The sequence below is a fragment of the Pseudomonas sp. B19(2017) genome (assembly GCF_002113165.1).
Taxonomy (GTDB): domain Bacteria; phylum Pseudomonadota; class Gammaproteobacteria; order Pseudomonadales; family Pseudomonadaceae; genus Aquipseudomonas.
The window spans coordinates 1-52,832 of sequence record NZ_NEJR01000026.1 but is presented as its reverse complement, the minus strand read 5'-3'; the positions used below and the strand labels follow the sequence as shown (position 1 = coordinate 52,832).

The following is a 52,832-nucleotide window of genomic DNA, read 5'->3' as shown; positions in this document are numbered from 1 at the left end:
TCCGGGCTTTGCTTCGCAAAGCCCGGAAACTGGGGTATCAACTGGTGGCTGCCTGAGTGCTTAAAAAACAGTGGGTTGCATTTTGTTTGATGAGAGCGGGCAAGCCCGCGAAGAGGCCAGCACAGGCGACGGAAATGTTCAGGGCAAATAAAAAAGGCCGCTGCAAGCCGCAGCGGCCAATCGAGACGTTAGATCAAGGAGCTTCAAAATCTACGTCGGTGAACCTCGCAGGCCTGAAAGGCGGGGGGGAGAGCCCTTCATGCCGGCCAGTGAGTTAAGAATAAGCGCCTGATCCTGTGGGAAAAATAGCCGCTTATGACATTCACCTTTACGTATCGGGCAATAGTGCCGCAGGCGTTCAGCCTGCGGGCGAATAGCCCATGCGCCAGCTGGTTTCCCGGGCTGCCGCCAGCAGCCGTTGAGCCGCCGGGCCATGCTCGTCGGCATGGAAGATCGACGTAGGCCCGACCACGGTCATCACCGCGGCGATCTGCCCCATGGCATTGAACACCGGGGCCGACAGCGCGTCCACGCCCGGCATCAATAGCCCATGTACATGGTGCAGACCACGTTGACGAATGCCCGCCAGCACCGGCTGGTAGTCGGCAGCGCTGTGCTGCAGGGCGGCCAGTTCCCGGTCACGCAACTCCACGGTCTCGCGCTCGGGCAGGTAGGCGGCAAACACCAGCCCTGTAGACGACGTGAGCAGCGGCAATACCGAGCCGATCTGCGTTACCACGGTGACCGCGCGCACTGCCGGCTCGATGCTGACCACTGTCGCGCCCTGGTTGCCCCACACGGCAACGAAGCAGCTCTCGTTCAGTTCATCGCGCAACTGCGACAACGGCAGCGCGGCAATCTTCAGCACATCGATGCTGCCCAGCGCCGCCAGCCCTACCCGAAGTGCCTCGCGCCCCAGGCCGTAATGGTTGGTGGCCGCATCCTGCTCGGCAAAGCCGCTGGCGATCAAGGCCTGCAGGTAGCGGTGCACCTTGCTCGCCGGCATTTGCACGTGTTCCGCCAGGCGCGACAGGGAGGTGGACGGGGAGAGCTCGGCAAGGGCCTTGAGGATGTCGGTGCCGACCTCCGCCGAGCGGACTTTCTGCTTGCCGTTGTCGGCGGGGGAGCTGGCTTTGACCATGGACATTTACTTCCGGATTCTTCGAGTCGCGCCTTTATAGCTTGACGCATTGTTCGTAGCAAATTACGTTATTCGTAATCTGATTACGATAAAAACAATGCAGACGCGCTGCCATCCCGCCCCGGGCCAGCAGCCAGCTGCCAGCAACGGCTCGGCCAGAGCCCGGAGGCATCGATGAATCGCGATACGTCACCCGACCTTCACTACCTCAGCGGCTTCGGCAACGAGTTTGCCAGCGAAGCGCTGCCAGGGGCCTTGCCGGTCGGGCAGAACTCGCCGCAGAAGGCGCCCTATGGGTTGTATGCCGAGTTGCTTTCGGGCACGGCGTTCACCATGACCCGCAGCGAACTGCGCCGCACCTGGCTGTACCGTATTCGTCCGTCTGCCTTGCACCCGCGTTTCGAGCGCCTGGCGCGCCAGCCGCTGGCCGGCCCGCTGGGGGCCATCACCCCCAACCGCCTGCGCTGGAACCCCCAGCCGATCCCCGCCGAGCCGACCGACTTCATCGAAGGCTGGCTGCCCATGGTGGCCAACGCCACTGCAGAAAAGCCGACCGGCGTGAGCATCTACATCTACCGCGCCAACCGTTCCATGGAACGGGTGTTCTTCAACGCCGACGGTGAACTGCTGCTGGTGCCGGAACAGGGCCGCCTGCGCATCGCCACCGAGCTTGGGGTGATGGACGTCGAGCCGCTGGAAATCGCCGTGATCCCGCGTGGCATGAAGTTCCGTGTCGAACTGCTCGACAGCCAGGCCCGCGGCTACATCGCCGAAAACCACGGCGCGCCGCTGCGCATCCCCGACCTGGGCCCGATCGGCAGCAATGGCCTGGCCAACCCGCGTGACTTCCTTACCCCGGTGGCGCGCTACGAAGAGGCCGAGGGCCCGGTGCAACTGGTGCAGAAGTTTCTTGGCGAACACTGGGCTTGCGAACTGCAGCACTCCCCACTGGACGTGGTCGCCTGGCACGGTAGCAACGTGCCGTACAAGTACGACCTGCGCCGCTTCAACACCATCGGCACGGTCAGCTTTGACCACCCGGACCCGTCGATCTTCACTGTACTGACTTCGCCGACCAGCGTGCATGGCCTGGCCAACATGGACTTCGTGATCTTCCCGCCACGCTGGATGGTGGCCGAGAACACCTTCCGTCCACCATGGTTCCACCGCAACCTGATGAACGAATTCATGGGCCTGATCAACGGTGCCTACGACGCCAAGGCCGAGGGCTTCGTGCCGGGTGGTGCCTCACTGCACGGGGTGATGAGTGCCCATGGCCCCGACGCTGAAACCTGCGAAAAGGCTATTGCTGCCGACCTGGCGCCGCACAAGATCGACAACACCATGGCCTTCATGTTCGAGACCAGCCAAGTGCTGCGCCCGAGCCTGCAAGCCCTTGAATGCCCGCAGTTGCAGGCCGACTACGATAGCTGCTGGGCCACCTTGCCGAGCACCTTCAACCCGAACCGGAGATAACCCATGAACCAGACCGCCATTGCCCGTAGCTGGGTCGAGCACGCCAACGGGCACAGCGACTTCCCGCTGCAGAACCTGCCGTTGGGCATCTTCAGCCGGCCGGGTGAAGCCAGGCGCTGTGGCGTGGCCATCGGCGACGCGATCCTTGACCTGGAGGCGGTGTTGGCCGCCGGCCTGTTCGACGGTGCCGCCAAGGCCGCCGTCGAGGCCACCCGTGGCGGGGCGCTGAACGCCTTCTTCGCCCTCGGCCGCGGTGCCCGCGTTGCCCTGCGCGAGCGCCTGCAGGTGCTGCTGGGCGAGCACAGCGAACACCAGGCTGCGCTGCAGGCCGCACTGTATCCAGCCAGCGCTTGCCAGCTGCATGTACCGGCGCAGATCGGTGACTACACCGACTTCTACGTGGGCATCGAGCACGCCAAGAACGTGGGCAAGCTGTTCCGCCCCGACAACCCGTTGCTGCCCAACTACAAGTACGTGCCAATCGGTTATCACGGCCGCGCCTCGACCATCCGCCCGTCCGGCACCGATGTGCGCCGGCCCAAGGGCCAGACCCTGCCGGCGGGGCACACCGAGCCAAGCTTCGGCCCCTGCGCGCGCCTGGACTATGAGCTGGAGCTGGGTATCTGGATCGGCCAAGGCAACGACATGGGCCAGGCAATCCCGGTAGGCGATGCCGCCGAGCACGTGGCCGGCCTGTGCCTGCTCAACGACTGGTCGGCGCGTGATATCCAGGCCTGGGAATACCAGCCGCTGGGCCCGTTCCTGTCCAAGAGTTTCATCACCACCGTCTCGCCCTGGGTGGTCACCGCCGAAGCGCTGGAGCCGTTCCGCTGTGCCCAGCCGGCGCGCCCGGAAGGCGACCCGCAGCCATTGTCGTACTTGCTGGACAAGCGTGACCAGGCCGCCGGTGCATTCGATATCGAGCTCGAGGTACTGCTGCTGACCGAGCGCATGCGCGAGCAAGGCCTTGCCCCGCAGCGCCTGACCCTGAGCAACACCCGCAGCATGTACTGGACCGTGGCGCAACTGGTCGCGCACCACAGCGTCAACGGCTGCCAGCTGCAACCGGGCGACCTGTTCGGTTCGGGCACGCTGTCGGGCGCCACGCCAGGTTCGTTCGGCAGCCTGCTGGAGATCACCGAAGGTGGCAAGCACCCGGTGGAACTGGCCAGCGGCGAGGTGCGCAAGTTCCTCGAAGACGGCGACGAGATCATCCTGCGCGCCCGTTGCGCGCGTGATGGCGTGGCCAGCATCGGCTTCGGCGAATGCCGTGGCACGGTCATTCCGGCCAACTGAGGAGGCACGGGCATGGAGCTGTACACCTATTACCGTTCCACCTCGTCCTACCGGGTGCGCATTGCCCTGGCACTGAAGGGGCTGGCCTACCAGTCCCTGCCGGTCAACCTGCTGCAGGGTGAGCAGCGCGGTGAAGGTTATGTCGCCGTCAACCCGCAGGGCCGCGTGCCTGCCTTGCGCACTGACGGCGGTGAGCTGCTGGTGCAGTCGCCGGCGATCATCGAGTACCTGGAAGAGGTTTATCCACAGCCCGCGCTGCTGCCTGCCACGGCCGAGGCGCGCGCCAAGGTGCGGGGCGTGGCGGCGATCATCGGCTGCGACATCCATCCATTGCACAACGTCAGCGTGCTCAACCGGCTGCGTCAGGCCGGCCAGGACGAGAGCCAGGTCAACCAGTGGATCGGCCACTGGATCAGCCAAGGGCTGGCGGCAGTGGAGCAGCTGATTGGTGATCACGGCTTCTGCTTCGGTGGTGAGCCGGGCCTGGCGGATGTCTACCTGATTCCGCAGTTGTACGCGGCCGAACGCTTCAACATCGACCTCGACAGTTTCCCGCGCATCCTGCGGGTTGCCGCCCTGGCGGCGGGGCACCCGGCGTTCGCCCAGGCCCACCCGGCACAGCAGCCGGACAGCCCGGCTCAGTGAATGGAACGGTTCGCCGCCGGAAGCTTGCCGATACGTTCGGACAGTTTCAGGCGCTGGACCGGGTCTTCGGTCAGCAGTAACGCATGCTCCAGGTCGAAGCGCTCGGCCTGTGGGCAATCCAGGTGCTGGTAGAGCGAGGCGCGGGTCACGTAGTCGCTGGCCTGTACCGGCCCCAGTTGCATGACCCGTTCGGCATCGATCAGCGCCGCCAGGTGGTCGTCGTTGCTGATGTGCAACTGACGCAGGTTGCGTGACAGGCGTTGCAGCATCTGCTGCGGGCTGGCGCTGCGCATGTGTTCGCCAGTCAGCGCCAGCTGCGGGCCGAACTGGCGCGCCAGCAGCTCCCGGCAATCGTTGGGGTACAGGCGCCGGCCACCGCAGGGGTCAAGCAGATGATCGGCACCCGGTACGCGTAGAAGGAAATGGCCAGGGAAGCCTACGCCCTCAAGGGGAATGGACAGGCGCCGGGCCAGCTCCAGGGCGAGGATGGCCAGCGCCAGCGGTTGGCCTCGGCGGCGTTGCAGTACCTTGTCCATCATCGCAGCATGCGGGCGCAGCGGGTGGTATTCATCCTGCTGGAAGCCCAGGGCATTGAGTTGGCGCAGCAGTGGCTGGGCCAGTTCGCACAGCGGCAGCATCGGCAGGTTTGCGCTGATCTCGCGCTGTAGTGCCTGCAGCATGGCAAGGCTGGCCGCGGGCTCGACGCTGCGGTCGTGCTCGGCGGCAATCCATAATGCGGCTTCCAGCAGGGCGACGGGCTCGCGTTCCAGGCAGGCCAGGCAGGCTTGACGTGGCTTCATGGGCTTCTCCACACACGCTTGAGTATTAGCCGTGGCGCGTGGTTTCGTCCAGTGGTCCGGCGGCGGCGCCAGCCCAGGGGCCGTGCCTATACTGGAAGGAGCACCTCTCAGGGGAGCCTGTCGATGTTCGCGCTGATGCAAAGCACCCGTACCCAGTCGCTGCACTTGTTCACCGACCCGCCCACCGGGTTGAAGGCTGTGGTGGCGATCCACAGTGAGCAGTTGGGCCCCGCGATGGGCGGTTGCCGCTATCTCCCTTATGCCGATGATGAAAGCGCCATGACCGACGCCATTCGCTTGGCCCAGGGCATGAGCTACAAGGCGGCGCTGGCCGGCCTGCCACTGGGGGGCGGCAAGGCGGTGATCATGCGCAACCCGCATGTGGAAAACCGCGCCGCGCTGTTCGAGGCCTTTGGCCGCTTCATCGACAGCATGCAAGGGCGCTTCATCATCGCCGTGGACAGCGGCACCTCGACCCTGGACATGGACTGCATTGCCCAGAGCACTCCCCATGTGACCAGCACCACGGCCTCGGGAGACCCCTCACCGCATGCGGCGATGGGGGTTTTTGCCGGCATTCGCGCGACCACTTCGTTCCGCCTTGGCAGTGATAACCTGCAAGGGCTGCGGGTGGCGGTGCAAGGGCTGGGTAATGTCGGTTATGCGCTGGCGGAGCAACTGCATGCGGCGGGGGCGGACCTGCTGGTAAGCGATCTGGACCCTGGGCGGGTGCGGCTGGCGGTGGAGCAGTTCAATGCCCATCCGGTGACCAACGATGCCTTGATCAGCACGCCTTGCGATATCTTTGCCCCTTGCGGCGTGGGGCCGGTGTTGAACGGGCAGAGCGTGATGCAGCTGCGTTGCGCGGCAGTGGCGGGTTCGGCCAACAACCAGCTGACCACCTTGCAGGTAGCTGACCAGCTGGAGTCGCGCGGGATACTGTATGCGCCCGATTACGTAATCAATGCCGGTGGGTTGATCTACGTGGCACTTACCCATCGTGGCGAAGACCTGGGAACCATCACTGCGCACCTGGCGCGGATACCTTCACGGCTGACCGAAGTGTTTGGTCATGCGCAGGCTGAGAAGCGCTCGCCGGCGCGGGTGGCGCAGATGCTGGCGGAGCGGTTGTTGTACGGCTGAAAATCAACGTTGGCCTTGCTGGCCTATTCGCGGGTAAACCCGCTCCCACAGGTATCGCACAGGTCTTGAACACTGTGGAGTACCTGTGGGAGCGGGTTTACCCGCGAAGCAGGCGCCGTCGATATCACTCGACTGCACCGCCCTCGAGCAACTCGGCCAATGCATCCGGCTGGCTCTTGAACGCACGGGCGAACACATCGCGGTTCTTGGCCATGTAGATACCGGCTTCCTCGACCTGCTGTTCGGTCAGCGAGGGCACTGCCTTGTGCAGTACTTCGGCCAGGCGCTCGGCCAGTTCGAGCATCTTGTCGTGACGGTCTGCTTCGGCCTTATCCATGAACAAGCGCTCCGGGTCGCGGCTGCTGCGGTACACCACTTCGACGGCCATTCATCACCTCTATGCCTTTTGCTGGTTGTGTCACGATTTACTGTATCTATATACAGTAATGGCATTTGCCACCACCACGCAACCTGATTCTTCTGCCAAAAGCCTAGTACACAGGTGCCTTGCGGCAATCGGTCGCCTTCCAAGCCAGGGGCCTGGCCCTTTAACTGCATGGCACAAGCGTCACAGCGGTGACGCATCATCCTTCAAGACGTATCGGGGAATGGAACATCGTGAACATCAAATGGGCAGAAAAGCTGCGCAAGGGCCTGCACGGCTCGGCCGACTCGCTGGGCAACCTGTGCGTTGAGGCATTCCACTACCTGGCACTGTTCGGCATCGGCGCGATCACCGCCTATGCGGCGGTGGTGACGTTCATGGACATGCTCGGCAAGGGCGAGGTCAGTGTCGATGACATCCTGCTGCTGTTCATCTACCTGGAGCTGGGCGCGATGGTCGGCATCTACTTCAAGACCAACCACATGCCGATCCGCTTCCTGCTGTACGTGGCCATCACCGCACTGACCCGCCTGCTGATCGGCGATGTCTCGCACCACAAGGCGCCGGACGCGGGGCTGTTGTACGTGTGCGGTGGCATCCTGTTGCTGGCGTTCGCAATCCTGGTGGTGCGCTACGCCTCGTATCGCTACCCCTCGACCAAAGTGCTGGATGCCAGCGGCAAGGAAGTGGAGGAGGGCAAATAACCCTCAGTTGGCGATGAAATGACGCGGCTCGTGGCGGGCGTCACGGGTCAGCGCGGCCAGCACCTGCAGGGGGTTCTGGCTGTGTTCGATGGCCAGGCCCAGGCGGATGCTGTCGATCACCCGCTGCAGGCGCACCGGGTCATTGCGCTGGGCCTGGGTGATGAGGCGCTTGGCGACCACGCCAGCGTCGTCGGAAAGGGTCAGCATGATGCTGCCGTCGAGGTTCGCAATGCTCAGGTTGACCCGGTATTCGGGGGCGAATGCAGCACTGATTCGTTCGAATGGGTTGTTCATGGTCATGCTTCTGCGGTGAATGATTGCAGAAGTTGACCGGGGAAGTTACCTGTTGGTTCAGCGCCACCGATCGATACAAACGAAAACGCCCGGCATCAGGCCGGGCGTTTTGCATTGCCGATCAGGCGTCCGGGTCACTCAGTTCCAGGGCGCCGCGCTTGCTGCGAAGCTTGCCGTAGAAGTGTTCCAGCGCATGGTTGAGCTTGGTGGCGGCACCATCGACCGCCTGGTCCAGCGAAGTGGCGGTGTGGGTCACGGAAATCGGTTGGTGGCCTTTGGGGCGAGCCTCCATCTGGCAGCGTTTGTCATGCGGTCCGGGCTTGGCGCCGTTCTCGTCGCGCAGGTGAACCTCGATGCGGGTGAGGTCGTCCTCGTAACGTTCCAGCGAGTTCTGCAGTGTGCTGCGGACCCACTGGTCGAGCCGGGCATTGCCTTCGAAATGGTTGCTGCTGTTGACCTGGATTTGCATGATTCAATCCTTATTCAGCTTGCTCGCATGGAGACGCGCCTAGGCCTTTGAGACCCTTGGTATTTCTGCGTCTCTTGACTCTAAGGTCAGGCAACGGCGAAACGAATTCAAGCCCTTTTTGAAAATAAATTTCTTGTTGCATTCTGGGCGACAGGCGGCACATCGCTCAGTCTTTGCTTATGAGAATTGAAATCATTATTATTGCAGGCCCGTAAACGCCCGGACCTTCGCCATGACGCGCAAAAACGCCGGCCTCTCGCCTAGCTATCGCCTGGCCGTGACCTCACGCAGCCTGGCCGCGCTGCTGGGCGGCTACGTGCTGGCGTCCGCGGCCAGCGTCTGCATTGCTCTGGTAGCGCCGCTGCCACGGGTTGATGCCACGCTCACTGGCCTGCTGCTGTCATTCGTCTTCTACCTGCTGGCGTTCATCTGGTGCTTCGCCTGCCGCAGCGCTTTGCGCGCCTGGCTGGGTGTGCTGGCGCCAAGCGTGCTGCTGGGGGTGATCAGCGGGTTGGCCTACTGGATGAAAACCCCATGAAAGAAGGCTTCCGCCAGGCAATGGCCTGGCTGCACACCTGGGCCGGCCTGATCTTCGGCTGGCTGTTGTTCGCCATCTTCCTCACCGGCACGCTGTCGTATTTCAAGGAAGAAATCACCCATTGGTCGCAGCCAGAAGTGCACCGCCATGCGCCGGACCCGGCCCATAGCCTGGAGGTGGCCCAGCGCTACCTGCAGGACAACGCCGGGCACTCGGGCACTTGGCTGATCCGCATGCCCAACGCACGCGAGGCCGCCTTGAGCGTGGGCTATCGCGACCCCAATGGCGGGCCGCGCGGCTTCGCCAGCAAAACCCTCGATACCCAGACCGGCCAGCCGGTAGAGGCTCGCGACAGTCGCGGTGGCGAGTTCTTTTACCGGTTCCACTTCCAGCTGCAGATGCCATACCCCTTCGGCCGCTGGCTGTCGACGTTCTGTGCCTTGATCATGCTGCTGGGGCTGGTCACCGGCATCATCACCCACAAGAAGTTCTTCAAGGAGTTCTTCACCTTCCGCCCCGGCAAGGGCCAGCGCTCGTGGCTGGACGGGCACAACGCCATCGGCGTGCTGGTGCTGCCGTTCCACCTGATGATCAGTTACAGCAGCCTGGTGCTGTTCATGTACATGGTGATGCCGGCGGGCATCATGGCCGGCTATGGCAATGACACCGGCAAGTACTTCAACGACTTGTTCGGCCGTAACGATGCGCCCAAGGCGGCCCATGTGGCCGCGCCGCTGGTACCGTTGCCAAGCCTGTACGCCAAGGTGCAGGGCCTGCAACCGGGCGCGCGTATCGGCCGTATCCAGGTGGAAAATGCCGGCGACAGCAATGCCCGCGTCACTTTCACCCAGTCCGCGGCCGACCATGTGGCCTATCGGCGCAGCGCCAACTGGACCTTCGATGGTGCCAGCGGTGCGCTGCTGAGCCAGGGCAAGCCGGAAAGCGGTGTAATGATGGCCGCCTTCAGCTTTGCCGGCCTGCACATGGGCAACTTCGCCGGGCCTTGGCTGCGCTGGCTGTACTTCTTCTTTGGCTTGGCCGGTACTGCGGTGATCGGCACCGGGCTGGTGATGTGGCTGGGCAAACGCCAGCTCAAGCATGCCGGGAGCGAACGCCTGCCGGGCGAGCTGCGCCTGGTCGAAGTGCTGAATATCGCCAGCATGAGCGGTCTGCTGCTGGCCGTGGCGGGCTTCTTCTGGGCCAACCGCCTGATCCCGACGGGTGTCGAAGGCCGAGCCGACTGGGAGGTCAACGCTTTCTTCACCGCCTGGGGCCTGTCGCTGGTACACGCCATGCTGCGCAGCGGGCGCCGGGCGTGGGGTGAGCAACTGGCGCTGGGCGCGCTGGCCTTTGCCTTGCTGCCGCTGCTCAATGGCCTGACCACCGGCCAGGGCCTGAACCATTCGCTGCAGACGGGTGACTGGGCCATGGCCGGCTTCGACCTGACCGCGCTGGGCACTGGCCTGTTCCTGGCCTGGCTGGCCGGCAAGATGTTGCGCAGCCCAAAGCCAATGGCCAAGCGCGCCTCTCGTGCAGCAAAGAAGCCAAGCACTCAAACGGCGGGGGCGAGCTGATGCTGGGTAATGCACTGATCGCTTACGCCGGCTTCGTTGCCCTGTGCCTGGCCATGGAAAAACACTTCGTCGACCTGCTCGGGCGCAAGCCGCGCCACGGGCAGTCGCGTCTGTTGCGCAGCGTCGGCTGGCTGCTGCTGGTGCTGTCGCTGGTGTTCAGTGTACAGCTGCGGGGCTGGGCCCATGGCCTGGTGGAGTGGACCGCCGTGCTGATGGCCGGGGTGACCCTGTGGGTGTTCGGCCTGCCCTACCAGCCCCGCCTGTTGCTGGGCCTGGCCGCCGCCAGCGTGGTGCTGGGGCCGTTGCTGACCGTGTTCGCCGAGTGAACCGGTGAGCGAGCCGGGCGACATGATCGAGGCGGATGCCGAAAGCGGCGGCGGGCGTGCGCGCTTCGTCCAGGTGTTCCAGGCCCAGCGGGCCCGCATGGAGGCACTGGTGAGCCGCCGGGTCGGCTGCCGGGCCACGGCATCGGACCTGGTGCAGGAGCTGTTCCTGCGCTTCTGGCGCCGGCCCGAGGTCAAGGTCGAGGCGCTGGACACTTACCTGCTGCGTTGTGCCGGCAACCTGGCCATCGACCACTTGCGCAGTGAAGGCAGCCGCGAACGTGCGGCCGAAGCAGTGCTGCCGCTGGATGACACGGCCATGGCCCAGGCACCGGAGCAGGCCGTGGAGGTAGACCACGACTTGCAGCGCATCGAGGCTGCATTGCGCGCCTTGCCTGAACGTACCCGGCAGATCTTCCTGCTCAACCGTATCCACGGCTGCAAGTACGGTGAGATCGCCAAGGCCATGCAACTGTCCCAGAGCGCTGTGGAAAAGCATATGATGCGCGCCCTCGAAGCGTGCAAGGCGAGTGTTGCCGAGCCCGCGTCCACCCCACGCCGGCCAGGGAGCGCCCGTCGATGAGCCGATTACCGCCGATCACCGAGGCGCAGTCCCGGGCCGCGCTGCAATGGCTCAGCCGGATCAACGAGCAGCCCGCGCAGGCTGAGGGAGCGGCGTTCAAGCGCTGGCTGCTGGCCGACCCTGGGCACCGTGTGGCCTATGACCAGGCCAAGGTGCTGTGGCAGAGCAGCGCCGCTCCGGCGGCGCTGCTGGCCGCTGAAGAAAAGGAAGCCCTGCAACGTTACCTTGATGCGATGGCCAGGCCGCCGGCCCGTGGCGCTTGGTGGCGGGGAGCAGCGCTGGCGATGGCGGCCTGCATGGTGCTGGCCGTCGGCGCTGCTGGTGGCTGGCATCCGGGTTACTGGTTGCAGGACTTGCGATCGGATTACAGCAGTGCCAGGCACGTTCGCCAGGTGACCTTGGCCGACCAGTCGCAAGTGACACTTGATGCGGCCAGTGCAATTGCGGTCGATTTCGCCCACGGCGAGCGTCGTGTGCGGCTACTACATGGCGCGGCGTTCTTTCAGGTCACCCATACCGGCGAGCCGTTCCTGGTCGAAGCGGGTGGTGGCGAGGTGCGGGTGCTCGGTACCCAGTTCGAGGTACGCGAGCAGGGCGAGGGCGCCGAGGTCACGGTGCGCAGCGGGCGTGTGGCGGTGCGCCCGTCGCAGGGCGCCTTGGCGCGTGAACTGACGGCCAATCAGCAGGTGACATACTCCGCAGGCCAGGTCGGTGATACTCAATCGGTGGACAGCGACAACCGCCTGGCCTGGCGCCAGGGCTGGCTGAATTATTACCAGGTGCCGCTGGCGCAGGTGGTCGAGGACTTGGCGCGCTATTACCCGGGGCGCATCCTGTTGCTCGATGGTGAACTGGGGCAGCGCAAGGTCAGTGGCAGTTTCCCCGTGGCCGAGCCGTTGCTGGCGCTGGATTCGCTGGGCAAGGTAATGGGCTTTTCGCGGCAGACCGTGCTGGGGCGGTTGACCCTGATCCGGTAGTCGCCTTTGCGGGCCTCTTCGCGGGCTTGCCCGCTCCCACAGGTACTGCACCGGATTCGAAACTTGTGCAGTCGCTGTGGGAGCGGGCAAGCCCGCGAAGAGGCCGGCACAGCAAAAATTTTTCAGGCAACGGGTGAGGTAACAGGACGTGGCATCCGTGTAATGAGTGGAAGTGCGATTCATTCGCAGTCATATCCCTCTCACAGGTCAGCGTCCATGAAGTTCACCCCGCGTTGTGTCCCCCTCTGGCTAGGCCTTTCCGCGCTCCCGGCACTCGCTGTCTCCCCCCTGGCCTGCGCCGCCGAGCAACAGCAGGCGTACGCCTTCGCCCAGCCGGCGCAACCCCTGGCCCAGGCACTCAACGCCTTCAGCCGCACCACCGGCCAGAGTGTCGTCTACACCCTGGAACTGCCCGGCGTGCCGGCGCCGGCGCTGAACGGCAGGTTTAGCGCCGAGCAGGCCCTGCAACAGCTGCTGGGCACGACCGGGCTGGCCTGGCGCCGCGTCGATGCACGCACTTTCACCCTCGAAGCGGTGGACACCTCCGGCGCCCTCAACCTCCAGGCCACCACCGTGAGCTCGCAACTGGACGACTACAGCTACCAGCCCCCGGCTACCGCCTCGATCATGCGCGGGCAGGGCCCGAGCCAGGACATTCCCCAGGCAATCAACGTGGTACCGGCCCAGGTCATCCGTGACCAGGCCCCGCGCAACCTCGACGACGCCCTGGCCAACGTCAGCGGCATCACTCAGGGCAACAACTTTGGCGGCACCTCCGACACGGTGATGAAGCGCGGCTTCGGCGACAACCGCGACGGCTCGATCATGCGCGATGGCATGCCTGTCGTGCAGGGCCGCAACCTCAATGCCAGCACCGAGCGCGTCGAAGTGCTCAAGGGCCCGGCCTCGCTGCTGTACGGCATCCAGGATCCGGGTGGGGTGATCAACGTGGTCAGCAAGCGCCCACAATTGGCGCAGTACAACGCCCTGACCGTGCGCGGGTCCACCTACGGCAGCGGCAAGAACGGCAGCGGTGGCGGGCTCGACAGCACCGGTGCGCTGGGCGACAGCAACTTCGCCTATCGCCTGATCGTCGATCACGAAGATGAGGACTACTGGCGCAACTTTGGCGTGCACCGCGAATCGCTGGTGGCGCCGTCGCTGGCCTGGCTGGGCGAAGACACACAGGTGGTCCTGGCCTACGAGCACCGCGAATTTCTCTATCCCTTCGACCGTGGTACGGCGTTCGGCAACAACGGCCACCCGCTGGACATCCCGGCCACGCGGCGCCTGGACGAGCCGTTCAACGACATGGAAGGGCGTTCCGACCTGTACCGCCTGGAGGTCGACCACCAGCTGGCCGATGAATGGAAGCTGCACTTCGGCTACAGCTTCAACCGCGAAACCTATGATGCCAGCCAGGTGCGGGTGACCGGCGTGAATGAAAAAAGCGGTACGCTGTCGCGCAGCATCGACGGCACCCACAACGCCATGAGCCGTGACCAGTTCGCCACGCTGAGCCTGGCCGGTAATGTGCAACTGGCGGGGATGCAGAACGACCTGCTGTTCGGTGTCGATCATGAGGACCGCAAGATCTTTCGCGGCGACCTGATCCGGCAGACGGCCCGATCCTCTTTCAGCTATGTGAGCCCGGTCTACGGCCAGGAAGTAGAGGGCACCCAAGTCGGTGCCAAAGAGAGCGACCAGACCGACAAGCTGCGCACTGATTCGCTGTTCTTCCAGGATGCCCTGCACCTGGACGAACACTGGATCCTGGTGGCTGGCGCACGCTTCCAGCAATACGACCAGTTGGCCGGGCGCGGCCGGCCGTTCCTGGTCAACACCGACACCAGCGGCCAGAGCTGGGTACCGCATGCCGGTGTGGTCTACAAGGTCGATGAGCAGCTGTCGCTCTATGCCAGCTACAGCGAATCGTTCAAGCCCAACTCGACGATTGCACCCTTGAGCATTGGCGGCGGCCTTACCCAGACCCTCGACGGCAGCTTTGCCCCGGAGGAAGGCAAGTCGTGGGAGCTGGGCGCCAAGCTCGACATGCCCGGCGCGTTGACCGGTACCCTGGCACTGTTCGACATCGACAAGCGCAACGTGCTGGTGGCCGATGGTGACAGCCAACCCGGAACAATCATCTACCGCAACGCCGGCGCGGTGCGTTCACGGGGCATAGAGCTGGACCTGACCGGCCAGCTGAGTGAGCGCTGGAGCCTGATCGGCAGCTACGCCTTCACCGATGCGCAAGTGACCAAGGACCCGGACCTCAAGGGCAACCGCCTGCAGAACGTGGCCCGGCACAGTGGTTCGCTGTCGGCGGTTTATGACTATGGCAGCCTGTTCGGGGGCGATCGCCTACGCATCGGCGCAGGGGCCCGGTATGTGGGCGAGCGGGCGGGTAACCCGACCAACACCTTCGACCTGCCGTCCTATACCGTGGCCGATGCCTTCGCCAGCTACGAGACCCGGCTCGACGAGCACAAGGTGCTGCTGCAACTGAACGTGAAGAACCTGTTCGACAAGGTTTACTACAGCTCGGCGGTGAACCAGTACTTTGTGGCTATCGGGGATGCGCGGCAGGTGAGCTTGTCCAGCACCTTTGAGTTCTAGGTAGTTGGGGCTGCAAAGCAGCCCCAACTTCACAAATTGAAGGCCAAACGGTACTCACCCGGTGTGGCACCAATGGCCTGGCGGAACCGGTTACTGAAATGGCTGGCACTGGCAAACCCGCACAACAGGGCAATCTCCCCCAACGGCATCACCCCCAGCCGCAACAGCTGGCAGGCCCGGTGCAGTCGCCGGGCCAGCACATACTGGTGCGGCGGCAGCCCGAAACTGGCGCGGAACATGCGCGCAAAGTGGTATTCGGACAGGCTGCAGCGCAAGGCCAGTTCACCCAGGGTGATGGGCTGGTCAAGGTGCGCTTCGATGTAGTCGACCATTTGCCGACGCAGGCTCGGTGCCAGCCCGCCTTTCAGGCGCAAGCCCTGGCGCAGCCCGACCTGGCTGAGCAGCGCATGGTCGACGATCTCGTGCGCAAGGCTGCTGGCCAGCAGGCGTTCGCCAGGTTCGTCCCAGTCCAGGGTTATCAGTTGGCGAAAGCGCGTGGCCTGCTGCGGGTCATCAAGAAAGGTCGCTTCCTGCAGTTGCAGCTCACGCGGTTCACGGTCGAGCAGGCGCACGCAGCCCAGGGCGAATTGCGCCTCGCTGACATACAGGTGTGCCAGGCGGATCGCGCCGTTGACCACCCAGTTGGACTCGTGCCCGGCCGGCATCACGCACAGCTTGTCGGGAGCCCCTTTGTCGCCCGGGCGCTGGCGGCGGAAGGTGCCGGTGCCGTCGGCGATGTAGCACGACAGCGTGTGATGGCTCGGTGCCTGGTAGTCGCGGGCATCGTCGCGGTTGCTCCACAACGCCGCCGCCAGCCCGTCGCCCAGGTGCGCGCTCAGCTCCAGCCGGGCGTGGGGCGAGGCGTGCATGGCGTTGAACACTTGTAGCTGGGTGAGTGGGGTCATGGGCGGTTCCTCTTGCCAGCCATCCTACTGCGCTGAGGGATGGCTTACAGCTACCTGCGGGACAAATGCGCAAGTTTGTGCAAGCCGGGGAGGAGCCCGCGGATGAAACTGGAGGCCTCGGCGAGGGCTGCGCCCTCAATTCGCGGGTGAACCCGCTCCCACAGGGACCGCGCCAGCCTCGAGAGCAGCACGGTCCCTGTGGGAGCGGCTTTAGCCGCGAAGCGCCGAGCACCGATCTTGAAAGGCCCAAGGAACCGCCGCCATGAACCTGTCGCTCTACCTGCTCACTGTCCTGATCTGGGGCACCACCTGGATCGCCCTGAAACTCCAGCTGGGCGTGGTCGCCATTCCGGTCTCGATCGTCTACCGCTTTGCCCTGGCCGGCCTGATCCTGTTCGCCTTCCTGCTGCTTACCCGCCGCCTGCAGCCAATGAACCGGCGTGGCCACCAGATCTGCCTGGCCCAGGGCCTGTGCCTGTTCTGCGTCAACTTCATCTGCTTTCTCAGCGCCAGCCAGTGGATCGCCAGCGGCCTGATCGCCGTGGTGTTCTCCACCGCTACCCTGTGGAACGCGCTCAACGCGCGGATCTTCTTCGGCCAGAAGATCGCCAGCAATGTGCTCGGCGGCGGCGCCTTGGGGCTACTTGGCCTGGGGCTGCTGTTCTGGCCGGAGCTGTCCCACCACGCTGCCAGCCGCGAAACCCTGTACGGCCTTGGCCTGGCCCTGCTCGGCACGCTGTGCTTCTCGGCCGGCAACATGCTGTCGAGCATGCAGCAGAAGGCCGGGCTCAAACCCATGACCACCAATGCCTGGGGCATGGTTTACGGGGCGGTGATGCTGGCGGTGTTCTGCGTGGTAAGCGGCGTGCCGTTCAGCATGGAATGGAATGTAAGGTATATCGGCTCGTTGCTGTACCTGGTGGTGCCGGGCTCGGTGATCGCCTTTACCGCCTACCTGACCCTGGTCGGGCGCATGGGGCCGGAGCGGGCAGCGTATTGCACGGTGCTGTTCCCCTTGGTGGCGCTGAATGTGTCGGCGGTGGCCGAGGGGTACCAGTGGACGGCACCGGCCTTGTTGGGGCTGGTGGCGGTGATGGCGGGGAATGTGCTGGTGTTTCGCAAGCCCAAGGCCAGGGTGGCTGAGGGTGTTGTGGTGGCCAAATAAGTGATGGGTTGCCTGTGCCGGCCCTTTCGCGGGCTCGCCCGCTCCCACAAGTACTGCACAGGCCTTCAGGGCGGTGGTGTACCTGTGGGAGCGGGCGAGCCCGCGAAAGGGCCAGGGCAGGCAGCAGGGGGCTATCAGCCCTTCCACACTTGAGGGTTTACCAGGTCCCGCGGCCGCTCACCCAGTAGCGCTGCACGCAGGTTGTCAATCGCCCGGTTGGCCATGGCCTCGCGGGTTTCGGCAGTGGCCGAGCCAATGTGCGGCAAGGTCAGTGCATTGGGCAGCTTGAACAGCGGCGAATCGCTCAGCGGCTCTTTCTCGTACACATCCAGGCCCGCACCGCGAATGGTGCCGTTCTGCAGTGCTTCGATCAGAGCAGCCTCGTCCACCACCGGCCCGCGGGCGATGTTGATCAGGAATGCGCTCGGCTTCATCAGTTGCAACTCGCGCGCACCGATCAGCTTGCGGGTGGCATCGGACAACGGCACCACGATGCAGACGAAATCGGCCTCAGCCAGCAGTTGCTCCAGGCTGCGGAATTGCGCGCCCAGCTCTTGCTCCAGCGCCGTCTTGCGGCTGTTGCCGGCATAGATGACCTGCATGTTGAAACCGAACCGGCCGCGACGGGCAATGGCGGCACCGATGTTGCCCATGCCGACGATGCCCAAGGTTTTGCCGTGCACATCGCTGCCGAAGTGGGCCGGGCCTACGGTGGCCTGCCAGTTGCCGGCCTTGGTCCAGGCATCCAGTTCGGCGGTGCGGCGGGCGCAGCCCATGATCAGCGAAAAGCCCAGGTCGGCGGTGCTTTCGGTCAGTACGTCGGGGGTGTTGGTCAGGGCGATGCCGCGTTCGTTGAAGTAGTCCAGGTCATAGTTGTCGTAGCCGACCGACACGCTGGACACCACCTCAAGCCTGGCCGCGCCTTCAAGCTGCGCCCGGCCGAGCTTGCGGCCAACGCCGATCAGGCCATGGGCTTCGGGCAGGGCTTCGTTGAACTGGGCATTGAGGTCGCCGAGTTTTGGGTTCGGCACGATCACGTTGAAGTCTTGCTGCAGGCGTTCGGCCATGGCCGGGGTGATACGGCTGAAGGCCAGGACGGTCTTTTTCATCGGGCAACTTCTCTGCAAGGCGTGGGACGGTGGGGGCTTCTTCGCGGGCACGCCCGCTCCCACAGGTACCGCACAGATTGAAGGCCTGTGCATTACCTGTGGGAGCGGGCGTGCCCGCGAATGGCCTGACATTGGTTAGCAACCTACCATTGTCCGCCCCCGCAATGCAGCAGCTTTTTAGTTGGCGATCATCACCTGATGGGTTTTCAGGTCCGCCTCATGGGCTGCCAGAATCTCCGGCAGCGAGTTGCGAAGGTACTCGACCCAGGTCTTGATCTTGGCATCCAGGTACTGCCGCGACGGGTAGATGGCGTACAGGTTCAGTTCCTGCAGGCGGTACTCGGGCAGTACCCGCACCAGGCTGCCATCGCGCAGGCCCTCGATGGCCGAATAGATTGGCAGCACGCCTACGCCCATGCCGCTGCGGATCGCAGTCTTCATCGCGTCGGCAGTATTGACCATGAACGGCGAGCTGGTGATGTTGACCATTTCCTGGCCTTCCGGCCCGTCGAACAGCCATTTCTCCAACGGGATCACCGGGCTGACCATGCGCAGGCAGGCGTGCTTGAGCAGGTCGGCTGGCTTGTGCGCCACGCCATGCCGGGCGATATAGGCAGGCGAAGCGCAGACGATGCTGTAGGTAATGCCCAGGCGCTGCGACACGAACCCCGAGTCGGGCAGTTCGGTGGCCAGCACGATGGACACATCATAGCCCTCGTCGAGCAGGTCGGGTACGCGGTTGGCCATGGTCAGGTCGAAGGTCACGTCCGGGTGCGATTCGCGGTAGCGGGCGATGGCATCGACCACGAAATGCTGGCCAACCCCGGTCATCGAATGCACCTTCAACATCCCGGCCGGGCGGGCATGGGCGTCGCTGGCCTCGGCCTCGGCTTCTTCGACATAGGTAAGAATCTGTTCGCAACGCATCAGGTAGCGCTTGCCGGCTTCGGTCAGCGCAATGCGGCGGGTGGTACGGTTGAGCAGCCTTGTTTGCAGATGGGCTTCCAGGTTGGAGACCGCCCGCGACACGTTCGCGGTGGTTGTATCCAGTTGCCCGGCGGCAGCGGTAAAGCTGCCGAGTTGGGCTACGCAACTGAAAGCACGCATGTTTTGCAGGGTGTCCATGGGTCACTCTCGATGTAGAGGACAAAATTGTGTCACGAAGTAACGCAAAAGAGATGAAAAGTTGCCTTCGACCAAAGGCGGATTATCGCTGTTTTGGTAACAAAGATTCGCAGGAATCCACGCTTATCGCCAGTGCTGCCGCCCCCTAGAATTGCCCGGCCTCTTCACCTCTTCCTCGGGAAATCGCAGCTGTGCCGCGTCGCATCATCAGAACGCTCAATGCGTTCAGTGCCTGTGCCCTTGCCCTCGCCCTGAGCGGCTGTATCGGAACCTGGGGCATTGCCCCGCAAAGCAAGACGCTGCAAGCCAATACCCTGACCACCGACGCGGCCATACGCGAAGCCGCGACCGACGCCCACTGGCCCGACCAGCAGTGGTGGCACGCCTATGGCGACCCACAGCTGGACCGCTGGGTTGCCCTGGCCGTGGCCGGCAGCCCGAGCCTGGCCATGGCTGCGGCGCGGGTACGCGAAGCCAAGGCCATGGCCGGCGTGGTCGAGTCGGCGGAAAAGCTCCAGGCCAACGGCCAGGCCTCGCTCAAACGCCACAACTGGCCTGAAGACCAGTTCTACGGCCCCGGCGCGCTGTCCGGTGCCACCACCTGGGACAACAACGCCGCCATTGGTTTCAGCTACGCCCTCGACCTGTGGGGCCGTGACCGCAACGCCAGTGAGCAGGCTGTGGACCAGGCGCACATGAGCGTGGCCGAAGCCCGCCAGGCGCAGCTGGAGCTGCAGAACAACGTGGTGCGCGCCTACATCCAGCTGAGCCTGCACTTCGCCCAGCGCGATATCGTCAAGGCCGAGCTGGAACAGCAGGAGCAGATCCTGGCCCTGGCCAAACGCCGTCTGGATGCCGGTATCGGCACCCACTTCGAAGTCAGCCAGGCCGAAGCGCCGCTGCCGGAAACCCACCGCCAGCTCGACAGCCTCGACGAAGAAATTGCCCTGGCCCGCAACCAGCTGGCCGCCCTGGCCGGCAAGGGCCCAGGGGAGGGCGCGCAGTTGCAGCGCCCGAGCCTGGCCCTGGCCGCGCCACTGAAACTGCCGTCGAACCTGCCGGCCGAACTGGTCGGCCAGCGCCCCGACGTGGTTGCCAGCCGTTGGCAGGTAGCTGCCCAGGCGCGGGGCATCGATGTCGCCCATGCCGGCTTCTTCCCCAACGTCGACCTGGTCGGCAGCCTCGGTTTCATGGCAACCGGCGGCGGCCCGCTGGAGTTCCTCACCGGGCGCAAGTTCAACTACAACGTCGGCCCGGCCATCAGCCTGCCGATCTTCGACGGTGGCCGCCTGCGCTCGCAGCTGGGCGTGGCCTCGGCGGGCTATGACGTGGCCGTGGCGCGCTACAACCAGACTGTGGTCGGTGCGCTGAAGAACATCTCCGACCAGCTGATCCGCCGTGAGTCGATGAAGGAGCAGTCGCACTTCGCTGCCGAGTCGGTCGCGGCCGCGCAGAAAACCTACGACATCGCCATGGTCGCTTTCCAGCGTGGCCTTACCGACTACCTCAACGTGCTCAACGCGCAGACCTTGCTGTTCCGCCAGCAGCAGGTGCAGCAGCAGGTGCAGGCCGCCCGCCTGATCGCCCATGCCGAGCTGGTCACCGCCCTGGGCGGCGGCTTGCAGGCGGGTCAGGACGTGCCGACAGAGGAGCGCCAGGCCGCACCGAAAACCCCGGCCACCCTGGCCGTTTTCGACAAGAAGCCGGATAACGCCGAATGAGCACTTCCAGTTTGCCCGTGCGCTGGCTGCAGAGCCTGGAATGGCGCCGCGGCTTCTTTGCCTGGGCGCGCACCGACGGGGTGACCTGGGTGTACATCTTCAAGGTGCTGGCCGCTGCGTTCATCACCCTGTGGCTGGCCATGCGTCTGGAGCTGCCGCAACCGCGCACGGCGATGATCACCGTGTTCATCGTCATGCAGCCGCAAAGCGGGCATGTGTTCGCCAAGAGCTTCTACCGCGTGCTCGGCACCCTGGCCGGCTCGGCGATGATGGTGGCGCTGATCGCCATCTTCCCGCAGAACACCGAGCTGTTCCTGCCCAGCCTGGCCCTGTGGGTCGGCCTGTGCTCGGCCGGTGCCATGCGCTACCGCACCTTCCGCGCCTATGGCTTCGTGCTGGCCGGCTACACCGCAGCGATGATCGGCCTGCCGGTGCTGCAGCACCCCGACCAGGCATTCATGGCGGCGGTATGGCGGGTGCTGGAAATCGCCTTGGGCATTCTGGTGTCGACCTTCGTCAGCGCCGCGATCCTGCCGCAGTCGGCCAGTGCCGCCATGCGCAACGCCCTGTACCAGCGCTTTGGCGTGTTCGCCGGGGTGGTAGTCGAGGCCCTGCGTGGCGACAGCCAGCGCGACCGTTTCGAGAGCAGCAACGTGCGCTTCGTCGCTGAAGCAGTGGGCCTGGAAAGCTTGCGCAACGTCACCGCTTTCGAAGACCCGCACATGCGCCGGCGCTCTGGCCGCCTGGTGCGCATGAACAGCGAGTTCATGGCCATCACCACACGCTTCAATGCCCTGCACCGTTTGCTGGAGCGCCTGCGCGCCCGCGGCCCGCTGCAGATCGTCGGTGCCATCGAGCCGGGCCTGAACACCCTGGTGGAACTGCTGCAACCCTACGTGGGCCGGGCACTGACCGACGCTGATGCACTGCGCCTGACCCTGGAGCTGGCCGCCTACAAGGAAGGCCTGCAGGCCCAGGTGCGCGGCCTGCGCGCCGAGTACCTGGCGACCGGGCCGAGCGAGTCCGACCTGCTCGACTTCCACACCGCCTTCGAGCTGCTCTACCGCTTCGTTGACGAAATGTACAGCTACGCCGAGACCCACGCCTCGCTGGCCGCACACCGGCACGAACGCGAGCAGTGGGATGAGCCCTACGTGGCGCAGACCAGCTGGCTGGTATCGCTGGCTGCCGGTGTGCGTGCCTCGGTGGTGCTGTTGCTGCTGGGCAGCTACTGGCTGCTCAGCGACTGGCCCAGCGGCGCCATGATGACCTTGATCGCTACCGTCACCGTGGGCCTCTCGGCGGCCTCGCCGAACCCCAAGCGCATGTCGTTCCAGATGGCCTGCGGTACAGCGATCGGTGCCTTCGTCGGCTTCTTCGAAACCTTCTTCGTGTTCCCCTGGATCGACGGATTCCCGCTGCTGTGCATGGTCCTGGCGCCAGTGTTCGTGCTGGGTGCGTTCCTTTCCTCACGGCCGGCCTATGCCGGCTACGGTATCGGCCTGCTGGTGTTCTTTGCCATCGGTTCGGTGCCGAACAACCTCACCGTGTATGACCCGTACACCTTCATCAACGACTACATCGGCATGGTCATCGGCATGTTTGTGTGTGCCGCTGCCGGGGCGATCATCCTGCCGCCCAACAGCCGCTGGCTGTGGAGCCGCCTGGAGCAGGAACTGCGCGAGCAGGTGCTGTTCGCCATCAGCGGCCGCCTGCGCGGCATCGGCACGGCCTTCGAAAGCCGCACCCGCGACCTGCTGCACCAGGCCTATGGCCTGGCAGCCGGCAAGCCGCAGGTGCAGAGCCAGTTGATGGGCTGGATGTTCACCGTGCTGGAAATCGGCCACGCCATCATCGAGCTGCGCAAGGAGCAGGCCCGTGCGCCGGTGCACCCGGCCTACGCCGAATCGCAGCCCTGGCGCCAGGCGATCCGCGTGATGGGCCGTGCCCTGGCCCGGCTGTTCCTGCAACCCAACACCAGCAACCACGAACGCGCGCTGGTGGCGGTGGACCATGCCATCGCCCGCGTGCAGGCCACCGACGAGCCCTTTGCCCGGCACTTCGACACCTCGGTGCTGCGCCGCGCACAAAGCTACCTGCATTTCATCCGTTCTTCCCTGCTCGACCCACAGTCGCCGTTGGCACCGGCGAAAGGACTGCACGATGCTCCGTGAAACCATGCCCCGAGAAATCGCTTTCCATGGCGTGTACATGCCCACCATGACCTTGATGTTCCTGTTCGCCCTGGGCCTGGCCTGGGGGCTGGACCGGTTCATTGCCAGCCATGATGGCTATCGCTTCTTCTGGCACCCGGCGCTGTTGCGTCTGAGCCTGTTCGTCTGCCTGTTCGGCGCCCTGGCGCTGTCGCTCTACTGGTGAGAATCCTTCGATGAAAAAGTTCTTCAGCCTGATCGCCACCCTGTTGGTGCTGGCCGCTGCCGTGGTGATCGGTCGCCAGTTGTGGCTGCATTACATGACCACGCCATGGACCCGCGACGGCCGTGTGCGTGCCGACATCATCAACGTCGCTGCCGACGTGCCTGGCTATGTGGTGGATGTGCCGGTCAAGGACAACCAGCGCGTGAAAAAGGGCGACCTGCTGATCCAGATCGACCCCGAGCACTATCAACTGGCGGTTGATCAGGCCAAGGCGCAGGTTGCATCGCGCAAGGCCACCTGGGAGATGCGCAAGGTCAACGCCAAGCGCCGTGCCGACATGGACAACCTGGTGATCTCCAAGGAAAACCGCGACGACGCCAGCAACATCGCCAACTCGGCCCAGGCCGATTACCAGCAGGCCCTTGCCGAACTGGCTGCCGCCGAGCTGAACCTCAAGCGTACCCAGATCGTGGCCACGGTGGACGGCTACGTGACCAACCTGAACATCCACAAGGGGGACTATGCGCGTACCGGTGAGGCGGTGATGGCGGTGGTCGACGAAAACTCGTTCTGGGTATACGGGTTCTTCGAGGAGACCAAGCTGCCGCATGTGAAGGTGGGTGACCCGGCCGAGCTGCAGATGATGAGTGGCGAGCGCATCAAAGGCCATGTGGAGAGCATCGCCCGCGGCATCTACGACCGCGACAACCCACAGAGCCGCGAGCTGATTGCTGACGTGAACCCCACCTTCAACTGGGTACGCCTGGCGCAGCGGGTGCCGGTGCGCATTCATATCGATGAAGTGCCGGAAGGGTTTTTGCTGGCGGCGGGGACTACCTGTACGGTGGTGGTGAAGCCGAGCGAGGGATAGGGTTGGACCAATTTACGGGTTTAGGAAAAGGACTACACGAGGGTAAGAAGCGGATGTCATGAGACACCTGTAGCCCGCGTTGCACAATGCCGTTTTCTCGTCGCACGCAGTTTGCATTGCTAGCGAGCCGGAAAAGAAATGGCCCCGGTAGACGGGGCCATTGATACGTACCTAGCGTCATCACCAGCATGACCATCAGGTCTTCTGGGAGAGGGCGGCATAGGGCTGCATCGCGAATGCTAATACAGGAAGGACGAGTTTGACAAACCAGGACTGGAGCCAATTTCTCGAGCAGGCTTTTTCCAAGCCTCGCCTTGCTCGATACGCCATCAACCCTCGTAAAACCGCTGCCGCTACTGCGTATGCCCATAACATGCTGCTTGGGCAGGCAATCTACCCATGCCTGCACGTCCTGGAAGTCAGCCTGCGCAACGCAATGCATCGGGCCTTGCAGCTCAAGTACGGGCGATCCGATTGGTGGGAGGCGGCGGAGTCACTCACCGCTGTCGACAGGTCAGAAATTGAAAAGGCCAAGGCGTCGCTCAGGGTGAAGCGCCATGCCGCGACACCGGACAAAATCATTTCTGATCTTAGCTTTGGTTTTTGGGTCTCCCTGCTGAACACCAGGCACGAGCAGGCGAGTTACGCCTTGCCTTCCCCCGGTGCCCGAAGAAAAGGCGCCAGAGAAATGAAATTTCAAAGGTATTGAACCTGATTCGGGATCTACGCAATCGAGCAGCTCACCACGATGCCTTGCTCTGGTTGGACCCCGATATTCGTCAACGGCATCTGCTGTGCCTGGAAGTTATTGGTTGGGTAAGCCCGGAGTTGAAGCCCTGGCTTACCCGTTATGATGGTTTTCCCGAAGCATGGTCAAACTGGGTTTGCGGCACCGCCCATGACAGCTAACAAGCAGGCCCCACCAACACCGGTACCTTCACCCGGTCGATCACCTTCGCGCTGATCGACGGGTCCAGCATCCGCCCTAGCCGCGACAGGTGGCGGTGGCCCATGATGATCAGTTCGCAGTTCAGCTCCTGCGCCTTGGCCACGACCGCCTCGACCGGTTGCCCGGCGACCATGCAGCCCTGGCTGGCGAAGCCGGCTTGTTGCAACGCGCGTACGGCCTCGGCCACGGCCTGGTCGGCCTGGTGCTGCTCTTCGCAGGCGGCGGGGTATTCTTCCAGTTCTTCCGCGGTATAGGGCGCGGGTTGGTCGTGGACGGCGAAGGTAGAGTCGATGGCCAGCAGCACGTGCAGTTCGTGCTCGCCGGGGCGACAGAAGTGGCGGGCGAGGGTCAGCAGGGCGGTGGAGGCGGGGGAGGCGTCGATAGCGATCAGGACGGGGCTGGGCATTGGGGATCCTTGTTGCAGGCTGGCTGAGTGGTTGTATGTTCTGGCCCTTTCGCGGGCAAGCCCGCTCCCACAGGGACTGCACAGGTTTCGAGTGCTGTGGTGTACCTGTGGGAGCGGGCTTGCCCGCGAAAGGGCCGAACCTGCCATACATCATTCTTGGCCCAATTCACTGCCTGAATAAATGCCCCACCACGCACGAGCGCATTGCGTCTGGTGCAATCCAGCAACCTGCTACCATCGCGATTCCCCACAGCTGTAACGGAAAACGGCCATGCAACTCCCGGACATGAACCTGCTCGTCGCCCTCGATGCCCTGCTCGATGAGGGCAGCGTGGTTGGCGCGGCGCAGCGCATGAACCTGAGCCCGGCGGCGATGAGCCGGACCTTGGGGCGTATCCGCGAGGCACTGGGTGATCCGATCCTGGTGCGCGCCGGCCGTGGCCTGGTGCCGACGCCTCGGGCGCTGGCCCTGCGCGAACAGGTGGCAGCATTGGTGGAACAGGCTGGGGAGGTGTTCCGCAGTGCCGACGAGGTCGACCTGGGCAAGCTCGACCGAGCCTTCAACATTCGCACCAATGACCTGTTCATCGCCCTCTACGGCGCCCAATTGCTGCGGCGCATGCATGAACAGGCGCCGCGCACGGTGCTGCGCTTCGTGCCGGAAAGCCCTGGCGGTGACGACGACAGCGTACTGCGCGACGGGCGTACCGACCTGATCATCAGCTCGACCGTGGACCTGGGCCCGGAAATCAAGGTGCAGAGCCTGTTCCAGACCTACTATGTCGGCCTGGCTCGGCGTGACCACCCGATCTTTGACCAGCCGATCACGCCAACCAGCTTTGCCAGTTATTCACAGATCAGCGTGTCCCGCCGTGGTCGGGCCAATGGGCCGATCGATGTTGAGCTGGCCAACTTCAAGGTGCAGCGGCGGGTGGCGCTGATTACCCCGAGCTTTCACTCGGCGCTGTTCTCGTTGCCGGATTCCGACCTGATCCTGCCGATGCCGGCGAATATCCTCAACAGCGTGCACAAGCTCGGGCTGCCGCTGCGTTCGTTCGAGATCCCGGTGCCGCTGGAGCGGGTGACCGTGCTCCAGGCGTGGCACCCGAGGTTTCACAATGACCCGGCGCATCGATGGTTGCGGCAGACCCTGAAGGCTTGCTGCAGTGTCGACCCTTGATTGCCTTTGAGGGCCTTATCGCCGGCAAGCCAGCTCCCACAGGATCGGTGCCTGTCTCCAAGGCTACGCAGTACCTGTGGGAGCTGGCTTGCCGGCGATAGGGCCAGACCTGCAAAAGGTGGATTGCGTCCAGCGCAACATAAACCTGCCAAGAAGTCAGTTTTCGTCAGCATTCGACCTTCTTAGACTTGCTCCAGTCGCAAATTTGTTGCTGGAGATGTCTGCCCATGAATTCCCTGTCCGCCCCGTCTGCCGCGATTGCCGCCGCCCCCGCGCCGGCCGCGCCTGCGCAGACTGCGTTCGGCCTGCAGGTAGTGGTCGGGCTGTTCGGTGTGTTGCTGGCCGTATTGTGCGCGGGCCTAAACGAGTCGGTGACCAAGATCTCCCTGGCCGATATCCGCGGCGCCATGGGCATCGGTGCCGACGAAGGCGCCTGGTTGCTGGCGGTTTACAGCGCCGCCTCGGTCTCGGCCATGGCCTTCGCGCCATGGCTGGCCACCACGTTCTCGCTGCGGCGCTTCACCATGAGCGCTATCGGCCTTTTCGCCGTGCTCGGCCTGCTGCAACCGTTCGCCCCCAACCTGCACAGCCTGATGCTGCTGCGTGTGCTTCAGGGCTTCGCCTCTGGCGCCTTGCCGCCGATGCTGATGAGCGTGGCCCTGCGCTTCCTGCCACCGGGCATCAAGGTCTATGGCCTGGCCTGCTATGCCCTCACCGCCACCTTCGGCCCCAACCTCGGCACGCCGCTGGCAGGGCTGTGGACCGAATACGTCGGCTGGCAGTGGGCGTTCTGGCAGATCATCCTGCCCTCGGCGCTGGCCATGTTCTGCGTCGGCTGGGGCTTGCCGCAGGACCCGCTGCGCCTGGAGCGCTTCAAGCAGTTCGACTGGCGCGGTGTGCTGCTCGGCTTGCCCGCCATCAGCTGCATCGTGCTGGGCCTGTCGCTGGGTGACCGCTGGGGTTGGTTCGATTCGCCGCTGATCTGTTGGCTGCTCGGTGGTGGCCTGCTGTTGCTGGTGCTGTTCATGTACAACGAATGGTCCGAGCCGCTGCCATTCTTCCAGTTGCGCATGCTGTCGCGGCGCAACCTGAGTTTCGCCCTGGTGACCCTGGCAGGTGTGCTGATCGTGCTCTCGGGCGTGGGCAGCATTCCGTCGGCCTACCTGGCGCAGATCCAGGGCTACCGCCCGGCGCAGACCAGCCCGCTGATGATGCTGGTAGCCATGCCGCAGCTGATTGCCCTGCCGCTGACGGCGGCGCTGTGCAACATCCGCGCGGTGGACTGCCGTTGGGTGCTGGGCATCGGCCTGGCGATGCTGGCGGTGTCCTGTGTCGGCAGCAGCCTGCTGACCAGCGAGTGGATCCGTGGCGACTTCTACCCGTTCTACCTGCTGCAGGTGTTCGGCCAGCCAATGGCAGTGCTGCCGCTGCTGATGCTGTCCACCAACGGCATGACCCCGCAGGAAGGTCCGTTTGCCTCCAGCTGGTTCAACACCGTCAAGGGCCTGGCCGCGGTAATCGCCGGTGGCCTGCTGGACGCCCTTGGCACCCTGCGTCGGCACTTTCATTCCAACCACCTGGTGGACAGCCTGGGCAACGCCCCGTTGGTCGACGATAACGCAGCCGGCCTGGCCAGGCGCATCCACGACCAGGCGCTGGTGCTGACCTCGGCTGACCTGTACCTGGTCATGGCCTGCATTGCCGTGGCCCTGATCTGCCTGATTCCTTTCGTGCCTACCCGGGTCTATCCGCCGCGCGCGGTGGCCTGAACCCTGGATGAATTCGAGAACCACTGAAATGACCAACAACCGCAAAACCCTGTTCATCGGTTCGGTGCTTGCCGTGGCCGTGCTGGCCGGCATCGTCGGCCCCTGGATATTCGGCAGCGACCACCGCCAAAGCACCAATGACGCCTACGTGATTGCCGACTACACCGTGGTCGCGCCCAAGGTCGCCGGCTTCATCAAGGAGGTGCTGGTGGAAGACAACCAGCAGGTCAAGGCCGGCCAGTTGCTGGCGACCATCGATGCCCGTGACTACCAGGCCGCGCTGGATGCCGCACAGGCACAGTTGTTGGTGGCCCAGGCGCAAAGCGCCGATGCTCGCGCCACCCTCGAGCGCCAGGCCTCGCTGATTGCCCAGGCTGAGGCAGCAGTAAAAGCGGCCCAGGCCGAAGCTGCGTTCGCCGACCATGAGGTCAACCGCTACAGCCGCCTGGCCGAGCAGGGTGCCGGCACTGTGCAGAATGCCCAGCAGGCGCGCAGCGGGGTCGACCAGGCCCGCGCGCGCCTGGCCAATGCCCAGGCGGCACTGGTCGCAGCACGCAAGCAGGTGGATATCCTTGCCGCCCAGGTGGCCAGTGCCGACGGGCAGCTGAAGCGGGCCGAGGCGGGGCTGGAAAAGGCCCGGCTCGATCTGTCCTATACCCGCATCACCGCGCCGGTGGACGGCATGGTCGGCGAGCGCGCCTTGCGTGTCGGTGCCTACGTCAACCCGGGCGCCCGCCTGCTGTCGGTGGTGCCGTTGCAGCAGGCCTATGTGGTCGGCAACTTCCAGGAAACCCAGCTGACCCACGTACAGCCTGGCCAGGCCGTGAGCATCAGTGTCGACACCTTTGCCGGCGAGAAGCTGCAAGGCCATGTGCAAAGCATCGCCCCTGCCACCGGCGTGACCTTCGCCGCGGTCAAGCCGGACAACGCTACCGGCAACTTCACCAAGGTGGTGCAGCGCATCCCGGTGAAGATCGTTTTCGATGACGGCCAGCCGCTGCTTGCCCGCCTGCGCGTCGGCATGTCGGTGGAGGCGACCATCGATACCCGCGGCGACAAGCTGGACGGCAAAGAGGTAAGTGCACGATGAAACCGGCATTACGCTTGAGCCCGTTGCTGCTGGCTGCGCTGATGGCCGGCTGCACCTTGGGCCCGGACTTCCAGCGCCCTGACAGCCAGGCACCGCGACAGTGGGCTCCGCTGCAAGGCGAGGCGGCGGCCAGCCAGCCGCAGGCCGAACCGCTGGAACTGCGCTGGTGGGAGAGCTTCCATGATGCCCGCCTGAGTGCCTTGATCCAGCGCGTTGCCGAGCGCAACCTCGACCTGCAGATGGCCAGCGCCCGCCTGCTGCAAAGCCGCGCCCTGCGCAGCACCGTGGCTGCGGACGAAGTACCGTCGGTGGGTATGAATGCCGGCTACAGCCGCGCGCGCAACAGTGGTGAAGGCCTGAGCGACCCGTCCGGCAAGGCAGGCAAGGAAGCCTTCAATCTCTGGCAGGGTGACCTGGTGGCGGGTTGGGAGCTGGACCTGTGGGGCCGCGTGCGGCGCCAGGTCGAGGCTGCCGATGCCACGGTCGAAGTGGCCGAGAACGACCGCCGCGGCGTGCTGCTGGCATTGCTTGCGGAAACCGCTGGCAACTACATCCAGCTGCGCGCCGTGCAGCACACCATCGACGTGACCCGCGACAACCTCAAGGTCGCCCGGCACAGCCTGAAGTTGTCCGAAAACCGCCAGGCCGAAGGTGTCGCCACGCGCCTGGACGTGGCCCAGGCCAGCGCCCAGGTCGCCTCGATCGAGTCGCGCCTGCCAAGCCTGGAAGCACGGCGCGATGACCTGATCAACGCCCTCAGCCTGCTCGCCGCCGAACCGCCGCGCAGCCTGCAGGCCGAGTTGCTGCTGGGCGGCGAACTGCCTGCGCCGCAGCAGACCTTCGCCATTGGATTGCCGTCCGAACTGGCCGAGCGTCGCCCGGACATTCGCCAGGCCGAATCCCGCCTGCATGCCGCCACCGCCAGCATTGGCGTGGCCAAGGCCGACTTCTACCCGAGCATCCGGCTGTCGGGCAGTGTCGGGTTCCAGGCCATGCAGCTGTCCGATTTCGGCGCGTGGGATGCGCGCCGTTTCGCCTTCGGGCCACAGCTGTCGCTACCGATCTTCGAGGGTGGCCGGCTCACGGGCACCCTGGAACTGCGCGAGGCGCAGCAGCAGGAAGCGGCGCTCAACTACCGCAAGGTGGTGCTGGGTGCCTGGCATGAAATCGATGATGTGCTACGCCTGTACAACGCCAGCCAGTTGCGCCGCGATCACTTGGCCGAGGCAGTGCGGCAGAACCGCATCGCCCTGGAAACTGCCCAGCGCCAGTATGTGGAAGGGGCGGTGGACTTTCTCAATGTGCTGACGGTGCAGGGTGCATTGCTGGCCAGCGAGGAGCAGTGGATTGACAGTTCGGCGGCGGTGTCGCAGGCACTGGTGGGGCTGTACAAGGCCCTGGGTGGCGGCTGGCAGGCGTTTGATGAGCAGCCTGTGAAGAAAGCATGAAAGCGGCCCCAGCGATTTCCCAGACAGATGAGGAGGCACAGATGCACATTTCCCTGAACGGCAAGCGCGCCATCGTCAGCGGCTCCACCGCCGGCATCGGCCTGGCCATCGCCATCGGCCTGGCCGAGGCGGGGGCCGAAGTGGTCCTCAATGGTCGTACCCAGGCCCGGGTCGACGAAGCCCTCAAAGTTGTGCGCGAGCGTCTGCCACAGGCGCGCATCATTGGCATCGCTGCCGACCTGGGTACCAAGGCAGGGGCACAGACGCTGTTCGACCAGGTGCCGCATACCGACATCCTGGTCAACAACCTCGGCATCTTCGAGCCCAAGCCGTTCTTCGAGATCGAGGATGAGGACTGGCAGCGTTTCTTCGACGTCAATGTGCTCAGTGCCGTTCGCCTGTCGCGCCACTATGCCCAAGGCATGGCCGAACGCAAATGGGGGCGGGTGGTGTTCCTGTCCAGTGAGTCGGCGCTGCAGATCCCGACCGAGATGATTCATTACGGCATGACCAAGACGGCGTTGCTGGCGGTGTCGCGCGGGCTGGCCGAGACCCTGGCCGGCACTGGGGTGACGGTGAATTCGGTGTTGCCGGGGCCTACGCGTTCGGAAGGTGTGGGCGACTTCTTTGCCAAGCTGGCCGAGGAGCAGGGGGTGTCGACTGAAGAGCTGGAAGCCAACTTCCTTGCCGAGCACCGGCCGACCTCGCTGATCAAGCGGCTGGCGACGGTGGAAGAGGTGGCGAACATGGTGGTGTACCTGGCATCGATGCAGGCCAGTGCCACTACCGGAGCTGCATTGCGGGTTGACGGCGGGGTGCTGCGTTCCATTGCCTGATCTGTTTTTCCTGTACCGGCCTCTTCGCGGGCTTGCCCGCTCCCACAGGTACTGCACAGTACTCAAGAGCTGTGGAGTACCTGTGGGAGCGGGCGAGCCCGCGAAGAGGCCAGCACAGGCAACCAATCAATCAGAGCGGGCGCAGCAGGCCAAACCGCTTGCGCAACGCCCAATCCAGCACCCGCCGCGGCAGCAGCCGCGCCATCAACGGCAACGCCGTGCTGCCATTGCCCAATCGCACCACCGCCGGCACCGGCGACTTCCCGACCGCCGCCAGCACGTCCTGGGCAAACACCGCCGCCGAAGTAGGCTTGTCCTGCGAGGCCCGCGCACGGGCCTGTACCTGCTCGCGCAACGGCCACCATGCCGAATCCGCAGCCAGCACCTGCTCGGCCTGGCGCTGTGCATTGCTGGCGAACTGCGAGGCAATCGCTCCGGGCTGCACTTCCATGACTTGCACACCGAACGGCGCCAGTTCCAGGCGCAAGGCATCGCTCAGGGCATGCACGGCTGCTTTCGAGGCGCAGTAGGCGCCGGCGAACGGGGTGACCAGCACGCCTGATACGCTGCCGATGTTCACCACCAGGCCTCGTGACCGGCGTAGTTGCGGGAACAATGCGCGGGTAACGCCAACCACAGCGAAGACGTTGGTTTCGAACTGCTGGCGCAGGGCATCCACTCCTCCATCGAGCAACGGGCCCATGGCGCCGTAGCCGGCGTTGTTGATCAGGATGTCGAGGCTTGGCAGCTCCTCGGCAAGGCGGGCCAGGGCCTCGCTGTCATTCACGTCCAGTTGCCGGGCGGTGTAACCGGCGGCGTTCAGTTGCTCGACGTCCTCAGGTTTGCGGGCGGTTGCCCAAACGTGATGGCCGGCATCGCGGAAGGCATCGGCCAGGGCGCGGCCGATGCCGCTGGAACAACCGGTGATCAGGACGGTGGGCATGGTTGGGGCCTGTTGTCGGGGGAAGTTGGTGTTGCCTGTGCCGGCCTCTTCGCGGGCTCGCCCGCTCCCACAGGTACTGCACAGTACTCACGAGCTGTGGAGTACCTGTGGGAGCGGGCGAGCCCGCGAAGAGGCCAGTACAGACGATACATTAGTTGGCAAACGTACCTTGCAGGTGCTCTGCACGAAACTCCAGGGTCTGTGGCCGGTACCCGGAGCGCAGTGGCGGCAGTGGCAGGCAGTCTTTCCACTCGGCCCCTGGCTGCAGTTCACCCGGCCCACGGTAGCGCGGGGCGTTGTAGGTATTCTCGGCCAGGTTCACGGTATCGCCCGGCGCATACGCCGCCACCCGCCAGCGCAATTCGGTGAGCGGCACGTCGTTGCCGTTCTTCATGCGTACCTGCAGGGCACGGTCGGCGGGGCAGTGTTCAGGGGCGTAGTTCAGACGCAGGTCCAGACGGGCCAGTTGCGAGGTTTCGCGGGTGTCCTGCCAGACCACGAACAGGGCCACCAGGCCCAGGCCACAAACGGCAGCCAGCGAAATCGGCAGGGCCTTGGCCGGGTAGCGCAACAGCAGTACCAGCCAGGTGAGGATGAGGAAGGCACCGATGATCATGGGGCTTGCAGACCTTGATTGTGCGGGGTCTGACCATCGTAGCCCGAAATGGGGAGTGGCTCAAAAAGCGGGGCCGCAAAGCGGCCCCAGGGTTGCATTACTGCGCGATGGTCTTCACCGAAACACCACGCTCGATCGGCGTGGAGGTGCGGCCGTAAACATCCTCGAAGCGCTCGATGTCATCCTCGCCCAGGTAGCTGCCGGACTGCACTTCGATGATCTCCAGCGGAATCTTGCCCGGGTTGCGCAGGCGGTGCACCGAGGCGATCGGGATGTAGGTCGACTGGTTCTCGGTCAGCAGGAACACGTTCTCGTCACAAGTCACCTCGGCAGTGCCGGACACCACGATCCAGTGCTCGGCGCGGTGGTGGTGCATCTGTAGCGACAGGCTGGCACCCGGCTTGACGGTAATGTGCTTGACCTGGAAGCGGCCGCCCATGTCCACCGAGTCGTACGAGCCCCACGGGCGATACACTTCCAGGTGGTTCTGGGTTTCGCTGCGGCCCTGCTCGTCAAGGGTCTTGACCATCTGCTTGACGCCCTGGACCTTGTCCTTGTGGGCAATCATCATGGCGTCCTTGGTCTCGACCACCACGATGTTCTCCAGGCCGATCACCGACACCAGCTTGCCGTTGCCGTGGATCATGCAGTTGTGGCTGTCCTGCACCACCACATCGCCCTTGGTGACGTTGCCGTTGTCGTCCTTCTCGTGCACTTCCCACAACGACGACCAGCAGCCCACGTCGCTCCAGCCGGCCGACATCGGCACCACGCAGGCGCGCTGGGTCTTTTCCATCACCGCGTAGTCGATGGAGTTGTCCGGGCAGCAGGCGAAGGTGGCTTCGTCGATGCTCAGCACATCACCGTCTTCCTGGCTGCGCTCCAGGGCCAGCACACAGGTGTCGTAGATGTCGCCGTCGTGCTTCTTCAATTCTTCCAGGAAGCGGCTGGCGCGGAACAGGAACATGCCGCTGTTCCAGAAGTAACCGCCAGCCTGGACGAACTCGGCGGCGCGTTTTTCGTCGGGTTTCTCGACGAACTGCGCCACCCGCGCCACGCCCTCAGGCAGCAGGGCGTCCTGGCTGGAACGGATGTAGCCGTAACCGGTTTCCGGCTTGGTCGCCGGCACACCGAACAGCACCATCTCGCCACGCTCGGCGGCCACGGTGGCCAAGGCCAGGGCCCGTTGCAGTGCCTTCTGGTCATCGATCACATGGTCGGCAGGCAGCACCAGCATCAACTCGTCGCGGCCTTCGTTGACCAGCTTCATAGCAGCCATGGCCACGGCCGGCGCGGTATTGCGGCCGAACGGTTCCATCAGGATGCCTTGGGTTTCCAGCTTCAGCGCGGCCAGTTGCTCCTGGACGATGAATTTGTGGTCCTTGTTGCAGACCACGATCGGCGTGTCCATGCCTTCGAACACCAGGCGCTCGAGGGTTTGCTGGAACAGGGTGTGTTCACCGGTCAGGGCCAGGAACTGTTTGGGGAACTGCTTGCGCGACAGAGGCCACAGACGCGAACCGCTACCACCAGAAAGAATTACCGGGATCATCATGTTTCTCCAATAGTCGTTGAGAGGCAGGGGCAATCAGTTGCTAGCCACGGGGCGAGTTACCCACACCGGCGACAAGGCGTTGCCGGAACCCGTTACGTACAGCACTGCGGCTTCGCCGCGCTCCAGGGCGACGGGTTTGACGTCGCCCACTTTCTTGTCTCCTTGGTACAGCGCCAGGTTGACCTTGACCGGGTTGATTTCGCGTTCGCCACGGCCGTTGGCGGCCACCGGCTTGACCACTTCGGTTTTGCCGTCGGCGGTCTTCAGGGTCAGTTGCTGGTCGCTCAGGTTCTGCACGCGAACCAGGGCTTTCTGCTTGTTCTTGAACGGTGGCTCTTCGATCAGTTGCGGGTTGCCGCTGGTGCTGTTGACCAGGGTGTAGTACTTGTCCGCAGCCAGCTTGACCGGCACGCTCTTGCCGCCGACCTGGGCGGTGTAGTCACCCCCTGGCAGGAAGCTGAAGTCACTGCTGCCCTGTGCGCCAACCTGCTTGATCTGGGTGTTGCCGACCGAAGCTGCCGCCGGTGCGCTGGAAGCGTTGTACAGGCGCACGAAGCTGGAGCCTTTCGGTGCGCTCGGGCCATAAAGTGCGGCATCGGCGCCGGCGAAGGCCTGCATGGAGGCCAGGGACAGGCCGGCAGCGAGGGTGAGGGCTTTGGCAATGGAAGTCTTGGTAGTCATGTGCAGGTTCCTCTGATTAGTGGTTAGTCCGGGTGGACGACAAAGCCAGGTTTTCTTCGGATTTACGGGTGTTCTTCAGCTGGGCGATCCACTGCGGATCGAAGCTGCTGAGGTCGTTCTTCATTGGCAGATAACGTTCGGGGAATTCCCACACCACCACCTGGGGTGCGGCGTTCTTGAAGGCATCGCTTTGCAGGTACTTGAGCATCGGCAGTAGCGGGCCATGGCCGTCTTCGGCGTAGTTGGCCACGTCGCTGCGCAGGGCCTGCTGCAACGCGCCGAGGAAGTTCCAGTGCGGGTTGGCGCTGTAGCTGGTGCCTACCAGTGCCACCGGGATCTGCGTGTCGGCGAACAGTGCGTCACCGGCTTCACCTTCGGCCTCGACCGGGCGAGTGGTGCGCTGCTGCAGGTTGTCCGGGGCCGGCAGCAGGTTGCTGAACAGCGGGTCCAGTGGCAGGAAGTTGGTCAGGTCGCCCTTGTACGGCGCGGTGCTGCCGGCTTCGGTGATGAACGTTTGTGGCTCACCATTGAGCATGCTCTGGCGGCCGACCGCTTCGGCCAGGGCCTGGGCGGCCACTTCGGCGCCCATCGGCGTCCAGTGGGTGTCGGTGCGCAGGAACACCTGGCCGCGGGCCTTGGCCTGCTCCATGGGTGCCATCAGGTCCGGGGCGAACACATTGGCCTGGCGTGCCTGGGCATGGAACTGGTTGTACAGGTCGTCATGCAGGCTGGTCGGCAGTTCCTTGCCCAGGTACTCGGCGTAGACCCGCGCCTTGGCAGGCACGATCGCCAATACAAGTTGGCTGCCGTGCTGCTGCAGGGTGTCACGCACGCCACGGATAAGCGCCAGGTTTTCCTGCATCAGCTGCTCGGCACCTGCGGTGGGCTTGAACTCTTCGTCACTGAACAGCCACTGGTCGCGGCCCAGCACTACGCCGGGGCGGCCTTCGTTGAACAGCTTGAAGTCCATCGCTGCCCACAGGTTGGTACCCAGGCGCTTGATCGGGAACTGCTCGTCATAGTGGGTCTCGGCGGCCTTGGCCAGCTTGCCGTTGAGCAGGGTCATCTGCTCGGTACGCTGGAAGCTTTGCAGACCACCGGTGGACCACACGCCCATGCCCACCAGCAGGCCGAGAAACGATAGCGAATAGGTAATGCGCAATGTCCGGGTCATGTCATCCACCTCAGAACTGGAAGTACAGGAACGGCGAGTAGCTCTGCGCCGAAAGCTTGAGGATCGAGGCCACGAACAGCAGCAGCACCAGGGCTCGGGTCATCACCCGGGTCCAGTCCAGGCCGATCGAGCCGTCGCTGTTGACCTGCACCGGGGTGGCCTTGGGCGTTGGCCTAGCGTTGCGGTAGAAGTCGCGCAGGCCGAAGAACGCCAGGGTGATGTAGGCGACTACCAGGGTGGCTACCTGCAGGCCGGTGAGCTGGGCACGGTTGAGTTCCGACAGCTGCCAGTCGCCGAAGCTGAACATGGCGCCGTACATGCGACCGGCCACTTCCAGGTTCTCGGCACGGAAGATCACCCAGCCGACCACCACCAGCAGGAAAGTGAACGCCCACTTCACCGGGTTGAAACGCTGTGGGTTGGTGTCGATGCCCAGTGCGCGCTCAATGGCCAGCCACATGCCGTGCCAGGCGCCCCAGATGATGTAGGTGAAGTTGGCACCGTGCCACAGGCCACCCAGCAGCATGGTCAGGAACAGGTTGCGGTAGGTGTTGAAGGTGCCTTTGCGGTTACCGCCCAAGGTGATGTACAGGTAGTCGCGCAGCCAGGTCGACAAGCTGATGTGCCAGCGCCGCCAGAACTCGGTGATCGACTGGCTGATGTACGGCTGCTTGAAGTTCTCCATGAAGCGGAAGCCCATCATCAGGCCCAGGCCGATGGCCATGTCGCTGTAGCCGCTGAAGTCGAAGTACAGCTGTGCGGTGTAGGCCAGGGCGCCGAGCCAGGCGTCGCCGGTGGTCGGGTTCTGCAGGGCGAAGCAGTGGTCGGCCACGACCGCCAGGGTATCGGCGATGAACACTTTCTTGATGAAGCCCTGCATGAAGCGGGTGCAGCCTTCGGAGAACTTGTCCAGGGTGTGGGTGCGGTTGTTGAACTGGTCGACCAGGTCCTTGAAACGCAGCACGGGGCCGGCGATCAGGTGCGGGAAGATCGCCACGAACGCCGCGAAGTCGATCAGGTTGCGGGTGGCCGGGGTGTCGCCGCGGTACACGTCGATGATGTAGCTGATCGACTCGAAGATGTAGAACGAGATACCGATCGGCAGCAGCACGTGAGTGAGGATGAACGGCTCCAGGCCGAACGAGGTGATGATCGCGTTCAGGCTGTCGACGCCAAAGTTGGCGTACTTGAAATAGCCGAGGATCGCCAGGTCGACACCAACGCCGAGCAGCAGCCAGCGCTGCGCCGGCTTGGTGCGCACCCCGGCGGCGCCGACTTTCAGGCCGATCCAGTAGTTCCACAGGGTGACCCCGGCGAACAGGGCCAGGAAGTCCACTCGCCACCAGGCGTAGAAGATGTAGCTGGCGACCAGCAGCAGCAGGTTGCGATAACGTTGCCCGCTCAAGTAGTACAGGCCGAGAAAGATCGGCAAGAACAGGAACAGGAACACGTTGGACGAGAAGACCATCCCGGTTCTCCTTTTTGTTCACAGCATCCGGGGCAAAGCGCCCCCCAAACCCCCCACTCAAAAAGTGGGGGAAGCCTTGGTACCTGTGGGAGCGGGCATGCCCGCGAACAAGGGCGAAGCCCTTGCCATGCACCGCGGTGCCTTCTTCGCGGGCATGCCCGCTCCCACAGGTTCCGACCCCAAAAAGGGGTTCAACTCATTTCTTGCTCTCTGCGCCAGGGTCATAGACCCGGGTCAGGTCGCCACCCAGCCGGAAGCTGTTGAACGGCTGCATGCCGCGCTTGCGTTGCAGGGTGTCGCCACTGCACGCATACAGGCTGCAGTAGGGCTCCATCCACGAGTACTTGCTGTCGATCTTCAGGTCTTTCATGTCCTGTTTCTCGCCATTGCGGGCCTTGAACGCGCTGGGGTCCTTCGACCCGTTCAGCACCCGCTGCGCCAGGCGCTGCAGGGCGTTGTTGTTCTCGCCGCGCACGTCCACGCCATTGACCTGGGCGAAGCTGGCGATCATCGCCAACGGCGGCAGGGCGTAGTTGTGGTAGGCCAGGGCGCGTTGCTTGCGCTTCAGCTCGTTGGGCAGGAAGCCCTGCTCGTCGACCTGGTTGGCGCCAACCCGGTATTCCTTCACGGCCCAGTCGAACAGGTCGCGACGGTCGGTGGCCACGGCGCTGGCCATCACCGCCCAGGCTGCCCAGTAGCTGTGGTTGTTGATCTTCTCCAGCGGCAGGTCGCTCCAGTCGCGCACGGTCTGTTCGGCCAGGCGGGCGAACCATTTTTCGATCAGCTCGGCCTCGGCCTGGTGCGCGGCCAGCGGCTGCGAATTGGAGAACTTCAGGCGCAGCCACGAACCACTCATGCTGCCCAGCGCCCATTTGCGCATCGACTTGCCGGTGTGGTTGTAGTCGGTGGACATCAGCGCATCGGCGCGGGCCCAACTGCCCAGCCAGGCCAGGGTGCACTCGAGCTGCGCCGGGCGGCCGTCACGCATGTACTGGCCGATCATCTTGCTCACGCCTTTCTCAAGGGTGGTGATGTCCTCGGTCGACTTGCGAAAAGCCTTTTCCGAGTCGGCATTGAGCGTGGCCCGCGCCTTGTCCGAGCCTTCGTACTTGCTGCGGAACTGAAGGGCGCCGGTGTACGGCTTGGGGGCAGCTTCGCAGCGGAAGTTGCCGTCGCCGGTCTTGAGCTTTTCGATCCCCTCGTAGTAACCCTGGGGCGGTACCAGCGCGGCGTGCGCAGCACCGCCGCACAGCGCCAGGGCAAGCAGGGCGGGGCGGGAAATTCGCTTGAACGGGATCATGATCGCCTCACTGGCCGGCCTGCGCGGTCTGCGCGGGCACGGCGAAGTTGTTGCGTTTGCAGAGCTTGGCTTCGACTTTCTGGGTGCCGCTTTCCGGCCCCTGCACCTCGAACGCCAGCAGGCTCTGGCTGGCCCAGTCCTCGTCTTCGCGCATCTGGAAGACGAAGCGGCCGTCGGTGTCGGAGGTTTCCGGTTTTTCCAGCTTGATGTCCTCGTGGCGGCCGTTGAGGTACCAGAGGGTGGCCTGCAGCACCTTCACCGACGGGTCTTCGAATTTCACATCCATTTGTATGTTGCGGTTGACCAGGTCCTTGAGCACGCCACCCTTGCCGTTGACCATCAGCTCGTTCTTGCCGGGCTTGAGGGTGGCGCTGGCGCTCATCAGGGCCGGGCGGTCATCGCAGCCGTCGTCGAGCAGGCCAAGGATCTGCCGCCAGATGGTTTCCTGGTCCAGGCGATACAGCGGGGAGAATTCCCAGATCAGAATCTTCGGCGGGTTCTTCTGGAATTCCTCGCTGCCCAGGTACTGGATCATCGAGCCTTCCAGGCCACCGCCGGGGAAGGCCACGTTCAATACATCGGCACCAATGTACTGTTGCAGGAAGCCCGCAAAGTTGTAGTTCTTGCCGCTGTGACTGGTACCGACCAAGGTGATCTGCGCGTTGCCGGCGTCACCGAACAGGTCGTCACCGCCACCGTCGGAGCCTTTCGGCTCGGTGGCGAACTGGTCCATGTACTGCACTGCGTAGCTGGTGCCACAGAGCTGGCCGGCGACGTTATGCAAGGTGCCGGTCTTGCCCATGCGCCCGGACTTCTTCGTTTCGAACTCCTTGCGCGGGATGCCTTCGAAGGCCGGCATCTTGTGCACGGTCTCGGCCACGATCTTCGCCGCGCGCTCGGCGCCATACGGCGTCCAGTGCTGGTCGCCACGGAAGTAGAAGTCCTTGCCCTGATCGGCAGCGGCCAGTTGTTCGTTGGTCAGCGGTGAAAGGTCTGGGACGTTGTAGCCCATGCTGGCGAAACGCTTGAGCATTGCCTGGTAATTGCCCAGGGCCTTCTGGTAGTCGAAGGCGGCTTTTTCCGCCGGGTTGAGCATGTTGCGGTTCACCAGGCCACGGGTTGGCTGGTACACCACCACCAGTTCCACACCGCGCTTCTTGAACGCGTCATGTACTTGCTGCAGGCGCTTGTAGCCGGCCGGGGTGGTGTTGAACTCGGTGCGCAGGTCTTCGCGGGTACGGAACAGCCAGTCGCCCTTGGCCTGCACCAGCGTAGTGAAGTTCTGCTGGTAACGGGTGGTGTAGCGGCTGGCGTCATGCGCTTCAGGGCACAGCTGGCAGCAAGGCTCGGCGCTGAAGGTAGGGGCCTTGACGTCTTCGGCGCGCACGCCCTGGCTGATCGCCAGGAGGGCGGCGGACAGGCCCAGCAGTTTCATCAGATGTGGAATCATGGTCTGGGCTTCCTTAATCGATCATTTCGGTCTGGCGTTCGACCGGGTCGATCAGCACAGCCTTTTGCTGGCGTACCAGCAGGTCGAGGATTTCGTCCTGGCGTTCGCCGAGGATGCCGTTGAGGCTGATGCCGCTGGCCTTGCGCGGGGCGAGCATGGATACCTTGTACAGCTCGACCGACAGCGGCGAGTCGATGGACAAGGGCCCGGAGCCGTTGGCCGCCAGTTCGCCACCGACCAGGATCAGCGACACCTTGGTGTCGAACGGGTCGAGGGCGATGTCACGGTCGGTGTCGGACAGGTCCTTGATGTGGCCGTACACGCCGACCAGGCCGTTGGCCATGGCGACGTTTTCGTACAGGCGGATGTTCACGCTGTTACGCACGCGGATGCCGTGGCGGCGGTTGTTGATCAGCTTGTTGCCCCAGATCAGGTTGTCGCCACTTTCGTACAGGGTGATGCCGTCGGTGTGGTTGCGGTAGATCTCGTTGTAGGCAATCAGGTTGTTGACGCTGTTACGGTCGATCACCACGCCCGAGAGCTTGTTGTCGAAGCTCTTGTTGTTGATGATCCAGCTGTCGTTGACCTCACGCGAAACGATGATGCCGTGTTTCTTCTTGGTGCCGTATACCGTGTTGCCGGCGATGATCAGCCGGTGCGAGCGGTCATGCGGGTCGATGCCGTAGACGATGTTGTCGCGGTAGGTGCTGTCCTTGACCACGAAGTCCTGGGTCTCGTAGCAGTAGAAGCCGTACCACATGTCGCTGAACTCGGAGCCGATGATCCAGCCGGTGGGTTCCGGGCGGCCCATGCGCTTGGCCATGTTCGGCGTGTACTGCGAGATACTCACGCCATACGACTTGGACTTGGCGTAGCCGAAACTGGCCATCTTGGTATTGACGATGTAGGTCTCGGTGCCGCCCCACGACAGCAGGAACGGGCGGAATTCCTTGGGCGAGCGGAAGGTCGCCGGGCCGTTGTCCTTCTCGCGCCAGCCAGTCACCTGGGTGTCGGTGACGAACAGCTTGCCGTCGTTGACCAGGAACGAACCGCCTTCCTGGGACAGGCGCAGCTGCTTGACCTTGCCGTCGATCTCGAGAATTCCCTTCTGCCCGACCACGATCGGAAGGCGCGCCAGGTACACGCCAGGCTCGACTTCGCTGAGGTATTGTTTAGGTACCTTCTTGCTCAGCTCGACCAGGTCGAGATGGCCGTCATCGACGAAGATCGCCTGCGGAATGCCATGCTGGCGCTGGACCCACTCGGCCGCCTTGTTGTCGCCGCCGACGAATTCCTTGAGGGTGTCTTCCTGGAACATACGGCGCACGCTGACCTTGCCCTTGTGGCGGCGGTCGATTTTCTTCTGCACCGCCTCGGCGGTGTAGCCAGTCAGGTCAGGCAGCTTGGGCGGGTCCATGTGCAGGGGCTCGACCGGTGCGCTGGAGACCGTGTAGGTCTTGGCCTGCTGCAGTTCCTTGGCGATCACCTTGGGCTCTGCGGCAGCGACCAGGCCACTGGCCAGCAGCAACGCGCTGGCCAACAGGCTGTGACGTAAGTGCGGGTGAAGGTTCATAACGGTAAGTCCTCTACCGGCCTCAGAAGCGCCAGATCACGTCGACGAAGGCACGGTGCATGTACGAGTCCGCTTCCTTGCCGTAAGCATCGCCCGGCTTGAACACACCAGCGCGCAGGCGCACCAGGGCAGATGGCTCGTCGATGGCCTGGCTCATCGAAGCCGGCAGCAGGCCTTGCTTGAAGTACTTGGTCACGACCACGTCCATTTCCTGGCCAAGGTCTTTTTCGCCATCGACCAGCGGGCGGTTCACACCGTTGTCGTTGACCACCGCGTTGATGCCGCTGGAACCGATGTTCTGGTTGCCATCGACACGCCAGAACTTGTGGTAGATGAAGCTGGCGTCGTAGTCATCGCGCAGTTGCCAGGAGGCGAACAGGGTGGCCGCCTGCAGGTTGCCCAGCTCGCCACGGAAGGCTTCACCGAAGCGGTGCACGCGCGAACGGGTACCGGTGTAGTTGGAGCGGTTGCTCTCCAGGCCGGTCTGCTCGTAGTTGCTCGAACCGTCGTCGCCACCGCCGCCGCTGCCACGGGCGTAGGCCGCACCGACCTGCCATTGGGGGTCGAGGCGCAGGCGGATGCCGAGGTCGGTGGCCCAGGCGTTGACGTCACCGCTCTGCTTGCCGGTGGCCACGGTTTCGTCACCGACGACCTGGCTGCTGAGAGTGTCGCGGTCACCGGTCAGCCAGGTGACGCTGCCCCAGTAGTTGACGGTGTGGTCGTTGCGCCAGTTGTAGGCGTCGCTGTTGGCTTCCAGACCCAGCCAGGTGAGGTCGCCGGTGCGGGTCTTGTCCAGCGCATCGACGGTTTCGCCCGGGTTCTTCAGGCTGCCGCCGTCGTGGGTGTGGTGGGCGCGTACGCCGACCCAGTGGCCAGGAGTCCACTGCGTTGCGACGTTGCCGTAGATGTGCGTGCGGTCCTTGTCTTCCGGGGCCAGCTCGGTGAGGTCGGTGCGGTATTCGCTGAAGCGCTGGGCTACGCCCAGGTCGGCCTTGAGCAGGGTGGTGTCGAAGGTCCAGTTCAGCGCCTCGATGTTGGTGTCACGCCACATGCCATCGTCGCTGCGCAGGCGCTGGCGACCGAAACGCAGCTGCTCGCCGGGGTAGGCGGTGAGGCCGCTGTAGCCGACCCAGAATTCGCGCATGGCCAGGTAGCTCTTGTCCTGCTCGCGGCCGTCGGCGGCGGTGTCGGTGGTGGTGCCGTCGTCGTTCTGGCGCAGGGTGTCGGTTTCGATGGTGTCGGTAGCAGTGACGGCCTGGCCCATGGCATAGGCGCTCCAGTTGCCGCGCTCGCCATATACCCAAGGGCGCAGGTCGAGGCCCAGGCCGCTGACGTCGCCGCCGGAGCGGGTACCGAGGTCACGGTCGTCTTCCGACTGGCCGGTGATTTTCACATCCAGGCCGAAGTTCTTTTCAGCGGTCATTTCCGCCAGGGTCGGGCAGGACCACAGCAGGGCGAAGCTCAGGCCGATGCCGGCTTTCACGAAGGGATTGAGCGTCATAGCGAGTCCTCACCGGTTACTTCTTTTTCGTCGTCTTGCAGGGCTTCGATGGCCAGGGTGCTGTTGGCGCCCTGGCTCATGCTGCCGCGTGCCTGCTTTTCCTGTGCCAGCAGTTGCTGGGCCTGGCTGCGCTGGTCAGGTGTAAGTTGCTGGTCGAGCTGCTGCAGCAGTTCAGCGGACTGTGGCGACGGGTTGGCCTGGGCCAGCTGGGCGAATACCCAGGCGTTGCCCGGTTGCGGGCGAATGCCATGGCCTTCGCTGAACAGCTGGGCCAGGGCGTAGTCGGCGCTGTTCTGTCCGCCACGGGCGGCGGCCAGCAGGTGGTCGACGGCCTTCTGCGGCTCGACGTTGCCCAGGTAGCCGCGGCGGTACAGTTGGCCCAGGTAGTAATGGGCGCTGACTTCGCCGGCGTCGGCGGCAGCCTGCAGGTGTTGTTCGGCTTTGGCCGCATCCGCAGGCAGGGTCTTGCCTTCGTAGTACAGGCGGCCCAGCAACAGTTCGGCGCGTGGCTGTTCGGCTTCGCGGCCCTTGTCGATGTAGGCCATCAGCTGGTCGGTATCGCCCAGCTCGGGGAAGTCGTACACCAGTTGCGCCAGGCTGACCCAGGACGCCGGGTTGGCTGGGGCCACCTGTTCGAGCAGGTCCTTGGCGGTTTTCTCGTCGGTCTGGCCGAGGCTGCGGTCAGCCAGTACCCGGGCAACGCTGTCGACCCGGGTGGCCGGTACTGCGCCACGGGCGTAGGCCGCCTTGAGCTGACCGAGCAGGGCAGCCTGCTGGTCGGCCTGGCCACGCTTCTGGTACACGGTGGCCAGTTCGACGTAGCAGATGTCGGTGGTGTTCAGCGCGGCCTTGCAGATGTTCTCCACTTCGCCCAGGTGCTGGTCGTAGGTGCCCTGGGTGCGGTACAGCAGCACCTGGGCCAGGCCCGCTTCCGGGTTGCCGGCGGCGCGCCACTGGTCGATCTGCTGCTGCGCGTTGACCTTGGGGAAGCTCTGCGGGTAGCTCAGGTAGAGCATCGCCAGTGGTATCAGGGTGTTGCTTTCGCCCTGTTTGGCTGCTTGCTTGAGCAGTTTCTCGGCTTCTTCGCGCTCGGCCTGGGTGCTGTCGGGCTTGGCCACCAGCAGGCGGCCAAGGCGCGCCTGGGCACGCGGCGAAATAGCGGCCGCGGCGCGGTAGGTGGCTTCGGCTTCCTTGATTTTCGCCGGATCGCGGGTGGCGACCTTGATATCGGCCAGGCCCACTTGCGCTTCGCTGTAGCCCAGGTCGGCCAGCGCCTTGTAGTTGCGCTCGGCCAGTGCCGTGTCACCGCGCTTCATGGCCTCGTTGGCCAGGCGCTGATCGGGCAGGCCCGCACAGCCCGCCAAGGCGATGGCCATGGCCAGGCTGCACAGCCCAAGGTTTACTCGGACCCTGTGGGAGCGGGCGTGCCCGCGAATCGGCATAGCCGATGATGTTGCCCCTGCTGGCCTCTTCGCGGGCACGCCCGCTCCCACAGGGTATGTGTTGGTATCAGAGATCATTGTCAGATCCTCTTACAGCCCACGGGCCATGGCTTTGTCGATCAGCCAGTTCAGCGACGGGCCACGGTCGCTGTTGACCGAAGCCGGGCGGCCGGCGAGTTCGGCGGGCAGGGCGCTGTCGGGCTTGATCTGCACACGGATGTCGGCGGCCAGGTCTTCGCTGTTGAGGCTGGCACTGCTGACGATCTGGCCGGTGCGCACTTCGTCTTCGCCGGCTACCTGGAAGTTGACCCGGGTGCCTGGCTTGACCTCGTCGAACTGGCGGTAGGTGAAGCGCGCCTCGATCATCGGGTTGGTGGTGCGCGGGATCAGCTGGAAGATCGGCTGGCCCTTGGCGGCGTACTGGCCGTTGTCCACCAGCTGGCGGGCAACCACGCAGTCACAGGGGCTGGTGAGGGTGCCGGACAGCTGCTTGCCGAACAGTTCCTCGATCTTCGCCGGCTCCAGTTGCGCGTCTTCCAGGTTGCCCTTGAGCATGTCCAGCATGCTGGTGGTGAAGCTGGCCAGTGGCGCGCCCTTGGCGATCAGCCCGCCGCTGTCGACCAGGCTATTCACGGTGCCGTCGCGCGGCATGGTGATGTTGGTAGTGGGCACTGCGACCACGCCGGCTTCGGCGTGGCTGACGAAGTACATGCCGTACAGCGACTTGGCGATGAAGCCGAAGGCGGCGACACCGACCACGAACACGCCGAGGGTGACCGTCACTGCCTTGAGGCGGCCGAAGGCGCTCAGGCCGGCGCCGCTGTCCTTTTGCTTGCGCGCCTTGGTGAAGTTGTCACGCTGCAGGGTGCTGAGCACATCGCCTGCGGTGATCAGTTCACCCGACAGGTGCGAAGTGATGATGTGGCGCAAGGTGGCGATGTCGCGTGGCTCGAGGTTCTGGAACTGCGCGCCGGTGCGGCCACTGTCCGGGTGGTATGAGCGCACCTGGAACTCGATGTCCATCGACAGGCCGAGGTTGTCGACCGTGAACTGCAGCCTTCCGCGTAGCACGTCGCCAACCGTCAGTTGTTGCTTGGTGTGGAAGCTCAGGCCACCGGCGGAGAGGTCGTCGACCTTCACATCGTGGGCCTGGCGCTGAGCGTCGAGGAACCGCAGCTTGGCGGGGATACGTACCCGGGCATGCTGGCGCTGGGCTTCGGACTCATGCACGACGTTGACGTTCACGGCGGTATTCATGTGGTTTGTTCCTGTTAGTTCCGATCCGGGTTGGGCTCACACGACCATGAACAGCACAGCGACGAAGATGCTGGCAGCCGAGAAGGTCATGGTCCGCGAGGACCAGGTGTTGAACCATTGTTGAAAGCTGGCGAGGTCTCGCTTGAGGGCAGTGGGCTGACGCGTCCAGGACTGCTTGTCGAGGCGGAAGAACACGTAGATCTTCATCAGCGCGCCGATGATCTGGTTGTAATAGAGAATCAGCGGGTAGGCCGGGCCGACGTTGTGGCCGGAGCACAGCAGCATGATGGTGAGGATCAGGCGGGTGATGCCGATCCACAGCAGGTACACCAGCAGGAAGCCCAGGCCGAACTTGAGGCTGGCGATCACTGCCACGGTCAGGCCCAGCAGGCTGGTCCACATCGACACGCGCTGGTCGAACAGCACGATGCTGGTGAACAGCCCCAGGCGGCGCAGGCCCAGGCCCAGCGCGCGGGAGTTCTGCCGCAGGTTGTTGCCGTACCAGCGGTACATCAGCTTGCGGCTGGCCTTGAAGAAGCTCTTCTCCGGCGGGTGCTCGACCGTGTTGATGGCGGCGTCCGGCACGTAGAAAGTGTCATAGCCCAGGCGCATCAGGCTGAACCAGCTGGACTTGTCGTCACCGGTGAGGAACTTGAAGCGGCCCAGGCGCCAGTGCATCAGCGAGTCGCTTTCGACGTCGGCGATGAACTCGGGGTTGGTCACCACGCTGGCGCGGAACATCGACATGCGCCCGGTCATGGTGAGCACGCGCTTGGACAGGGCCATCGAGCACATGTTGATGTGGCGCTGGGCGAAGCGCAGCTTGTGCCACTCGCTCATGATGTAGCCGCCACGCACTTCGCAGAACTCGTTGGTGGTCAGGCCGCCGACGTTGGGGAACAGCTTGAACCACGGCACGGTCTTGCGTACCACGCCATCGCCCAGCACGGTGTCGCCGTCGATCACTGCGACCACAGCGTTCTCGTCCGGCAGCATGCGCGAGATGGCACGGAAACCGTAGGCCAGGCCGTCACGCTTGCCGGTACCGGCGATGCGCACGATGTCCAGTTTCACGTGGGCTGGCGGGTTGTATTTGGCCCACAGGCTTTTCACCAGCAGTTCGTCCGACATTTCCACCAGCGAGCAGACCACGGTGGTGGGGAAGCCACAGTTGATCGCCTCGCGGATCACCGAGCTGTAAACCTGGGCAGTGGTCAGCGCTTCGATGCGGAAGCTGGTCACCATCAGGTACACATGGGACGGGTCGGCGTCCTTGCCCATCTTCTGCACCTTGCGGCGCAGGTACGGGTACACGCCGTAGAGGAAGATCATGCCGCGGATGAAATGGGTGGCGCCCATGGAATAGCGCCAGATGCCGACTGCGCCGACCAGGAAGATGAAGTGCTTCGACTGCGAGTCGAAGATATCGGCTGGCAGGGCCAGGGCGATCAACATGAGCAGACTCATGTAGAGCAGCCAACCGGCGCACTGCAACAGCACTGTCTGGATCCTTTGCATGTTCAGCATCCGTCGAGAATTCGGGGAAAGGTGGGCAGCGGTGGTGGGGAGGCCATCGCTGCCCTGCCGGCACTTACCAGCAAATGCCTTCGGTACGGCTGGTGGCGCAGGTCGGTTTGCTCATGAAGCCGACCAGGTCGATCACGTGCTTGCCGGCCGGTGCTTGCTGTGCCAGTGCACGGAACTGCTCGTCACGGTTGCCCAGGACGATGATGTCGGCGTTGTCGATCACCTTCTGGAAGTCGGCGTTGAGCAGCGACGACACGTGCGGGATCTTCGACTCGATGTAGTCCTTGTTGGCGCCGTGGACGCGGGCGTACTGGACGTTCTCGTCGTAGATGTCCAGCTGGTAGCCCTTGCCGATCAGGCGCTCGGCCAGTTCCACCAGCGGGCTTTCCCGCAGGTCGTCGGTGCCGGCCTTGAAGCTCAGGCCGAGCAGTGCGACCTTGCGCTTGTCGTGGGCTTCGATCAGCTCGAAGGCGTTCTGCACCTGCGATTCGTTGCTGCGCATCAGCGAGTCGAGCAGCGGTGCGCGAACATCCAGGCTGGCAGCACGATAGGTGAGGGCGCGCACGTCCTTGGGCAGGCACGAGCCGCCGAAGGCGAAGCCTGGGCGCATGTAGTACTGGGACAGGTTCAGCACCTTGTCCTGGCAGACCACGTCCATCACGTCACGGCCATCCACGCCTACGGCTTTGGCGATGTTGCCGATCTCGTTGGCGAAGGTGACCTTGGTGGCGTGCCACACGTTGCAGGTGTACTTGATCATCTCGGCCACTTCGATCGGCTTGCGGATGATCGGCGCGTCGAGCTCTTCGTACAGGGCCTGGAGGATGTCGCCGCTGGCGCTGTCCAGTTCGCCGATGACGGTCATCGGTGGCTGGTCGTAGTCCTTGATCGCGGTGCTTTCACGCAGGAATTCCGGGTTGACCGCGACGCCGAAGTCGACGCCGGCTTTCTTGCCCGAGCAGTCTTCGAGGATCGGGATCACCACGTTCTTCACGGTGCCCGGCAGCACGGTGCTGCGTACCACGATGGTGTGGCGGCGCTCGCTGTCACGCAGCACGTAGCCGATTTCGCGGCATACCGACTCGATATACTCAAGGCCCAGGTCGCCGTTCTTCTTGCTTGGGGTACCCACGCAGATCATCGATACGTCGCTGGCACGGATGGCTTCGGCGAAATCGGTAGTACCGCGCAGGCGGCCGTTGGCGATGCCCTGTTGCAGCAGTGCTTCCAGGCCAGGTTCGACGATGGGCGACTTGCCCTGATTGATCAGGTCGATCTTGGTGCTGGACACGTCCACACCGATCACTTCATGGCCTCGCGCCGTCAGGCAGCCTGCACAGACTGCACCCACATAACCCAAACCAAAGATGCTGATACGCATCGCTATCACCTCATGTGTTTATCACGCCGACCCTCCGGAGAGAGCCGGGCTGGGTTGATTAACAACAGTTTTCGGGCGCACGGATTCCATGGCGAAATGCACACTTCGCCGAGCGCAGGCAAAATAAATCCGGAGCGCAAAAAGTTATGCACTCAAATGTGGCAGTAAAAAGCCATTAATTAAAAAACGTGCCCTGGAATGCAGCCGTCTTTATTGCAATGCGCTACCTGGCGCGTTGCTGTGCTTGTTTTTTCAAGTGGAAAAATCCTTTGAAATCAACCACTAGGACGAATTGTAAGGGACGCGTCTCTCCTGCGTGGACAGGGTCTTCGGGGGTTGCCGTCATACCTGTCGAAGTTGTTGGGCTGGTAGTGGATACCTGCCGTTGTCATCTGTAAGTCATCTCTCACACCCCGAGGGCAGGAAAATCGTTACGGCACTATGAGCGATTCGTCGTAGCAGAAGTTCCGGGGTGGGTTCGGCGCGGATGAAAGATTTCTAAATATTTTTTCAGTGGCGAACAATTTCAATTTGATAGCACGCGGGGGTTTTGCCCCGATATATAAAGGGCGAAACTGTTGCGAGATATTTTTGTGCCAGTATTGAAAAATTTTTTGAAAAATTCGTCAAAAAAGCTACGAACGGTCTTATGGCGTTTGGCGATAAGTAGTGGTGTGACGTTTTATTGGCGTCGGATTTGTGGCGTAGTGGCGATATGAAGTGTGCCCTGTTGAGGGGCAAAGGCGGGGAGAAATGTTTTTGCCCATTCGCGGGCACGCCCGCTCCCACAGGTTGGTCACCGACCTTGAATTCAGTGGCATACCTGTGGGAGCGGGCGAGCCCGCGAAAGCGGTGCTACAGGCTTACTCGGTGGGATGATCGCGCAGAAACACCAGCTGGTCCGGCTTCGACTGCTCGGCACTGTAGTAGTACCCCTGCACATCGAACTGCTTGAGCTGCTCCGGGTCGCTGATGCGCTGCTGGATGACGAAGCGGCTCATCATGCCGCGGGCTTTCTTGGCGTAGAAGCTGATGATCTTGTACTGGCCGTTCTTCAGGTCCTTGAAGTCGACGTTGATCACCCGGGCCTTGAGCGCACTGCGTTTCACCGCGCTGAAGTACTCGTTGCTGGCCAGGTTCAGCAGCACATCATCGCCCTGTTCGGCCAGGGCCTGGTTCAACCACTCGCTGATGCGCGTGCCCCAGAAGGCGTACAGGTCCTTGCCGCGGGCGTTGGCCAGCTTGGTGCCCATTTCCAGGCGGTAGGGCTGCATCAGGTCGAGCGGGCGCAGCAGGCCGTACAGGCCCGAAAGCATGCGCAGGTGATCCTGGGCATAGCTGAAGTCGTCCTCGCCCAGGCTCTCGGCGTCGAGGCCGGTGTACACGTCACCCTTGAACGCCAGCAGCGCCTGCTTGGCATTGGCCGGGGTGAAGTCCGGGGTCCAGCTGCCGAAGCGCGCGGCATTCAGGCCGGCGAGCTTGTCGGACAGGTGCATCAGTTCGCTGATCTGCGCCGGTGACAGGTCGCGCAGCTGCTGGATCAGTTCCTGGGAGTCGTCCAGATACTGGGGCAGGGTGAAGCGTTCGGTCACCGGCGGGGTGTCGTAGTCGAGGGTCTTGGCGGGGGAAATCACCGTCAGCATCGGGTCGGCTCCTGGCATCGTTGGCCGGGGATTCTACGGGCTGGACGGGGCAAGTCCAAACTATGCCGACGATAGTCACAGACCATGACCGATGCAGAGGCTATAGTGCGCGTTTCGCCGTTGCGGAGCCTTCAACCGTGCGTATTGCCTCTGCCTTGCTGGCCGCTCTGCTGAGCCTGGCCGTGCAAGCCGCTCCTTCACCCCAGGTGAGCCTGGACCGCAGCCTGTGGCCCGAACAGCTGGACAGCCCGGCGTTGTTCGACGTGGCTTCGCGGGCCGAGATCCTCTCGTTCGCCCAGGTGCTGCACGAAAGCGAACTGCTGGACGACGCGACGCTGGCGGCGCGCCTGGGGCTGCGACAGATCAACCTGCAGAAGGTGCGCCTGGTGCGGGCGCGCATGTGGCAGCGGTTGTGGGAGGGTTATCAACAGGCTCAGCGCAGTTGCGAGCAGGATGCGTCGTTCTGCTACCCGGTAACGTCGATGGCGGAGTTGCGCACGCAAGCGACGACGTTCGCGACTGATGTCGGCACGTTCTACACAGGCTGGATCGAGCCGAGCCACCAGTTCCATGTGCGCTACCTGGACGAGCAGCTGCGCAAGGCTGCGTTGCTGCCACAGACCAGCAGCGAGGTGGAGCGGCTGTCCTCGCGCGAGCGCAACGGGGATCAGCTGAACGACCGCATGTTCCTGCTGACCTTCGTTGGTGGGCCCGGGCCGCAGGGCGGCAGTACCGATCTGCTGGCTGATTATCTGCGCCGGCAAAAGCTTGAAGGCACGTTCTTCGTGCTCGGCAATCGCCTGCAGCAACGCCGTGACGCCGGTGCGGCAGATGCCTTGCGCCAACTCTATCGTGGGCAATGCGTGGGGATTCAGGGTTGGGAGTACCGCTCCCATGCGCAGTGGACAGACTGGCAGGATTCGTTGCGGCGCAGCCAGGCACGAGTGCAGGCCGACTTGCCGGAGCAGTACGTGCCGTTGTTCCGGCCGCCTTATGGGCAGCGCCGTGCCGATGGCGAGGCTTTCATGGCCAGCCAGCAGCTGCGGGTATCATTGTGGGACATCGATGCCCAGGATGATGGCGCACTGAGTGCCGAGGCCTCTGCCCAGCGGGTGCTGACCTTGATGCTGCTGTGGCGCAAGGGGGTGATCCAGTTCCATGACGGCCTGCCCAAGGCGCAGCCGGCGGTGGAGTGGTTGTTGCGCAATACCGCGCAGAGCGGGATTGGTTGGGAAGATTGCCAGGCGTATGGCTTGAGGGGGTAGGGGCCGCTTTGCGGCCCATCGCGACGCAAGGCCGCTCCTTGTATGTTGTGTCTGGCCTAGCGGGAGAGGTTATTCTCGTCGGGCTGAAGAAGCACTTCCGGGGAGGCCGATCGCTCCTGAAGGCAGGTATTGCCCC

47 protein-coding genes are annotated in these 52,832 nt (G+C 63.9%); 23 read left to right on the top strand and 24 right to left on the bottom strand.

Translation table 11 applies throughout. The annotated features are described in order from the left end of the window. Positions 1 to 358 precede the first annotated feature (358 nt). Positions 359 to 1,141, bottom strand: a complete 783-nt coding sequence (locus CAF70_RS24680) for an IclR family transcriptional regulator (RefSeq protein WP_085627237.1) — start codon at positions 1,139 to 1,141, stop codon at positions 359 to 361. A 174-nt stretch (positions 1,142 to 1,315) separates the two neighbouring features. On the opposite strand from CAF70_RS24680, the gene hmgA reads away from it, so the two are divergent. From hmgA to maiA, 3 genes are read left to right on the top strand one after another with little or no spacing between them, the layout of a single operon-like run. Beyond that, positions 1,316 to 2,617, top strand: coding sequence for a homogentisate 1,2-dioxygenase (gene hmgA, locus CAF70_RS24675; RefSeq protein WP_085627236.1), 1,302 nt, complete (start codon positions 1,316 to 1,318; stop codon positions 2,615 to 2,617). A gap of 3 nt (positions 2,618 to 2,620) precedes the next feature. Beyond that, the gene (fahA, locus tag CAF70_RS24670) at positions 2,621 to 3,913 is read left to right on the top strand and encodes a fumarylacetoacetase (protein WP_085627235.1); all 1,293 of its coding nucleotides are present in this window, start codon (positions 2,621 to 2,623) and stop codon (positions 3,911 to 3,913) included. A 12-nt stretch (positions 3,914 to 3,925) separates the two neighbouring features. Continuing rightward, positions 3,926 to 4,558: a maleylacetoacetate isomerase gene (gene maiA, locus CAF70_RS24665; RefSeq protein ID WP_085627234.1), complete on the top strand. Its 633-nt coding sequence runs from the start codon at positions 3,926 to 3,928 to the stop codon at positions 4,556 to 4,558. Here maiA and CAF70_RS24660 read toward each other — a convergent pair. After that, on the bottom strand, positions 4,552 to 5,358 hold the full coding sequence (locus CAF70_RS24660; RefSeq protein ID WP_085627233.1) for a SirB1 family protein: 807 nt from the start codon (positions 5,356 to 5,358) through the stop codon (positions 4,552 to 4,554). The two genes, maiA and CAF70_RS24660, sit on opposite strands and share 7 nt — an antisense overlap. A gap of 123 nt (positions 5,359 to 5,481) precedes the next feature. Between CAF70_RS24660 and CAF70_RS24655 the strand changes: the two genes are divergently transcribed. Further along, positions 5,482 to 6,501, top strand: coding sequence for a Glu/Leu/Phe/Val dehydrogenase dimerization domain-containing protein (locus CAF70_RS24655; protein WP_085627232.1), 1,020 nt, complete (start codon positions 5,482 to 5,484; stop codon positions 6,499 to 6,501). 124 nt (positions 6,502 to 6,625) lie between these two features. On the opposite strand, the gene CAF70_RS24650 is transcribed toward CAF70_RS24655, so the two are convergent. After that, positions 6,626 to 6,889 (bottom strand): YebG family protein, encoded by a 264-nt coding sequence (locus CAF70_RS24650; protein ID WP_085627231.1) that lies wholly within the window; start codon positions 6,887 to 6,889, stop codon positions 6,626 to 6,628. Between the two features lie 230 nt (positions 6,890 to 7,119). Between CAF70_RS24650 and CAF70_RS24645 the strand changes: the two genes are divergently transcribed. Beyond that, on the top strand, positions 7,120 to 7,590 hold the full coding sequence (locus CAF70_RS24645) for a phosphate-starvation-inducible protein PsiE (protein ID WP_085627230.1): 471 nt from the start codon (positions 7,120 to 7,122) through the stop codon (positions 7,588 to 7,590). A gap of 3 nt (positions 7,591 to 7,593) precedes the next feature. Here CAF70_RS24645 and CAF70_RS24640 read toward each other — a convergent pair whose 3' ends face one another. Continuing rightward, a complete protein-coding gene (locus tag CAF70_RS24640) occupies positions 7,594 to 7,884 on the bottom strand; it encodes a DUF3509 domain-containing protein (protein WP_025340607.1) in 291 nt (96 codons plus the stop codon). A 121-nt stretch (positions 7,885 to 8,005) separates the two neighbouring features. Then, entirely contained in the window at positions 8,006 to 8,353 is a 348-nt protein-coding gene (locus tag CAF70_RS24635) for an HPF/RaiA family ribosome-associated protein (RefSeq protein ID WP_003260689.1), read from the bottom strand. Positions 8,354 to 8,585: 232 nt separating this feature from the next. Here CAF70_RS24635 and CAF70_RS24630 point away from each other — a divergent pair, with 232 nt between their 5' ends. From CAF70_RS24630 to CAF70_RS24605, 6 genes are all read left to right on the top strand, one after another. Beyond that, a complete protein-coding gene (locus CAF70_RS24630; RefSeq protein WP_085627229.1) occupies positions 8,586 to 8,891 on the top strand; it encodes a DUF3649 domain-containing protein in 306 nt (101 codons plus the stop codon). Continuing rightward, complete coding sequence (locus CAF70_RS24625) at positions 8,888 to 10,465, top strand: PepSY domain-containing protein (protein ID WP_085627228.1); 1,578 nt, start codon at positions 8,888 to 8,890, stop codon at positions 10,463 to 10,465. Before CAF70_RS24630 ends, CAF70_RS24625 begins: the two co-directional genes overlap by 4 nt. Beyond that, positions 10,465 to 10,791, top strand: coding sequence for a DUF3325 domain-containing protein (locus CAF70_RS24620; protein ID WP_085627227.1), 327 nt, complete (start codon positions 10,465 to 10,467; stop codon positions 10,789 to 10,791). The genes CAF70_RS24625 and CAF70_RS24620 overlap by 1 nt, the downstream gene beginning before the upstream one ends. A 22-nt stretch (positions 10,792 to 10,813) precedes the next feature. Further along, positions 10,814 to 11,371, top strand: a complete 558-nt coding sequence (locus CAF70_RS24615) for an RNA polymerase sigma factor (protein WP_178076429.1) — start codon at positions 10,814 to 10,816, stop codon at positions 11,369 to 11,371. Beyond that, on the top strand, positions 11,368 to 12,348 hold the full coding sequence (locus CAF70_RS24610; protein ID WP_085627225.1) for a FecR domain-containing protein: 981 nt from the start codon (positions 11,368 to 11,370) through the stop codon (positions 12,346 to 12,348). Before CAF70_RS24615 ends, CAF70_RS24610 begins: the two co-directional genes overlap by 4 nt. Before the next feature lie 216 nt (positions 12,349 to 12,564). Then, entirely contained in the window at positions 12,565 to 14,967 is a 2,403-nt protein-coding gene (locus CAF70_RS24605; protein WP_085627224.1) for a TonB-dependent receptor, read from the top strand. A 29-nt stretch (positions 14,968 to 14,996) separates the two neighbouring features. Here CAF70_RS24605 and CAF70_RS24600 read toward each other — a convergent pair whose 3' ends face one another. Next, positions 14,997 to 15,872 carry an AraC family transcriptional regulator gene (locus tag CAF70_RS24600; RefSeq protein ID WP_085627223.1) on the bottom strand — a complete coding sequence of 292 codons (876 nt, stop codon included), beginning with the start codon at positions 15,870 to 15,872 and terminating at the stop codon, positions 14,997 to 14,999. Positions 15,873 to 16,134: 262 nt separating this feature from the next. Here CAF70_RS24600 and CAF70_RS24595 point away from each other — a divergent pair, with 262 nt between their 5' ends. Next, entirely contained in the window at positions 16,135 to 17,037 is a 903-nt protein-coding gene (locus CAF70_RS24595) for a DMT family transporter (protein ID WP_085627222.1), read from the top strand. Between the two features lie 134 nt (positions 17,038 to 17,171). Here CAF70_RS24595 and CAF70_RS24590 read toward each other — a convergent pair whose 3' ends face one another. Next, positions 17,172 to 18,146 carry a D-glycerate dehydrogenase gene (locus tag CAF70_RS24590; RefSeq protein ID WP_085627221.1) on the bottom strand — a complete coding sequence of 325 codons (975 nt, stop codon included), beginning with the start codon at positions 18,144 to 18,146 and terminating at the stop codon, positions 17,172 to 17,174. Between the two features lie 177 nt (positions 18,147 to 18,323). Then, positions 18,324 to 19,271, bottom strand: coding sequence for a LysR family transcriptional regulator (locus tag CAF70_RS24585; RefSeq protein WP_085627220.1), 948 nt, complete (start codon positions 19,269 to 19,271; stop codon positions 18,324 to 18,326). Between the two features lie 191 nt (positions 19,272 to 19,462). Between CAF70_RS24585 and CAF70_RS24580 the strand changes: the two genes are divergently transcribed. The 5 genes from CAF70_RS24580 to CAF70_RS28005 all read left to right on the top strand — a co-directional run bounded on the left by CAF70_RS24580 (position 19,463) and on the right by CAF70_RS28005 (position 24,951). After that, positions 19,463 to 20,992, top strand: a complete 1,530-nt coding sequence (locus CAF70_RS24580; protein WP_085627219.1) for an efflux transporter outer membrane subunit — start codon at positions 19,463 to 19,465, stop codon at positions 20,990 to 20,992. Next, on the top strand, positions 20,989 to 23,166 hold the full coding sequence (locus CAF70_RS24575; RefSeq protein WP_085627218.1) for an FUSC family protein: 2,178 nt from the start codon (positions 20,989 to 20,991) through the stop codon (positions 23,164 to 23,166). Before CAF70_RS24580 ends, CAF70_RS24575 begins: the two co-directional genes overlap by 4 nt. A 4-nt stretch (positions 23,167 to 23,170) precedes the next feature. Beyond that, positions 23,171 to 23,371, top strand: a complete 201-nt coding sequence (locus CAF70_RS24570; RefSeq protein WP_008097766.1) for a DUF1656 domain-containing protein — start codon at positions 23,171 to 23,173, stop codon at positions 23,369 to 23,371. A gap of 10 nt (positions 23,372 to 23,381) precedes the next feature. Beyond that, complete coding sequence (locus tag CAF70_RS24565) at positions 23,382 to 24,242, top strand: HlyD family secretion protein (RefSeq protein ID WP_085627217.1); 861 nt, start codon at positions 23,382 to 23,384, stop codon at positions 24,240 to 24,242. A gap of 259 nt (positions 24,243 to 24,501) precedes the next feature. Then, a complete protein-coding gene (locus tag CAF70_RS28005) occupies positions 24,502 to 24,951 on the top strand; it encodes a hypothetical protein (protein ID WP_256573316.1) in 450 nt (149 codons plus the stop codon). 196 nt (positions 24,952 to 25,147) lie between these two features. Here CAF70_RS28005 and CAF70_RS24555 read toward each other — a convergent pair whose 3' ends face one another. Continuing rightward, positions 25,148 to 25,597, bottom strand: a complete 450-nt coding sequence (locus CAF70_RS24555) for a universal stress protein (protein WP_085627216.1) — start codon at positions 25,595 to 25,597, stop codon at positions 25,148 to 25,150. A 271-nt stretch (positions 25,598 to 25,868) separates the two neighbouring features. Here CAF70_RS24555 and CAF70_RS24545 point away from each other — a divergent pair, with 271 nt between their 5' ends. From CAF70_RS24545 to CAF70_RS24525, 5 genes are all read left to right on the top strand, one after another. Continuing rightward, the gene (locus tag CAF70_RS24545; protein WP_085627214.1) at positions 25,869 to 26,777 is read left to right on the top strand and encodes a LysR family transcriptional regulator; all 909 of its coding nucleotides are present in this window, start codon (positions 25,869 to 25,871) and stop codon (positions 26,775 to 26,777) included. 227 nt (positions 26,778 to 27,004) lie between these two features. After that, a complete protein-coding gene (locus tag CAF70_RS24540; RefSeq protein ID WP_085627213.1) occupies positions 27,005 to 28,546 on the top strand; it encodes an MFS transporter in 1,542 nt (513 codons plus the stop codon). 28 nt (positions 28,547 to 28,574) lie between these two features. After that, entirely contained in the window at positions 28,575 to 29,636 is a 1,062-nt protein-coding gene (locus tag CAF70_RS24535) for an HlyD family secretion protein (RefSeq protein WP_085627212.1), read from the top strand. Further along, positions 29,633 to 31,084 (top strand): efflux transporter outer membrane subunit, encoded by a 1,452-nt coding sequence (locus CAF70_RS24530; RefSeq protein ID WP_085627211.1) that lies wholly within the window; start codon positions 29,633 to 29,635, stop codon positions 31,082 to 31,084. Before CAF70_RS24535 ends, CAF70_RS24530 begins: the two co-directional genes overlap by 4 nt. A 41-nt stretch (positions 31,085 to 31,125) precedes the next feature. Continuing rightward, complete coding sequence (locus CAF70_RS24525; RefSeq protein WP_085627210.1) at positions 31,126 to 31,920, top strand: SDR family NAD(P)-dependent oxidoreductase; 795 nt, start codon at positions 31,126 to 31,128, stop codon at positions 31,918 to 31,920. Between the two features lie 130 nt (positions 31,921 to 32,050). Here the strand turns inward: CAF70_RS24525 and CAF70_RS24520 are convergent, their stop codons facing one another. The 15 genes from CAF70_RS24520 to yaaA all read right to left on the bottom strand — a co-directional run bounded on the left by CAF70_RS24520 (position 32,051) and on the right by yaaA (position 51,431). After that, positions 32,051 to 32,863: an SDR family oxidoreductase gene (locus tag CAF70_RS24520; protein ID WP_085627209.1), complete on the bottom strand. Its 813-nt coding sequence runs from the start codon at positions 32,861 to 32,863 to the stop codon at positions 32,051 to 32,053. A gap of 151 nt (positions 32,864 to 33,014) precedes the next feature. Further along, a complete protein-coding gene (locus CAF70_RS24515) occupies positions 33,015 to 33,479 on the bottom strand; it encodes a multidrug transporter (protein ID WP_085627208.1) in 465 nt (154 codons plus the stop codon). A 97-nt stretch (positions 33,480 to 33,576) separates the two neighbouring features. After that, positions 33,577 to 35,031: a mannose-1-phosphate guanylyltransferase/mannose-6-phosphate isomerase gene (locus tag CAF70_RS24510; protein ID WP_024087718.1), complete on the bottom strand. Its 1,455-nt coding sequence runs from the start codon at positions 35,029 to 35,031 to the stop codon at positions 33,577 to 33,579. A 36-nt stretch (positions 35,032 to 35,067) separates the two neighbouring features. Continuing rightward, the gene (locus tag CAF70_RS24505) at positions 35,068 to 35,715 is read right to left on the bottom strand and encodes an alginate O-acetyltransferase AlgF (RefSeq protein ID WP_085627207.1); all 648 of its coding nucleotides are present in this window, start codon (positions 35,713 to 35,715) and stop codon (positions 35,068 to 35,070) included. Between the two features lie 16 nt (positions 35,716 to 35,731). Next, a complete protein-coding gene (locus CAF70_RS24500) occupies positions 35,732 to 36,889 on the bottom strand; it encodes an alginate O-acetyltransferase (protein ID WP_085627206.1) in 1,158 nt (385 codons plus the stop codon). A gap of 10 nt (positions 36,890 to 36,899) precedes the next feature. Further along, complete coding sequence (locus CAF70_RS24495) at positions 36,900 to 38,357, bottom strand: MBOAT family protein (protein WP_085627205.1); 1,458 nt, start codon at positions 38,355 to 38,357, stop codon at positions 36,900 to 36,902. Between the two features lie 196 nt (positions 38,358 to 38,553). Further along, on the bottom strand, positions 38,554 to 39,657 hold the full coding sequence (locus tag CAF70_RS24490) for a mannuronate-specific alginate lyase (protein WP_085627204.1): 1,104 nt from the start codon (positions 39,655 to 39,657) through the stop codon (positions 38,554 to 38,556). Between the two features lie 7 nt (positions 39,658 to 39,664). Next, positions 39,665 to 41,107, bottom strand: coding sequence for an alginate O-acetyltransferase (locus CAF70_RS24485; protein ID WP_085627203.1), 1,443 nt, complete (start codon positions 41,105 to 41,107; stop codon positions 39,665 to 39,667). A 13-nt stretch (positions 41,108 to 41,120) separates the two neighbouring features. Then, positions 41,121 to 42,680, bottom strand: coding sequence for a mannuronan 5-epimerase AlgG (gene algG, locus CAF70_RS24480; protein ID WP_085627202.1), 1,560 nt, complete (start codon positions 42,678 to 42,680; stop codon positions 41,121 to 41,123). A gap of 22 nt (positions 42,681 to 42,702) precedes the next feature. Continuing rightward, positions 42,703 to 44,181: an alginate export family protein gene (locus CAF70_RS24475; protein WP_085627201.1), complete on the bottom strand. Its 1,479-nt coding sequence runs from the start codon at positions 44,179 to 44,181 to the stop codon at positions 42,703 to 42,705. After that, positions 44,178 to 45,623, bottom strand: coding sequence for an alginate biosynthesis TPR repeat lipoprotein AlgK (gene algK, locus CAF70_RS24470; RefSeq protein WP_085627200.1), 1,446 nt, complete (start codon positions 45,621 to 45,623; stop codon positions 44,178 to 44,180). Before algK ends, CAF70_RS24475 begins: the two co-directional genes overlap by 4 nt. A 90-nt stretch (positions 45,624 to 45,713) precedes the next feature. After that, on the bottom strand, positions 45,714 to 46,880 hold the full coding sequence (locus CAF70_RS24465; protein ID WP_085627199.1) for an alginate biosynthesis protein Alg44: 1,167 nt from the start codon (positions 46,878 to 46,880) through the stop codon (positions 45,714 to 45,716). Positions 46,881 to 46,916: 36 nt separating this feature from the next. Further along, entirely contained in the window at positions 46,917 to 48,398 is a 1,482-nt protein-coding gene (locus CAF70_RS24460) for a glycosyltransferase family 2 protein (RefSeq protein WP_085627198.1), read from the bottom strand. Between the two features lie 73 nt (positions 48,399 to 48,471). Further along, the gene (locus tag CAF70_RS24455; RefSeq protein ID WP_003257136.1) at positions 48,472 to 49,788 is read right to left on the bottom strand and encodes a nucleotide sugar dehydrogenase; all 1,317 of its coding nucleotides are present in this window, start codon (positions 49,786 to 49,788) and stop codon (positions 48,472 to 48,474) included. 863 nt (positions 49,789 to 50,651) lie between these two features. Beyond that, positions 50,652 to 51,431 (bottom strand): peroxide stress protein YaaA, encoded by a 780-nt coding sequence (gene yaaA / locus CAF70_RS24450; protein WP_085627197.1) that lies wholly within the window; start codon positions 51,429 to 51,431, stop codon positions 50,652 to 50,654. Between the two features lie 137 nt (positions 51,432 to 51,568). Between yaaA and CAF70_RS24445 the strand changes: the two genes are divergently transcribed. After that, the gene (locus tag CAF70_RS24445) at positions 51,569 to 52,696 is read left to right on the top strand and encodes a polysaccharide deacetylase family protein (protein WP_085627196.1); all 1,128 of its coding nucleotides are present in this window, start codon (positions 51,569 to 51,571) and stop codon (positions 52,694 to 52,696) included. The last annotated feature ends 136 nt before the right edge of the window (positions 52,697 to 52,832 follow it).

Excerpts from the sequence above, each read along its gene's own strand:
- CAF70_RS24680 (WP_085627237.1), bottom strand. The coding sequence starts at position 1,141 with ATGGTCAAAGCCAGCTCCCCCGCCGACAACGGCAAGCAGAAAGTCCGC.
- CAF70_RS24585 (WP_085627220.1), bottom strand. The coding sequence starts at position 19,271 with ATGGACACCCTGCAAAACATGCGTGCTTTCAGTTGCGTAGCCCAACTC.
- CAF70_RS24530 (WP_085627211.1), top strand. The coding sequence starts at position 29,633 with ATGAAACCGGCATTACGCTTGAGCCCGTTGCTGCTGGCTGCGCTGATG.
- CAF70_RS24565 (WP_085627217.1), top strand. The coding sequence starts at position 23,382 with ATGAAAAAGTTCTTCAGCCTGATCGCCACCCTGTTGGTGCTGGCCGCT.
- CAF70_RS24535 (WP_085627212.1), top strand. The coding sequence starts at position 28,575 with ATGACCAACAACCGCAAAACCCTGTTCATCGGTTCGGTGCTTGCCGTG.
- CAF70_RS24605 (WP_085627224.1), top strand. The coding sequence starts at position 12,565 with ATGAAGTTCACCCCGCGTTGTGTCCCCCTCTGGCTAGGCCTTTCCGCG.
- CAF70_RS24485 (WP_085627203.1), bottom strand. The coding sequence starts at position 41,107 with ATGATTCCACATCTGATGAAACTGCTGGGCCTGTCCGCCGCCCTCCTG.
- CAF70_RS24600 (WP_085627223.1), bottom strand. The coding sequence starts at position 15,872 with ATGACCCCACTCACCCAGCTACAAGTGTTCAACGCCATGCACGCCTCG.
- algG (WP_085627202.1), bottom strand. The coding sequence starts at position 42,680 with ATGAACCTTCACCCGCACTTACGTCACAGCCTGTTGGCCAGCGCGTTG.
- fahA (WP_085627235.1), top strand. The coding sequence starts at position 2,621 with ATGAACCAGACCGCCATTGCCCGTAGCTGGGTCGAGCACGCCAACGGG.
- CAF70_RS24620 (WP_085627227.1), top strand. The coding sequence starts at position 10,465 with ATGCTGGGTAATGCACTGATCGCTTACGCCGGCTTCGTTGCCCTGTGC.
- CAF70_RS24650 (WP_085627231.1), bottom strand. The coding sequence starts at position 6,889 with ATGGCCGTCGAAGTGGTGTACCGCAGCAGCCGCGACCCGGAGCGCTTG.
- CAF70_RS24595 (WP_085627222.1), top strand. The coding sequence starts at position 16,135 with ATGAACCTGTCGCTCTACCTGCTCACTGTCCTGATCTGGGGCACCACC.
- CAF70_RS24520 (WP_085627209.1), bottom strand. The coding sequence starts at position 32,863 with ATGCCCACCGTCCTGATCACCGGTTGTTCCAGCGGCATCGGCCGCGCC.
- maiA (WP_085627234.1), top strand. The coding sequence starts at position 3,926 with ATGGAGCTGTACACCTATTACCGTTCCACCTCGTCCTACCGGGTGCGC.
- CAF70_RS24570 (WP_008097766.1), top strand. The coding sequence starts at position 23,171 with ATGCCCCGAGAAATCGCTTTCCATGGCGTGTACATGCCCACCATGACC.
- algK (WP_085627200.1), bottom strand. The coding sequence starts at position 45,623 with ATGCCGATTCGCGGGCACGCCCGCTCCCACAGGGTCCGAGTAAACCTT.
- CAF70_RS24660 (WP_085627233.1), bottom strand. The coding sequence starts at position 5,358 with ATGAAGCCACGTCAAGCCTGCCTGGCCTGCCTGGAACGCGAGCCCGTC.
- CAF70_RS24515 (WP_085627208.1), bottom strand. The coding sequence starts at position 33,479 with ATGATCATCGGTGCCTTCCTCATCCTCACCTGGCTGGTACTGCTGTTG.
- CAF70_RS24460 (WP_085627198.1), bottom strand. The coding sequence starts at position 48,398 with ATGCAAAGGATCCAGACAGTGCTGTTGCAGTGCGCCGGTTGGCTGCTC.
- CAF70_RS24505 (WP_085627207.1), bottom strand. The coding sequence starts at position 35,715 with ATGACTACCAAGACTTCCATTGCCAAAGCCCTCACCCTCGCTGCCGGC.
- CAF70_RS24655 (WP_085627232.1), top strand. The coding sequence starts at position 5,482 with ATGTTCGCGCTGATGCAAAGCACCCGTACCCAGTCGCTGCACTTGTTC.
- CAF70_RS24475 (WP_085627201.1), bottom strand. The coding sequence starts at position 44,181 with ATGACGCTCAATCCCTTCGTGAAAGCCGGCATCGGCCTGAGCTTCGCC.
- CAF70_RS24610 (WP_085627225.1), top strand. The coding sequence starts at position 11,368 with ATGAGCCGATTACCGCCGATCACCGAGGCGCAGTCCCGGGCCGCGCTG.
- CAF70_RS24625 (WP_085627228.1), top strand. The coding sequence starts at position 8,888 with ATGAAAGAAGGCTTCCGCCAGGCAATGGCCTGGCTGCACACCTGGGCC.
- CAF70_RS24465 (WP_085627199.1), bottom strand. The coding sequence starts at position 46,880 with ATGAATACCGCCGTGAACGTCAACGTCGTGCATGAGTCCGAAGCCCAG.
- CAF70_RS24455 (WP_003257136.1), bottom strand. The coding sequence starts at position 49,788 with ATGCGTATCAGCATCTTTGGTTTGGGTTATGTGGGTGCAGTCTGTGCA.
- CAF70_RS24525 (WP_085627210.1), top strand. The coding sequence starts at position 31,126 with ATGCACATTTCCCTGAACGGCAAGCGCGCCATCGTCAGCGGCTCCACC.
- CAF70_RS24495 (WP_085627205.1), bottom strand. The coding sequence starts at position 38,357 with ATGGTCTTCTCGTCCAACGTGTTCCTGTTCCTGTTCTTGCCGATCTTT.
- CAF70_RS24630 (WP_085627229.1), top strand. The coding sequence starts at position 8,586 with ATGACGCGCAAAAACGCCGGCCTCTCGCCTAGCTATCGCCTGGCCGTG.
- CAF70_RS24545 (WP_085627214.1), top strand. The coding sequence starts at position 25,869 with ATGCAACTCCCGGACATGAACCTGCTCGTCGCCCTCGATGCCCTGCTC.
- CAF70_RS24575 (WP_085627218.1), top strand. The coding sequence starts at position 20,989 with ATGAGCACTTCCAGTTTGCCCGTGCGCTGGCTGCAGAGCCTGGAATGG.
- yaaA (WP_085627197.1), bottom strand. The coding sequence starts at position 51,431 with ATGCTGACGGTGATTTCCCCCGCCAAGACCCTCGACTACGACACCCCG.
- hmgA (WP_085627236.1), top strand. The coding sequence starts at position 1,316 with ATGAATCGCGATACGTCACCCGACCTTCACTACCTCAGCGGCTTCGGC.
- CAF70_RS24500 (WP_085627206.1), bottom strand. The coding sequence starts at position 36,889 with ATGACCCGGACATTGCGCATTACCTATTCGCTATCGTTTCTCGGCCTG.
- CAF70_RS24640 (WP_025340607.1), bottom strand. The coding sequence starts at position 7,884 with ATGAACAACCCATTCGAACGAATCAGTGCTGCATTCGCCCCCGAATAC.
- CAF70_RS24635 (WP_003260689.1), bottom strand. The coding sequence starts at position 8,353 with ATGCAAATCCAGGTCAACAGCAGCAACCATTTCGAAGGCAATGCCCGG.
- CAF70_RS24490 (WP_085627204.1), bottom strand. The coding sequence starts at position 39,657 with ATGATCCCGTTCAAGCGAATTTCCCGCCCCGCCCTGCTTGCCCTGGCG.
- CAF70_RS24615 (WP_178076429.1), top strand. The coding sequence starts at position 10,814 with ATGATCGAGGCGGATGCCGAAAGCGGCGGCGGGCGTGCGCGCTTCGTC.
- CAF70_RS24510 (WP_024087718.1), bottom strand. The coding sequence starts at position 35,031 with ATGATCCCGGTAATTCTTTCTGGTGGTAGCGGTTCGCGTCTGTGGCCT.
- CAF70_RS24590 (WP_085627221.1), bottom strand. The coding sequence starts at position 18,146 with ATGAAAAAGACCGTCCTGGCCTTCAGCCGTATCACCCCGGCCATGGCC.
- CAF70_RS24540 (WP_085627213.1), top strand. The coding sequence starts at position 27,005 with ATGAATTCCCTGTCCGCCCCGTCTGCCGCGATTGCCGCCGCCCCCGCG.
- CAF70_RS24555 (WP_085627216.1), bottom strand. The coding sequence starts at position 25,597 with ATGCCCAGCCCCGTCCTGATCGCTATCGACGCCTCCCCCGCCTCCACC.